The following is a 46,545-nucleotide window of genomic DNA, read 5'->3' on the forward strand; positions in this document are numbered from 1 at the left end:
AACACGCACTGGAGGACCGAACTCACGCCTGTTGAAAAAGTCGGAGATGACCTGTGGCTAGGGGTGAAAGGCCAATCAAATCAGGAAATAGCTGGTTCTCCGCGAAAGCTATTTAGGTAGCGCGTCGCGTATTGCTCCGGGGGGTAGAGCACTGGATGGGCTAGGGGGGCGCGAGCCTTACCAAACCTAACCAAACTCCGAATACCCGGAAGCAGAGCGCGGCAGACAGACGGTGGGTGCTAAGGTCCATCGTCGAGAGGGAAACAGCCCAGACCGCCAGCTAAGGTCCCCAAATCACGGCTAAGTGGGAAAGGATGTGGGAAGGCCATGACAACCAGGAGGTTGGCTTAGAAGCAGCCATCCTTTAAAGAAAGCGTAATAGCTCACTGGTCTAGTTAAGCCGGCCTGCGCCGAAAATGTATCGGGGCTCAAGCCGTGTACCGAAGCTGCGGGTGTGATCTCTGATCACGCGGTAGCGGAGCGTTCCGTAAGCCTGCGAAGGGTGGCCGCGAGGTCGCCTGGAGGTATCGGAAGTGAGAATGCTGACATGAGTAGCGACAAAGAGTGTGAGAAACACTCTCGCCGAAAGTCCAAGGGTTCCTGCGCAAGGTTAATCCACGCAGGGTGAGCCGGCCCCTAAGGCGAGGCCGAAAGGCGTAGTCGATGGGAACCACGTTAATATTCGTGGGCCAGCGGGTGAGTGACGGATGGGAAAGCGTGTACGATCTTATCGGATTGATCGTGCTGTGGACCTGTTCCAGGAAATAGCCCCCGCATCAGACCGTACCCCAAACCGACACAGGTGGACAGGTAGAGTATACCCAGGCGCTTGAGAGAATGGTGTTGAAGGAACTCGGCAAATTGCCCTCGTAACTTCGGAAGAAGAGGGCCCCGTTCTGGCGCAAGCCAGGGCGGGGGGCACAGACCAGGGGGTAGCGACTGTTTACTAAAAACACAGGGCTCTGCGAAGCCACACAAGGCGACGTATAGGGTCTGACGCCTGCCCGGTGCCGGAAGGTTAAGAGGAGGGGTGCAAGCTCTGAATTGAAGCCCCGGTAAACGGCGGCCGTAACTATAACGGTCCTAAGGTAGCGAAATTCCTTGTCGGGTAAGTTCCGACCTGCACGAATGGCGTAACGACTTCCCCGCTGTCTCCAACACCAACTCAGCGAAATTGAACTCTCCGTGAAGATGCGGAGTTCCCGCGGTCAGACGGAAAGACCCCGTGCACCTTTACTACAGCTTTGCAGTGGTGCTAGGGATCTCATGTGTAGGATAGGTGGGAGGCTTGGAAGCATGGGCGCCAGCTCGTGTGGAGCCAACCTTGAAATACCACCCTTGAGATCTCTGGCATCTAACCGCGGCCCGTTACCCGGGTCCGGGACCCTGCATGGCGGGTAGTTTGACTGGGGCGGTCGCCTCCCAAAGTGTAACGGAGGCGCGCGATGGTGGGCTCAGAGCGGTCGGAAATCGCTCGACGAGTGCAATGGCATAAGCCCGCCTGACTGCAAGACTGACAAGTCGAGCAGAGACGAAAGTCGGCCATAGTGATCCGGTGGCTCCACGTGGACGGGCCATCGCTCAACGGATAAAAGGTACGCCGGGGATAACAGGCTGATGACTCCCAAGAGTCCATATCGACGGAGTCGTTTGGCACCTCGATGTCGGCTCATCACATCCTGGGGCTGGAGCAGGTCCCAAGGGTTCGGCTGTTCGCCGATTAAAGTGGTACGTGAGCTGGGTTTAGAACGTCGTGAGACAGTTCGGTCCCTATCTGCCGTGGGTGTAGGAGTTTTGCGAGGATCTGTCCCTAGTACGAGAGGACCGGGATGGACATACCTCTGGTGCACCGGTTGTCACGCCAGTGGCATGGCCGGGTAGCTAAGTATGGACGGGATAACCGCTGAAAGCATCTAAGCGGGAAACCCACCTCTAAACCAGAGCTCCCTTGAGAGCCGTGACAGACCATCACGTCGATAGGAGGCATGTGGACCGGCGGCAACGCCTGAAGCTAAGCCTTACTAATCGCTCGATCGGCTTGATCTCTGCCGAGCGCCATGCACAGCGGTAAGCCGCTCCATGGACGACTTGAAGATACATCCCGTCACTGACAACTCGACCTTATGACGATCCTGCGCAAGGATCGCGAAAAAGGCCGCCTTCCCTCGGGAATGGCGGCCTTTCGCGTTTGGTGACAAAGGCGTCTTTACTCGCCCAGACTCTTGAAGCCCATGTCGCTGTCGGCCGTGGTGACGAACCAGTTCTTCGGGTCGCCGGTTGGCCCGGCCAGCTCCTGCTGGTCCAGCGCCGGCCGTACCATCATTCGCGTCGGCGTGCGCAGGCCGTTCTTCAGGCAGAGGAAACCCATCATCGACAGCGGTCGCGCCGCCTGGGCGTTGATCGTCCGGCACATCAGCGCCGCCATCCCCTCGCGCCGTCCCAACTCGACCATCAGCGAAAAGGCGGCCATCAGCCAGCCCGGCCGGGCAAGATAGTCGCAGACGACGCCAACCGGCTCGCCCTTCCAGTGGTCGACCCGCAGCACGACATAGGCCAGCACCGTCTCGCCCCGCATGACGTAGAAGCGCCGGTGCCGGTCGGCCTGCGGCATGGCGTCGAACCGCCAGTTCAGGAAGGCCCAGTCGCGCCGGGCGATCACCGGATGCTGCGGCGATGCCGCCTCCCACAGATCGTCGACCCGGTAATCGAAGCTGCCGATCTCCACCAGCTTGGCGCCGAGCAGCCGGGCCGACAGCCCGTAGCCGAGCGAGGCCGAGGTCAGTGCCGGCTTGCCGACTTTGGCCACCAGCTTGGCGAGCCCGCCGCCATAGGGGCTGACCCGCAGGCAGCGCAGCGGATCGATCACCCGCAGATAGGTCGGAACGTTGCCGAGGTCGAGCCAACCCGCCCGCTTGTAGGATTTGTAGGCGGCTTCGGTCATCGACAGCGACACGGCGAGGTCGCTGGCGCTGGAGTGGGTCTCCGACAACGCCGGACCGACGCCGCGCAGACGCCATTCCGGCGCCACCATCAGGTCGATCGCCCAGGAGGCCCGGCGGTTGCGTTCGCCCACCTTCAGGGCGAAGGGGATGCCGCCCTGCTGGCCGACGACGGCACCGTTGCGTTTGCACAGCCAGAGCTGCACGCCCTCGTGTTCGCGCTCCGGCGGCTCCTCGAACAGCCAGTGGAAATGGTCGGGCGCCAGTTGGATGGCGTCGGCGCCGAAGTGGGCCCGCTGGAATGTTTCAAGGGCGGAGCGGTCGTCCGGCTCGTACCGGGCGACCCCGCGTTGCTTCCAGTCGATGACGCTCATGCCTCATCCCCGACGGACACCGGCCGCACCAGGGCTGCGCTGCGCAGGATGCGGGCCGAGGTGCGGCGCTTGGCGGTGATGTCCTTGTAGACGCGGTGGACCTGCGCCTGGGTCAGGTTCAGCGCCGCCGCAGCCTCTTCCTCCGACGCGCCGCGGCCGTAGGCGCAGAGCGCGAGGTCCAGCTTGTCGTAGGGCAGGGCGTAGTAGAACTCCTCCTGCGACTGCGGCAGGGTGTAGGTGTCGGTACTGGGCGACTGCGCCTGGATCTCCGCCGGCAGCCCAAGATAAGCCGCCATCTGGTAGACCTGCGACTTGTAGAGATGGGCGATCGGCTTCAGGTCGGCCAGACCGTCGCCGCCGCGCACGAAGAAGCCCAACTCGTATTCCAGCCGGTTCGGCGTGCCGAGCACCGCGTAGTTCAGGCGGTCGGCGTGGGTGTATTCGACCGTCTTGCGGATGCGCTGCTTCAGGTTGGTGGCGGCGACGACGTCGAGATAGACGTCGACCGGCATGCGGCTGGTCTGGCGCTCGCCGTCGGGCGATTCGACGGTCAGGGTGAAGTAGTTGACGCGGTCGGCGTCCAGCAGGTTGCCGGCCAGACCGATCTTCTGCTTCCAGCCCGGACCGAATTCCGGGAACAGCCGGCGGATGGCGCTGTCGCGCCGCTCGTAGCAGCCGAGCGCCTCCAGCGGGCCGGTGATGGTCTCCATCAGCGGGGTGACGCCGAGATGCTCGCACAGCAGGGTGCCGAGGCGGGTGCTCTTCGGCGAATTCTCCTTCTCCGGCATCAGGATGCAGAGCACGCGCTCCGGTCCCAGGGCACGGACGGCCAGCGTGGCGCAGACCGAGCTGTCGATGCCGCCGGACACGCCGAGCACGACGCCCTGGCGGCGCAGATCATGGGCGACGATGCGTTGGATGGCGTCTTCGATCTCGCGCGCCGCAGCCGCGCAATCCAAATCGAGGGCCTTGGAGTCGAACGAAGCGAGGGCGTTCAGCATGGCGTGGCGGTTCCCAATAGAGGGTTGATGCATCGTCGTGGAAAGACAGCTCGCGGCGGTCAGGCCGCGGTGGATTGAACGGTGTCGAGCCGGTGGTCCGGGCCCCGGTCCTCCAGCACATGGATGTCGGCGCGGTCCAGGGCGTCGCGCTGCTGGCGAACGCGCTGGGGAAGCTCGTCGAAAACCGAATGGGCCAGCATCTGCAGCGTCAGCACGCCGACCAGCGCCATCTCCTCGCGCTCGCCGCCCATCCGGCCGTCCTGGCGGTGGGCCTTGTCGGCCAGCGCCGTCACCGCGGCCGGATCGGTCAGGCCGTAGCGGGCCAGCGCCTCCTCCGACAACAGTTCCCGCACATAGTCGGGGGCGTTGGCGCCGAACAGGGCGCTGGTCATCGGCGCGCGGTAGGGCCGCTTCGGCCGCTGACCGATCTCGGCCGGCAGGTGACGGGAGGCCAGCCGGCGCAGCACCAGCTTGTCGCGCAACCCCAGCATCTTCATCCGGTCCGGCAAAGCGGCGCAGAAATCGTCCACCTCGGGGTCGAGGAAGGGGTAGCGGACCTCGATGCTGTTGGCCATGGCGACGCGGTCGCCCTGGCTGGCCAGCAGATAGGGGGTCATGAAGGTGGCGATCTCCGCCCACTGGCTGCGGGCGAGCGGCGACCAGCGCGACCAGCCGTCCGGCAGATGGGCCGCGACATGCGCCTCGAAGGCGGCGTCGTCGGCCGTGGCTTGCACGTCGGCGGACAGCAGCCGCTGCGACCAGCCGGTGTTCCGCCAGCGGGTGCGGTGGGCGTAGAAGGTTTCGGCGGTGTCCATCATCCCGCGCTTGAAGAAGGCCTGCCACAGCGGGCTGTCCTTCGGACCGGCGGTGGCGGCGAAGGGGTGGATGCGGCTGAGCAGCTTCGGCCGCGCCTTGCTGTCGGGCTGGCGCGCCCAGAAACGGCGGACCTTGTCCTCCTTGAACAGGTCGTAGCCGGCCAGCCACTCGTCGGCACCCTCGCCGGACAGCACGACGCGGATGCCGCGGTCGCGCACCAGGCGGGACAGCAGGAACAGCGGGGCCGGCGCGGTGCGGACCAGCGGCGCCTCGCCATGGCGGACGACGTCGGGCAGCGCGGCCTGGATGTCCTCCGCTCCGCACAGGATGTCGTGATGCTCGGTGCCGACATGGCCGGCGACCAGCCGCTGCTGCGGCGTCTCGTCGAAACCGGCGTCGGTGAAGCGGACGCCGAAGCTGTGCATGCGGGTGGTGTCGAGCTTGCGGGCCAGCGCCGCGATCACCGAGCTGTCCAGCCCGCCGCTGATGTAGACGCCGACCGGCACGTCGGCGCGCAGCCGCAGGCGGATGGCGTCGGTCAGCTTTTCCTCCAACCGGTCAGCCGCCTCGTCGAGCGAGAGGGTGGCGAGCGCAGGGTCGGCGGTGAAGTCCGGCTGCCAGTAACGGTCGGTGTGCAGGGCCAGCGCGGAGTCGATGCGGATGGCGGTGGCCGCCGGCACGCTCTCCACGCGATCGAAGACGCTGCCGTGCGGCGCGGTGCTCCAATGGGTGAAGACCTGGGCGAGGCGGGCGGGGTCGAAGGCCGGGGTGACGCGGCCACCGCCGAACAGGGCCTTGGCCTCCGACGCGAAGACCAGATGGTCGCCGCGGCGGGCGTAGAACAGCGGCAGGATGCCCAGCCGGTCGCGGACCAGCCACAGCTCGCGCCGCCTGGTGTCCCACAGGGCGATGGCGAACTGGCCGTTCAGCTTGGCCCAGGTGGCGGGGCCGTATTCCTCGAAGGCGTGGACGATCACCTCGGTGTCGGTCTGGGTGTAGAAGCGGTGGCCGCGCGCTTCCAGGTCGCGGCGCAGTTCGACATGGTTGAAGATCTCGCCGTTGAAGCTGATCCAGAGGCTGCGGTCCTCGTTGTGAATCGGCTGGAAGCCGCCGGCCAGACCGACGATGGACAGGCGGGCGTGGGCCAGCCCGATCCGGCCGTCACGGTAGAAGCCATAGCCGTCCGGGCCGCGGTGGCCGAGCATGGCGATCATCCGCTTCAGCTCGTCCAGATCGGCCGGTTCGGCGCGCGGTCCTGCAAGAACTCCGGCGACACCACACATGAGCGTGCTCTCTGTCCTGGGGTGGGTGTTCTGTGAGGGAAGGGGTTTTGTCCCCTCCCTAACCCTCCCCCGCTTTGCGGGAGAGGGAACGGCCGTACCCGCGCAAGGCTCCTGCCCCCTCTCCCGCCGCAGGCGGGGGAGGAATGGGGAGGGGGCCGGTGTCGGCGCCTTCCATCAGCTCCTTGCGCCTGATCTTGCCGGACTCCGTCTTCGGCAGGCTGTCGCGGATCTCGATGAATTTCGGCACCAGATGGCTTTCCAGCCGGCCGCGGCAGTGCTGGCGGATGACGGCTTCGGACAGGGTCGCCCCGTCGCGCGGGACGATGAACGCTTTGACCGCGAGGCCGTCGGCATCGTCGGGAACGCCGATGATGCAGGCATCCAGCACCCCGTCCAACTCATAGAGCGCGTTCTCGACTTCCCGTGGGCTGACCTTTTCGCCGCGGCACTTGAAGATGTCGTCCTTGCGGCTGACGAAGTGGAGGTGCCCTTCGGTGTCCTCGGTGAACAGGTCGCCGGTGAACAGCAGGGTCTCGCCTTGCGGACCGCGCCGCAGGCGGCGGGCGGTCTCATCCGGGCGGTTCCAGTAGCCGCGCATCACGTTGGCGCCGCGCACCACCAGCTCGCCGACCTGACCGGCGGGAAGACGGTGGCCGTCCTCGTCGGCGACGAAGGCTTCGCAGTTGGGAATGGCGCGGCCGACCGAGGCCGGCTTGGCGTCGAGGTCGGCGGGGTCGAGCGTGCAGATGCGGGTGCAGCACTCGGTCATGCCGTACATCGAATGGAATTCGGCCTGCGGGAAGCGCTCGCGCAGCCGGCGGAGATGGGCGGCCGGCAGTGGGGCGGCGGCGTTGGTCAGGTAGCGCAGCGACGACAGGTCGGCGGTCTTCGTCGCGTCCAGTCCCAGCAGGGTGGAGAAGACGGTCGGCACGCCGGGAAGGCCGGTGACGCGGTGCAGGACCATGCGCTTCAGCGTCTCCACCGGGAAGGCGAAGGACCGCTCCAGCACCACGGTGAAGCCGACGCGGGCGCCGGTCAGGATCTGCGACAGGCCGTACCCAAAGGTCAGCGGCAGGACGCACATCACCACGTCGTCCGGTGTGTTGCGCAGATAGCTCGAGATCGCCCAGGTCGTGGTGATGTAGTTGGCGTGGGTCAGCATCACGCCCTTGGGCCGCCCGGTGGTGCCGGACGTGTACATGATCGCCGCCAGATCCTGGTCGATCAGCCGGGGGTCGGCGGGCCGGCGGCGGGGAGCCGCCAGCGCGTCGGCGTAGAGCATTCCCGCAGGAGCCGGCGTCGTCCCGGCGGGCAGCGAGGAGCCGACCCACAGCAGGGCGGGCGGCGTTTCCAGCGTGTCCAGCGCCGGCAGGATCTGCCGGGCGAGGGCCGCCGGAGCGATCAGCAGCCGGACGCCGGCGTCGGCCAGCAGATAGGCCAGCTTGTCGGCCTTGGTCGAGGGGTTCACGGGCACGAAGACGCCGCCGGCCTTCAGGGTGGCGAACAGGCCGGCGACGTATTCGATGGAGTTTTCCAACATCACCGCGACCCGGTCGCCGCGGCCGATGCCGGCCGATTGCAGGGCGCAGGCGACCGCGTCGCTCTCACGGTCGAGATCGGCGAAGGAGCGGCGCGCGTCCCCCGCGATCAGCGCGGTGCGCGCGGGATCGCGGCGGGCGGTTTCGGTAAGGAACTGGTGAACGAGATGGATCATGCCCAATTGGATCATGGTGGTCACCGTCCTGCGCTCGTCGTGCGATCGCCCTGCCTGTGCCTGGTCGGAACCTTCCCGGGGTGGCCGGGATGGCCGGTCAGGCGGCGTTGCGCAGTCCCTGCTTGCGGTCGACGAAGGCGGCGATGCGGTCCACCGACTCCAGGTTGTCGGCGACCATGTCGTCATCCTCGACGGTGATGCCGAAGCGCTCCTCCAGGAAGGCGACGACGTGCATGATGCCGGTGCTGTCGATGACCCCGGACTCCAGCAGGGATTCACCGTTGTCGAAGCCGGAATCTTTGCCGAGCAGGAAGTTTTCCACGATGAACGCGCGGATTTCCGGCAGGGCGGGAGCGGTCAGGGTCGTGTCGGTCAGGGTGGCGGTCCGCATGTCTCTGAAAACTCCTCGTGGGTTCGGTCGGAAACGGGGTTCCGGATGGCTTGGAAGGACGTTCGGGGAGTGATCCCACCTTGTCCCCTGGCTGTTCGGGCCTCTGTTTTCGCATCCGCGTGCTGCTTGCAATTTTATTGTGATACTTGAGCGGCTTTGCGAGTGTTCAAAGGATAGGAGTGGATTGAAGTCTGTGGTTAGCCACTCTGTTCTCGGGTGATAGGGCTTGACATCCAGAACTTGACCTTCGGCATCGACCACATCCGGGCGGTCATACGCCCGCCGATTTCGGTTTTGCCATGGCGCCCGACCATTGCGCCGCGTCGGCCTCTCCGGGCCCGGTCGCGGCCGCCTTGCGCTTGCGCAGCCAGGCCGGAATGCCGGTCAACTGCACGCTGAGCCAGTCGACCGACACGTCGTCCGATACCGGGAACGCCTTCAGCCGCAGCGGATCGCCGTCGGCGTCGTTCCAACCGGGATCGATGGTGCGGGCGGTGCGATAGCCGGCGTGGCGGATCTGCTCGACCTCGCGCTCGCTGAAATCGCCGTTCGGAAAGGCGAAGTGGCGGCAGGGCTGGCCCAGCGCCTCCTCCAGCTCGATCCGGCACAGCCCGATCTCCTCGGCGCAGCGGCGGTCGTCGCATTGCAGCAGGATCGGGTGGGTGCGGGTGTGGGCGCCGTAATCGGCGACGTCGGTCATCCGCGCGATCTCGTCCCAGGTCATCGCCTGACGGTCGGCGCCATCGCGGTCGGGATCGTTCCCCGCCTCCGCCAGCAGGCGGCGGCGTTCGGGATCGGGGACCTGCTTCAGCCGCTCCACGCCGATCGCGCCGGCGGCGTCGGTCTTCCACCAATAGGGGCGGGCGGTGCCGACGACCTGGCTGCAAAGATAGATCGTCGGACGCAGCTCGAACTCGCGGAACAATGGGGCGAGCGCGGTGTTGTTCCGATGACCGTCGTCGAAGGTGACGACCAGCGGGTAGGGCGGCAGATCCTCCCAGCGGCCGGTCTCCATCGCGGTGGCCACCGCGTCGAGCGTGGTGAAGCTGTAGCGCCGGGCGTACCAGCGCAGATGCTCGCGCAGAGTCTCCGGGGACGGGTCGTGGTAGACGACGATGGTCACGCCCCGTCGCGCCTTCAGGAAACGCTGCATCGCACCGAATCCCGTCCAGCGCACCAGTCCGGCGATGGCCTGTTTCATGGTGCTCCCCTCCTTCTCGTCGAAGCCGGGACCGCCGGGCGGGCGGCCCCGGTGCGGCTTCATCCGGTGGTCCGTTCGGCGCTGCCGTGCGCCGTTCCCATCGGCCCGGAGCCCATCGGTCCCGAGGCGGGAACGGCGGTCGTCGATCCGACCGGTACGGCGGGCATCGCGGCCACGATGCCGCGGGCGTTGCGGCGGTAGATGTCGAGCAGCCGCTCGCGGAACACCGCGACGTCGAACTGGCGTTCCCAGCGCGCCCGCGCGCCGGCGCCCAGGTTCCGGCGCAGGTTGCGGTCGTCGATCACCCGGACCAGCGCGTCGGACAGGGCGGCGACGTCGCCCGGCGGCACCAGCAGCCCGGTTTCGCCGTCGGCGATGGCGTCGGGGACGCTGCCGACCGGGGTGGCGACGATGGTCAGCCCCTCCGCCATCGCCTCCAGCACCGACATCGGCAACCCTTCGAACATCGACGGCTGGACCAGCACATGGGCGTGGGCCAGCTCGCGCCGGCATCCCCCCTGGTCGAGCCAGCCGGTGAAGCGCACGCGGTCGGCGATGCCCAGCTCGGCGGCGAGGCCGCGGTAGGTGTCCAGATCGCCGTCGCCGGCGATGGTGACCTCCCAGCGCCGGTCGCGGCAGGCCGGTGAGGCGAGCGCGTTGAGCAGGACGTCGATGCCCTTCAGCTTGATCAGCCGGCCGAGGAACAGCAGGCGGATCGGGCCGTCGAAGCCGTCCTGGGCGTCGTCGCGCACCGGCGCGGCCGCCGGGCCGGGCACCGCGTTGTGCAGCAGCGTCGTGCGGCGGCGCGCCTCCGGCCCGAAGGCCTCGGCCACCCAGTCCCGCCAGAACTCGCCCAGCACGACGATCTCGCTGGTCATCGCCATCATGCGGCGGATCGCCCAGCGCGTGACCGGTCCAGAGTCCTTGAAGTGCTTGGGAAAACGGCCGCCGTGCAGGTGCAGGACCACCGGCACGCCGAAGGCGCGGGCCAGGGTGATCAGGATGCCCTTGCGCAGGACGCTGCCGTATTCCGCCATGTGGATGTGGACGAGGCTGGCCTTTCCGGCGGCGAAGCAGCCGGTGAGATGGACGACCGCCCGGGCGAAGTAGCCGGGCATCTGACGGAACTTGCCGGGCCCATAGCTGTCGACCACCTCGAACCGCACGTCCGGGCAGTTCTGCCGCAGGTCGGTGGTGAAGTTGTCGACGACCCGCCCCATTCCGCCCTTCTCCTGGGTGCCGCCGGGGGAGACGATGTAAATCATATCCGCTCCTGATCCTTTCCCGGCCCGCCGTTCCTGTGCTCCGCCCTGGCGTTTGCCTTGTGACGGCCGTCCTTCGACGGTTTCGACGGGCTTGTTGTTATCGGCCTGCTGTCATCCCGCGCCGATGCCCTTGCCGGGTCGGACCGGGATGCGCGTTGCGGAGCCGCCGGTCGGCTGCGGCTTTGACGATGACGACCCGGCGTCGGCTGGCCGGGCGTTGCGGCCCCGCCAGTCTACGCCATGCTGCAGCCTTACGCTGTGGAGCGACCGAACGGGTGGACTTGCCGGGATGGTTACCCAACCTGTGCATGTGTTTCTCCATTTCGGTCATAGGGTTTCTGCCGGGCTCCGGTGGCGCCCTACCGGCGCTTCGTGGCGGCGGCCGCCTGCTCCGCCAAGGAATTCAGTTCCCCCGTCAACTCCGTGCCGGTCTGGTCGAGTTCCTGATAGATGGCCAGCAGCGACTTGGCGTAGGCATCGATGCCGAACTGCTTCAGGAACAGCCGCCGCCCGTTTTCCGCCAACCGCTGGTACAGCTCCGGGTTGCCGGCGACCTCGGTGATGGCGTCGGCCAGCGCGGTGGCGTCGTTCACCGGGATGATGCGCGCCGTCTCGCCGTCGGTCAGCACCTCGGGGATCGAGCCCACCGGCGTGGTGATGACCGGCAGCTGCGCCGACAGCGCCTCCAGGATGACCATCGGCAGCCCTTCATGGGTGGAGGGCAGCAGCAGCATGTCGTGCGACCGGATGTGCGCGTGGGCCTCCTCCCGACCGATCCAGCCGAGGAAGCGGCATTCCTCCGCCACCCCCAGCTCGGCGGCGAGCGCGCGGTAGCCGTCGACGTCGCCGCCGCCGCCGATGGTGACGTGGAAGAGCTGGCCACGCTGTTTCAGCGCGCGGCAGGCGTGCAGCAGCGTGCCGATGCCCTTGCGCTCCGACAGGTTCGCCAGCACCAGCAGCGACAGCGCGGCGCCGGCGGCGGGCGGCGGGCGCACGCCCAGGTCGGCGCCGACGTCGGGAACCGCGTTGTAGAGCACGCGGATCTTGTGCGGGTCGGTCTGGACCGATTGCACCAGATAGTCACGCCAGTTGTCGCCCAGCACGACGACCCGGCCGCAGCGGTTGAACAGCCAGCGGCTGACGCGGCGGGCAAAGGCGCTGCCCTCGAAATATTCGACGAAGGAGGCGCCGTGCAGATGCACCACCGTCGGGCAGGACATCATCCCGGCGACGGCCTGGATCGCCCCCTTGCGCAGGAAACTGGCCCGCTCGGACACGTTGATGTGGACGACCGACGCGCGCCGACGGGCGAGCAGCCATGTCATCCGGGTCAGCGTCAAGGCCATGTAGAACGGCGACAGCAGGACGCTGCCGGTGCCACGGGTGTCCAGGATGATCGATTGGGGCGCGCCCGATTTGTCGAACTGGTCGACCACATAGCCCGTCATGCGGCCGATTCCGCCGCCGCCATCCAGGGCGCCGGGTGTAGCGAAGACGATCACACCCTTGGGCGCGGCCCGGCGGCTGGCGGTGGTCCGGCTCTGTTCGGTGCTGTCCATAAGCGTCGGGATCCTTTCGGCTCAGGCCGCGTCGGATGCGGAAAAAAGGGCTTGGCGCAGCCGGCGGCGCAGGCCGACCGGCATCAGCGAATGCATCGTGAAGGTGGCAAGCGCCATCGGCGTCGGCTGGCCGTCGCGTAAGGCGGAATTCAGGATCCGCCAGCGCGTGCCGGCCGTCCGTGCCGCCTGCTCGCCGCCGGTCGCCTGCAGCAGCAGGCTGGCGTAGGCGCGCGGCGACAGGTGGTCGCGCATCGCTTCCGCCCATTCCAGCGCGTGGTTGATGTTGTGGCAGGTCGACAGGGTGACGCGGTTGTTCTCGGTGTAATGGACCGCCATCACGTCGGGGATGTGAATCAGGGCGGTGCCGTCGACGCGGCCGCAGGTGATCAGCCATTCCCAGTCGTCGAAGCGCGATTCCGGGATGGGGTTGCGCAGCAGCAGCGCCTTCGGCGCCAGCAGCGTGGTGGTGGGCGCGAAGGTCTCGCCCTTGAACAGCCCGCGCCGGACGAACAGGTAGTCGCCGATGGCGTCCTGCCGGGTCGCCAGCCGTCGCGGCCAGGCGAAGGTGCCGCGCGCCGTCACCACCTGGCACCGGCAGCTCATGATCGGGAAGCGGACGCCAGCCGGGCGGGCGGCCATCTGCAGCGCCACCTTTTCCGGCATCCAGTGGTCGTCGTCGTCCAGGAAGGCGACCCAGTCGCCGCGGGCGTCGCGCACGCCGATGTTGCGCGCTTCGGCGGCACCGTGGTTGGTCTCCAGCTCCATCACGGTCAGCCGCGGGTCGTCGAGGCTGGCCAGATGGGTCGCGGTTGCCGGATCGGGGCCGTCGATCACCACCACCACGTCCAGATCGCGGTAGGTCTGGTCGAGCGCGCTGCGCACCGCCCGCATCACCAGATCGGGCCGGTTGCGGGTCGGAATGACGACGGTCACGTGCTGATTGGTGCCAGGGACGTTCGGTTTCGGGGCGCTGGCCCCCAAGCTGTTGTTGTTGCTTGCCGGCTCGTTCATCGGGCTCATGGGTCTGCCTTCGGTCGAAGCAAATTCGGAGGACATCAGAGGGATCGGCCGTGGCCGGCATAGGCCGGTCCGATGCCGGCGGGCGCCCCTGATGGGACGTGGCGTTGCAGGCGGGCCTGCTCCGCGGCGCGGGCGTTGACCATGCGCTGCCAGCGGCTGAGCTGGACCAGGCGGACGACGGCGATGGTCGCGATCACCCAGTTCAGGGAATGGCGTTCGGCGAACACGCTTTCGGACACCGACACCGCCAGCAGGGCGCAGCCGACGGCGAAGGCCCAGGCGGCCTCCGCCCGGCTGTTGCCGTAGCGGGCGGCGAAGAAGCCCTGGAACAGCATCCGCCCCAGCACCACCAGCACCAGCACCACACCCACCAGCCCAAGGTCGAGGGTCAGCTCCAGCCAGCCGCTGTGGGCCGAGGTGATGCCCCAGTCCTTGGTGAAGCTGGCGCCGGGCCCGTTGATGCCGAACCAGTAGGCGGCGTAGCCGTAGCCGAGCAGCGGGCGGTCCCACACCGATTGCAGGATGTGGTCCCACAGCACGGTGCGGCCGGTCAGCGTCGGGTCGCGGCCCAGCGCGTACAGCACGTCGTACCAGAAGAAGGCGCCGGCGGTGACCATGATGACCAGCAGCGCCGCCAGCAGCGCGATGGTCGGCGCGAAGCTGCGGATGCTGCCGCGCAGGAAGGTGGTGGACAGCAGCGCCACCGACACCAGGATCGAGGTGACGAGCCCGGTGCCGGACCGGCTCATGACGATCAGCAGCATCGCCAGCCCCAGCAGCGGACGGGTCATCCAGCGGCTGGATTCCTTCTGCCAGTCGAGCCAGACCAGGCACAGCACCAGCCAGACCATCATGCGGCCGGTGACGTTCTTCTGGAAGAACACGCCCTTCCAGGCGCCGACATGCTGGGTGCTGTCCAGGCCGATGGCCGGCATGGCCGCGATCATGACGAAGGAGATGATCATCAGGATCGACAGGCCGGTCACCAGCAGCCGCATGATCTCCGGAAACCGGAAGCGCAGGCCGAGCCAGATGCCGAAGACCGTGGTGAACAGGAAGGCGATCGACCGCCGCAGGGTCACGTCGGGAAACAGCGACCACAGCGCGGTCAGAAAGGCGAAGGCCATCAGCATCGTCAGCGCCGGGCTGGCGAACGGGATCTGGAAGGCGAGCGCCGGTCTCAGCGCGATGACCATCAGCAGCAGCAGGTAGATGCCGCCGTACAGCATCGTCACGCCGGAGGATTCCAGGTCGCCGGCCAGCGGGTCGCCGCCGGTGAGCATCAGCGGAAGCACCGAGCCGCCGAACGCCATGATGCAGACGACGGCGATGCTTTTCTCAAGAAAGTCCAGGATTCTCATAGGCTTTCCTTTTTCGGCGTTCCCCCTCCGCATCACTTCGGGGGCCTCTGCCGTTCCGCGTTTCGCTGTGCAGCACTGAAGATGCGACCCCCTCCCCCCTTCGCGTAGCCGGGCGGTGGCGTTAGACCGAAGGAGGTCAAACCCGATCGGGGTAGCCGCTTTCGCACCCATGCATCCTTTCCCGCCGTCGAAAACGGGCGCATGGCCGTGCGCCTCAACGAAAAGACCCCCGCGCGGCGGCGCGGGGGTTCGGCTGGCAAGCCCGGCGGACGCAGCCGGTTGCGATCGTCGCCCTGTTACGACCCGTCGCCCTTCAGGACCATCACCGCGGTCTTGCACAGGATGAAGAAATCGAACAGGAGGCCGCAGTTGCGGACGTAGAAGACATCCATGGAAACGCGTTCCTGGAAGGTGGTGCGATGGCGGCCCGACACCTGCCAGTAGCCGGTCAGACCCGGACGGACCGTGCCGATCACCGCCGCGCTGTCGCCGACTTCCGGCAGTTCCTTCGGCATGTAGGCGCGCGGACCGATCAGGCTCATGTCGCCCATCAGGATGTTCCACAGCTGCGGCAGCTCGTCGAGCGAGGTCCGGCGCAGGAAGCGGCCGAGCGGGGTGATGCGCGGGTCGACCGTCAGCTTGTGGTAGGTCATGTACTCGTCGCGGGCGGCCGGGTCGTTCTCCAGCAGCTGCTGGAGCTGTTCCTCGGCGTCGACGTGCATCGAGCGGAACTTCAGCAGGTCGAAGGTCTGCTTGCCGCCGGCCCAGCGCTTCTGGCGGAACATCACCGGACCGGGGCTGTCGAGCTTGATGGCGACGGCCAGACCCAGCATCAGCGGCGCCACCAGGACCAGCAGCAGGCTGGACAGCACGATGTCCATGGCGCGGCGGATGCGCAGGTAGCCGGTCGGCGGACGGACGCTGACGCGCAGGGCCAGCGAGCCGTGCAGATTGTGGTAGGTGGCGTCGACCGCGCTGACGTTGCCCTCGCCCAGCACGCAATAGACCTGGCGGAAGGGCAGGGTGCGGATCAGGCCGGTCAGGTCGCTGCCGTGGCGGGTCATGTGGCGGCCCATGTCGGCGACGATGGCGGCGCTGGCGAGGCGGGCGACGGCCGGCGACTGCGTCAGCATCTCCACCGGCCCCATCACCGGCAGGCCGGCGACGCGGGTCTGCCACAGGCTGTCGTCGTCGTCGACGAAGCCGACCGGCCGCATGCCGAGCCAGGGCAGGCGCTGCAGCTTCTCGGCGATGGCGGCACCCTGCGGGCCGGCGCCGACGATCATCACCGGGGTGCGCCAGTCGAGCGCGCTCGACAGCAGGCCCTGGATCAGCAGCAGGTCGGCGACGTAGGTGATCGCGAAGCCGAGGAGCGCGATCGACAGCGCCTCGACGAAGAAGGAGCGGAAGCCGTCCATGACGATGAACGGAACCGCCAGGACCGCGCAGCAGAGGAAGGCGGCCTGGAAGGTGCGGCGCGTCCGTTCCATGTAGTCGAAACGGCCGAGCGTGTAGATCCCGAACACCGACTTGACCAACGGCACCAGCATCAGGCCGGTGACCAGCGACCGCTGCCAGGCCGCGGCTTCCACCGGTTCGGTCAGTGCGTCGGCGCCGAGGAAGTGATTGAGCGCCCAGCCCACCAAGGCGAGAACGAGGCCGTCGGACAAGGCCAACAGCAGGCCGGGCGCGATCGGCGGGATCGCTGCCTTTTTCGCCGAGGTCAGGTCGATGACCACATCAGGGTCCAGTTTGCTCATCGCAGGTCCCGTGGTTTGAAGGGAATGCCAGCCACCGCTTTGGTGAAGCCCCAGGCGATGGTCGCTCGTCATCAGCGTCGCTTTGGACCGGCCCGTCTTTACTGCGTTGCACCGGTGTTTCAGCACCGAAACATTTGTGTAAAGAGCGCTGTTTCATGATCTTGGGATCGGCCGATCCGCGGTTCGTTGAGGACGAATTAGGATGAGGATCGCCGTGCAGCAACAGATCATACGGACGTTGATTTCGCGTCGGCGATACCACCGGGTTTCGAAGGGTGCGGGGACTTGAATATTAAAGGCGATACTTTCGGATGCGGACTCCGGTGGGGATAGCATTTCGGGGTAGGGGCATGGTGGTGTCGCACCCCGGCAGCGCCTCCGCTCGCCGCAAATTGTGGGTAGCGACGGCCCGGACCATCCCCCGACCGGTCGGGTTGCTGCGGCACGAAGGGGGGCGATCACCGAACGTGCGGGGTGGTGCGGGCGACCGGATTTACCGAAGGAGGGTGCCGGGCAATTCCGGACGAGAGCGCGGCGCGAACGAACCCTTGCGCGGCGCGGGCGCGGGAGGCAGCGTGCGATCACCCCGGAATGCCTACTCGGAAGGTCCGAGGTGCCTGACAAAAGCCGGGATGACTAGCACCGAAGAGTGCCCCGGTCGCTTCAAGGCCGAATTGACGGTTTGATGGTCGCCGCCAAGATTTGGCCCGACATTTTCCCGTTGTGCGCCCTCCGCCTTTTGCGGACGTGCGGCCTTATAGCGGGAACGCGGAGGGCGAGGAATCCGGATGGCTCTCGAAGCTGGCACCATCATCAAGCATGGCTGGATGTTCATGGTGGCGAATGTGGTCAACCGCGCTGCGGGGCTGCTTTTGCTGCCGCTTTATTCGAAGGTTCTTTCACCGGCGGAATTCGGCGTCTACGCCCTGATCAGCGTGGTGGGCGACATCGTGGCGGTCATGCTGATGATCGGCATGATCAACGCCTTCACCGTCGTCTACTTCGAACATTCCGACGACCGGGGGCGGGCCCGCGTCGTCAGCACGACGATGATCGGGCTGTGGGTGGCGTCGCTGGCGCTGCTCGCCGTCGCCTATCCGGCCGGTTGGGGAGCCAGCCACCTGCTGTTCGGTTCGGCGGACGACGCGCCGATCATCGCCTTCGCCTTCGCCGGGATCGCCTTCAGCGCGGTGTTCGAGCTGGCGTTGGCCTATTACCGGGTCCACAAGCGGTCCGGCACCTGCCTGCTGATCTCGGTCGGCAAGGCGGTGGGGCTGATCGGCCTCAACCTCGGCTTCCTCCTCGGCATGAAGCTGGGGGTCACCGGCATCTTCCTGGCCAACGCCATCACCTTCGTCGGGCTGGGCGTCGCCCTGACCGTGGCGATCCTGGGGGTGAACGGCCTCGGCTTTTCCTTCGGCATCCTGAGGCGGGTGTCGGTGCTGGGGCTGCCCTTCATGCCGCAGACCATGCTGGACATGGGCAACCAGTTCGCCATGCGCTATCTGGTGAACCTGCTGATGGGCGTGGCGGCGGTCGGCGTGCTGTCCTTCGGGCTGCGGCTGGCGACCATGCTGTACATGTTCCTGACCGCGTCCTTCCTGCAGATCTGGTCGGTCAGCCGGATCGAGGCGCAGGACAACACCGCCGGGCGCGACCAGTCGGAGTTCGTGTTCTACCTGTTCCTGGTCCTGCTGTCGGCCGCCGGGCTGGGCATGGCGCTGACGGCGCCCGAGGTGCTGTGGCTGATCGCCTCCAGCGACTACGCGCCGGTGCTGCCCTGCATGCCGCTGCTGGTGCTGGCCTATGTGCTGCACGGGGTGCGGATGCACGCCGAGGTCGGGCTGGTGAAGACCAAGAAGGTCGGCGTCCTGCCGATGATCTCGATGGGCGGCCTTGCGGTCGGTACGCTGGTGATGTCGGTGACGCTCGGCCCGCTGGGGCTGATGGGCGGTGCCATCGGCGTGATGGTGCGCGAGCTGTTCATGCTGGTGGCGACCGAGACGCTGTGCCGCCGGCTGAGCCCGAATGAGCCGCCGCTCAGCGGCGTGCGGGTGCTGGGCATCCTGGCCCCGGCCTCCATCGCCTGCCTGGCCGGGCTGGGGCTGTTCGGGGACGAGGTCAACCCGACCCTCACCGCGGCCAAGGTCGGCCTGACGATGCTGTTCGTCATCGTCGCGCTGTTCGGCCCCAGCTTCGCCAAGTCCGACCGCGCGATGCTGTTCCGCATGCTCGGCCGATTTCTGCGCCGGCCCCAAACCGTAGCCTGATACGCCTGTTCCGAAACTCTGCCGACCTCGCCTCGATGTTGCTCAGGTCGGACCGGGAGGATCACACAACCGATGCAGGACGCTCCCCGTTTCACCTATTCGCAGACGGTCTCGGCCGACGCCATCCGCTACGGCGGCGGTGGCGGCCTGGGCGCGGTGCTGAAGCTGCTGGCCGGCAACCGGATGTTCCGGGTGACCTTCACCCTGCGGAGCTGCCAGGCGGCCAGCCGGCTGCCGTCGCCGCTGCGCCAGCCGGTGCTGGCCGCCTGCCGCCTGCTGCACCGCTGGACCCAGCATTCGGCGGCCATGGACCTGCCATGGGAAACGCAGGTCGGCCCCGGGCTGCGCATCCTGCACGGCTGGGGGCTGGTGGTGAACGCCAGCGCCCGCATCGGCGCCAACGTCACCCTGTTCCACGGCGTCACGCTGGGCCAGAAGGACGACCTGCACCCGACCGGCCGGGTGACCCACTACCCGGAGCTGGGCGACGGCGTCTGGGTCGGCCCGCACGCGGTGGTGATCGGCGTCAGCGTCGGTGACGAATGCATCGTTGCCGCCTCGTCGGTCGTCACCAAGCCGATGCCGCGCCGCACGGTGGTCGCCGGCAACCCGGGCAAGGCGGTGGCCGAGGTCAGCGTTCCCGACATTCCCAACCCGGCGCCGGTCGGCGGCCCGACCACGGTGGCGACCACCGCGGCCGCGTCCCTGCTCCGGGGCTGAGCGGACAAACGGAGAGGGGCCGGCAGCGTGGCTGCCGACCCCCTCCATTTTTCCCAAACGTCTGCCCGTTCAGGCGATCCGATCTGTCAATCCGATCCGTCAGGCGGCGTGTGCCAAGGTGTCGGTCAGGTGCAGGTCGTGGGAGCTCAGGTCCATGGACGCGTAGGTCAGGTCCGGGATCGAGGCGTCATGGCTGGCGACAGTCGACAGGTTGGCGGTCGTGGCCGTGTCGTTGCTGGCGGTCATGGTGTGGGCCAGCAGGTCGGCCGAGCTGAGCGAGGCGGCGGCGGCCTTGGCGGCGGCGTCGGTGATCGTGCCGGTGCCGGTGGCGTCGGCGATGGTCGCGGCGGTCGGGTTGGAGATCTTCAGGCCGAAGGTCTCGTTGCCTTCCGTCACGCTGTCGCTCAGCACCTTGACCGAGACGGTCTTGCTGGTCTCGCCGGCGGCGAAGGTCAGCTTGCCGCTGGTGGCGGTGTAGTCCGAACCGGCCTTGGCCGTGCCGTCCACCGTGGAGTAGTCGACCGTGACCGCCGAGCTGGAGGCCGCCGACAGCTTCACCGTGAAGGTGGCGTTGGCGGTGTTCGCCGTGGTGCTGCCGCTGTCGGTGTCGAAGACGGCGCCTTCCATGGCGGTCTTGATGATGTTGACCTTGGTCTGGTTGATCGTCTTGTAGTCGTCCATCAGGATGCCACCGACGTCACCCGATTCCGGGGTCCAGGCCCAGAAGGTCCAGCTCATGCCCTTGTCGCCGGCGGCGATGTCGCTCTTGCCGTCCAGGTTCCAGTCGCCGTTCAGGTACTTGGCCATCGTCTTGGCCCAGGTCTGCTCAGCCGAGCTGGTGAACTGGCCGCCCCATTCGCCAAGCATGATCGGCGCGGTGTCGTTCTTGTACAGGTAGCCCCACATCTTGTCGTACTGGGCCGGCAGGTTGTTCGGATAGTTCGGATCCGACAGCCAGCTGAACTGCCCGACGCTCTGGCCGTAGGCGTGCGGCGAGTAGACGAGCTTGTCGGGGGTGTCGAAGTGGATCGGGCGGGACTGCGCACCGGCCAGCGTGCTGCTCCACTCCGTGCCTTCGACGAACAGCAGCCAGTCCTTGTTGACCGTCTGGATGGCGTTGCCGATGCGCTCGGCCGCAGACGCCCAGTCGGTCGAGGCGTTGCCGCCCCAGGTGGCCGACACGCTCGGCTCGTTGTGCAGGTCGGCGCCGATGACCGTCTCGTTGCCGGCGTAATGCTTCGCCAGCATCTTCCAGTTGTTGATCATCGTCGATTCGGGGTGGGCGCTGGTGTACCACAGCCCACCTTCGTTGGTGCCGGCGCCGCCGTCGTTGCGGTGGTGGTCGAGGATCACCTTCATGCCGAGCTTGCCGGCGTAGTCGATGACCTTGTCATAGACCTGCAGGCGGGTCAGGCCGGCCAGATCCGGGTTCTTCGAGAAGTCGATGCCGTTGGTCACCGCGGTGGCGTCGAACATGGCGTCCGACATGGTCATGCGGATGGTGTTGAAGCCGATCGACTTCATGCTTTCCAGATGGTGCTGGTAGCTGTCGGCCCACAGGCCGGCGGGCACGTAGTTGTAGCCCTCGCCGCCGAACCAGTTGACGCCGGTCAGGCGGACGGTGTTGCCGGCCTCGTCGACGATCTGGTTGCCTTGTGTGTGCAGGAAGCCCTGGATGCCACCGGTGGAATGGGTGCCGGTCGGCTCGGTCACCGTCACGTCGCTGACCGACAGGCTGGGCTGCGTCGGCGTCGGCGTCGGCGTGGTGGGGGTGGAGGTGCTGCCGCCGAACCAGGACTTGTCGGCGTGCACCTCCATGGTGCCGTTCCACCACATCGCCTTCTGGCCGGCGACGATGTCCTTGCCGTCCAGCGCGCCCTTGTCGATCGACACGATGCCGTCGGTCGGGGCGACGGCGTGGCCGCCGATGGTGATCTTGTTGACGTACAGGTTGCGGTCGGTGCCGCTGACCACCCCGTCGTTGTCGTACTGGATCTGGACCTTGTGCGCGGCGTCCGCGCCGACGTTGGCGGTGAAGGCGAAATCCTTCGCCGCGGTGCCGGCGGTGCCTTCGCCGATCTGCTTGCCGTCGACCAGGACCTTGAAGTGGGCGTTCACGCCACCGGCCGCGGTGCCGTACGCATTCACGACGATCGGCGTGCCGCCGGTGGTCGGAGCGGTGGGCGTCGTCGGGGTCGGGGTGGTGCCGGCGGTGCCGGCGAAGAGATCCTTGGTCAGGGTGAAGTCCAGATTGCCGCTCCAGGAGAGCACCTCACGGCCGGCCAGCGCGGCCTGGCCATCGGGGGTGTAGGCCACGCCCGAGCTGGTGGAGGCGATGGTCTTGCCGTTCACCTCGATCGACTTGACCAGCAGGTCGCGGTACATGCTCGACGTGTCGGTCGACAGCCAGTCGTTGTCGTACTGGATCTGGACCTTGTGCGCGGCGTCCGGCGCCACTTTGGTGGTGAAGCTGTAACGGCCGGCGGTGGTGGAATTGACCGTCGCCTGGCCGACGGCGACGCCATCGACGAGGAACTTGAAGTGCGGCCAGACTCCTCCGGCAGCCACACCCGAGGCATTGACGACGAAGGTCGTATCGACGGGGCTCGTTGCCATTGGAAGTAACCTCTTTTTCCGTGTTTCGCTTGCCCCCACACTGGCCCGAAAAGGTTAACGAGGTATTTCGCATTTTAGGGAAATGCGGCTCTAATGCCACTACCACTTGTGAAAAGAAAGAGACACGAAAAACCCCTTTGTCGATGCATTGCAGCAACAAAGGGGTTGTCGTGTCTACAGGCTACTGACTTATAAGGGAATTTTCGTCACGCCCTCGGCGTCAGTCGGGCTTGTGGGCGACGACGAACACCTCTGGCCGGAACATAAAGAGCTGGCCAACCCTTCCGAGCTTACGATTAAGGGTTAATGGCAGCCGTCCCAAAAATGCCTCGACGGCGCGGACATAGCCCAGATAGGCGCGGCTGGCGAAGTGGATGTTCTTCCGCCGGCGCAGCGCCATCGGCACGACATACACCGCCTCCAGGCGATCGAAGCCGGCGCCGCGCAGCAGCGCCGCGGTTTCGCCCCAGCTGTATTCGCGCAGATGCATGCAGACCGGTTCGTCCAGCCCGAACACCTCGGACAGGTCGGCGGGGCCGGCGTACTTGTGCGGCATGCTCAGCACGTATTTGCCGCCCGGCTTCAGGATTTGGCAGACATTCGCCATATGGGTGGCGACGTCGTCGGGGTGCATGTGCTCGACGACGTGGGTGGAGATCACGCTGTCATAGCGGTTGGGCGGCTCGAATTGGGCCAGATGCACGCCGTCGCTGTTTTTCCAGGTGATGTTGGAATCCTGCTCGATCCAGCCGGCGCCGCGCTCGCGTGTCACCTCGGTCGCGACGCAGCGGTAACCGTGGCGGGCGAGGTAGCGCAGCAGCCGGGCCTTGCCCGACCCGACCTCGTAGACGTCCTGCGGCCCGCCGAGGACGGAGAGGAAATGGCGGAAGTCGAGGTCGTCGTCGCGGGTCGCGGCGTCGTTCTCCGCGTCGTTCAACCAGGGACAGCCGGTGTAGAGCGTGGTGTAGGCGCGTTCGAAGACGTCCCAGCGCTCGTCGGGTCTGGAGGCCAGCAACTCGCGGGCGAGGCTGCGCTCGAGGTCCCAATGCCGCCGGACCATGTCGGCGCTGAGCGGGTAGGACGGCGCGAGGTGAAATTTCCGCCGGTAGCGGGCGACGAGCGCGTCGTCATCCCCGTTGGCGGCGGTGGGAATGCCGGTCGGGCGGTCGGCTGGCGACATGTCGGCTGTGGTCTGCACGATCGACCTCCATCTTGTGGGGTACCGGGCGCATGGCGCACTCTAAACGGGAGCGGGATCGGACGCTGTGGCGCGAAGGAGAACGGGGCCGGGCCGATCGGCAGGCCCCGCCGCAAGAAAGGGCTAGCCCGACCGGACCTTTCCGGTGCGGGCCTTCTCCTGCAGCGTCTCCACCACTGCGGTGTAGAGCGGCAGCGGCCGCGAGTGTTCGTCGTAGGGCGACGGGTGGGGGTGAAGCTGCGGATGCTCGCGCGCGATGAAGTTCAGGTCGGAGCGCAGATGCCACCAGCACAACTCCGCCAGATGGGCGTTGTCCAGGACGTCGGCCAGATAGCGGCGGGCGAGCAGGGCCATGGTCCGGTCCTTCTCCGCGCGCGACCAGGAGGCGGGCAGCCGGGTTTCGTCGACGTCCATCTCGGTCAGGTGGACCGCCAGCCCCAGCCGGTCGACGGCGCGCAGGAACGACCGCATGCCGGCGCTGTCATAGGGCTTGCCGGCGATCAGGTGGCTCTGCAGCCCGATGCCGTGGATCGGTACGCCGCGCTTCACCGCCCCGGTCAACCAGTCGAGCAGGTAGGCGCGCTTGCGCTGTTGCCAGCCCTCGTCGATCTCGATGCCGAACTCGTTCAGCACCAGCTTGGCCTTGGGGAAGGCGGTGTGGACGTGGTGGAAGAACGGGTCGAGCCATTCCGGCCCCTTTTCGGCCCCGCCGGCCGCCACCCACCACATGCCGCGGCGGAAGCCGTAGCGGTCCTGCTCCTGCGGGTGGCTGGCGGCGGTCTCCCAGAAGAAGACCTCGTTGGCGACGTCGATGCGGTGGAAGACGTCGCCATAGCGCTCCTTGACCGCGGCGACCACCCCGGTGAAGCGCGGCCAGACATTGTCGGCGCCGAGGCTGCCCTGGGGCGAGAAGTAGTTGCCCTCGACGATGCCCAGCTCCGCCTGCCTGCCGGCCGGCAGCTTCATGTAGGGCGGCATCCCCATATGCTGCCAGATGATGGTGTGCCAGTTCGGCGTGGCGCCGATGGAGCGCGCCAGCTCCACCGCAGCGTCGAAGCGGCTCCAGTTGTACTCCCCCTCCGTCGGCTGGAAGACGCCCCATTTGCCGCCGTTCTCCGGGGTGACGACGTCGCATTCGCGCGCCATCAGCCGATCGAGCAGCGGGTCCTCGGGTTCGATGAAATGATCGCGCGCGGCGCCGTGGCGGATGCCCAGCGCGCGGCAGGCGTCGCGCAGCGTCACCGCCGGCGCATCCCCACCCGCGGCCTCGGTGTGTGTCGACGCGGCCTCCGCCGGCGTCGGGCCGCTGGCGCCGCGGCAGCTCGCCAGCACCGCGCCGGCGGCGGCGGTCCACAGCAGCTCGCGCCGGCTGGGGCGCCAGCCGCGCAGGGTGGGTTTCGGAAGCGGTGTCATGAAGCAGGGGCTCCCCTATGGTCGCGATGTCCGGTCACGAAGACGCCTTTCCCCCCGGTGCCGGGAACGGTCGGGGGGAAAGGGTCTGCGGTCGCGGGAGCGTCAAGGCGTTCCGGTTACGGGGCCGTGCGCAGCGAGGTGTCGCCGTAGTATTTCCGGGTCGCCATGTAGCTGTTGTAGGGACCCTGGTAGCCGCGCGAGGCCGCCTTCTTCAGGTTCACGTCGGTCATCACCGCCACGAACTTGCGATGGTCGATCGGGCCGAGGTCGGCGACCGCCTGGAGGTCGCTGGCCGTGGTGTGGCCCCAGCGGCTGACGAACAGCACCTTGGACGCGGCGCCGCAGACGATGCGGGCATCCGACACGGCCAGCGCCGGAGCAGTGTCGAACACCACCAGATCGAAGTGCGGCGACAGGCCGGCCATCAGGTGGACGAGGCCGTCGACGTTGAAGCGGTCGAGCGTCTCGGGCATCAGCCGGCCGGCCGGGATCATGGCGAACGGCGCGTCGTCGCTGCTGTGGACGATCTCGTCCAGGGTGGCGGTGCCGGAAATCCAGTCCGACAGGCCTTTCTTGGCCGACAGGTTGAACAGGCCGTCGATGCGCGACCGGCGGAAGTCGGTGTCGACCACCACCACCCGGCGGCCGGCCTGCGCGGCGACCTGGGCGACGGCGAGGCTCATCGAGGTCTTGCCATCCTGCGGGCGGGCCGAGGTGACGGCGAGCGAGCCGACCGGACCCAGATCCGCCAGGTTGTTGCGGAACAGGGCGCGCATGGATTCGCTGAACAGCGAGAAGGGATGGTTCTGGAAGATCTGGTCCAGACGGCCGCGGGAGCCGCGGGTGGAGTGGTGCGGGACGATGTGGACGGTGCCGACGCCCAGGATGCGGCGGACGGTTTCGGGGGTGCGGATGCGGCGCTGGAACAGCTCGATGCCGAAGACGATGAAGACGGCAATGGCGATCGAGGCGGCGAAGCCAGCCAGCAGAAGCAGGATACGGAACGGACCCGACGGCTCGTGCGGGACCTGCGGCGCCGACACCAGCTTGACGGCGGTCGGGAAGGCGCGGTTGTCCTGCTGGGCCTGCACCTCTTCCAGACGGCCGAGCAGGCTGTCCAGCAGCTGGCGCTTGGCCTGGGCCTCGGCCTCCAGCGTGCGCAGCGGCACCGCCTCTTCCGTCATGGTCTGGTAGCCGGATTCCAGCTTGGCAATCATGCCCTTCAGCGCGTTCTCCTGCTCGATCGCCACGTTGGCGGCCTCGCGGACGCCGCCGATCTCGTGGCGGACCTCCTGCTGCAGCGACGAGTTGGCTTCGTTCAGGCGGGCTTGAAGCTCCTGGATGCGCGGGTGCTTCGGACCATACTGGCGCGACATCTGGGCCAGCTCGGTGGAGATGCTGGCGACGGTGGCGCGCAACTGGGCGACGACCGGCGAGGCGATGCTGCCGCCGCCGGCACCGCTGCGCTCCAGCGCCTGGGCCTGGGCCACGGCGCGGGCACGGACGGCCGCCGCGTCGGCCAGACGCAGGCGGGCCTGCTCCAGCTCGGTGGTGGCCATCAGGCCGTTGGTGCCGTTCTTGACCAGCCCGGCCTTGAAGCGCAGGGCGTCGACCTTGGTGTCGGCCTCCGCCACGTCCTTGCGCAGGGTGGCGATGCGATCCTCCAGCCAGGCGACGGCGCTGGTGGACAGGTCGCGGTCCATCTGCTGGCGGGTTTCCATGTAGCGGTGGACGACGGTGTCGACCACCTTCTGGGCCAGCTCGGGGTCACGGGCGGTGTAGCGGACCTGGATCACCCGCGACCGGCCGACGATCGCCACCTCCAGATTGCGGCGGAGGCGATCCAGAACGCCGTCGATGCTGTCGGCCGCCCGGGTCTCGCGCAGGTGCGCGTCCTTGGTCATGCCGTCGCCATGCTCCAGCACCGCCTCGACCGGGCCGGGCAGGGTCTCGCCCCACACGGCGTGGGCCTGCTCGCGGGTCCAGGCGGTGGCGCGCTCGACCAGGGGCTTGGTGTCGTCGGCCTGGGCCGGCGGGTTGAACTCCGCGTTGCTGGTCAGCTTCAGATCCTGGACGGTCTGGGCCAGCACGGCGGTGGATTTCAGGATCTCGATCTCGCTCAGGATCGCACCGTCCTCCGGCGTGATGGAGTTCAGCGCCTGATCCTCGGCGCGGACGACCCGGACCTGACGGTTGTCGACCAGCAGAAGGGCTTCGGAGGTGTATTTGTCCTTCATCAGCGAGACGCCGAAGGCCGACAACAGCGTCAGCGCCAGCACGATGATGCCGATCAGCGTCTTGTGCGCCGACAGCACCCGCAGGATGAAGCGGAAGTCCGGCCCCATCGCCGGAGCCGGCCCGTCGAACTCACGCGGGGCATGGCCGACCTGGGTCGGCCATGCCGGAGCCGGCAGGCCGCCATGTCCATGTCCACCTTGGCCCTGGACGTGGCCGCCGTGATTGGTCTGGGGAAGGTTGTCCACGTCTCAAAGCTCCTTCTGAATGGGCGACCGGGCAGACGGTACGGACGCGGCCGTGTTGGACCGGCTGGAACGGAGGGAAGCGGCACGGCGAAGGCGGGCGGTGCTCCAGGCGAAGCCGAAGGCACCAAGGCAATAACGGCGGAACAGGCGCCGCGGCTCCTGCGCCAGGCGGAAGGCCCATTCCAGGCCGGACCGCTGGACCGCTTCGGGGGCTCGCTTGAAGCGGCCCGCCAGGAAATCGACGATGGCGCCGCCGTTGACGATCAGCACCGGATGGTCGAGCGACCGTTTCAGCAGCGCCGCGACCTCCTCCTGCCGGGGCATGCCCATGGCAAGCAGGATGACGTCGGGCCGCGTGGCCTGCGCCTGGGCGACGTAATGGTCGACCGGGTGGAAGCCGTGCTGGAGGTCGGCGTAGCGATGCGGCGTGGTCGCCTCCAGCACGGCGCGGGCGCGGTCCAGCCAGGGCGTGGCGGTGCCGTAGACGGCGATGCGGCGCGGCGGCAGCGTCTTCAGCAGGAACGGGATGAAATCGGTGCCGTTCATGTTCAGGCCGGCCGGGCGGCCCAGCACCGGCAGGATCGCCTGCAACCCGATCCCGTCGCGCAGCACGACGTCGGAGGAACGGAAGGCGGCGAGCGCCGCGTCCGAGCCCATGCAGACGTTCACGCCGTGCGCGTTCAGGAACGACAGCACCGTCGGACGATCGACGGCGCCCAGCGTGGCGACCAGGGCGTGGCGTTCGGCGTCGCTCGAAATGCACCGCATGCGCTCGATCAGTTCCAAGACCTCACGAGGATTCGGCATGCGCTTCTCCTGAAAATAATGGCGGAACAAGGCGTTGACCGATCCGGCGCGGTGTGTTGGCCGGTGGGCGGCGGCTAACCCGTTGGGGCCGGGCCGTCAAACCCGCGTGGCCTTATGTGGCCGGTCCTCCCCCCTTTTCGCACGGGCGAGATCGGCGAAGCGGTGGCGGATTCGAATTAGCCCGGCCTCGCTCCGCCGGGGGATTCGGCTTGCCGGATCAGTCGGTTCAGCCCATAAAGAGAGATTGAGCCGCCGAAAGGCAGCCCCGGCCACGCCGTGCCGGCGATGCCTTACGACCGATACGCCGACCGCCATGCCCCATCCGCCATGCCCTGTCCGATGTGCTTGCATGCCGGTGCGGTTCCAAGAAAAGATCGACCATGACCGACGACACCCCCGACAACACCCGTCCGGGCCATACCCCCGGCACGGCCGATGAATTCGACCGCCGCACCGCGCTGCGCGCCGTGGCGTCCGTGGTCCGTGGCGATGGGATCGAGGTGGATGCGGACAGCACCCCGGCGCGCTGGTCGGTCGCGGTCGTCCACATCGTCCCGATCCCCGGCACCGACCGGAAGCTGAAGCTGCGCTTCAAGGTCGCGCTGGGTCCGCTGCCGGACATCGAGGCCGACCTGTGGGGCCTGCTGACCCTCGACGAGGGCTTCGGCCGTCCGCAGGCCAAGGCGCTGGGCAAGCGGGTCAAGGGCGCCTGCCTGTCGTCGCCGGCGATCGAGAAGGCCAAGGGACGGGTCGATTCCTGGTTCGCCTCGATGGCGCAGCGGGCGGCCGGCTTCGGCGAGTCCTGGCGGCCCAAGGGTTACGCCGACGAGCTGACCCGCGTCGTCGGCTTCGGCGGGCGCATCCCGCGCCTGCAGACGCTGCTCGACGCGCTGGAGGAGTCCTTCTCCACCGCGGCAGCGCGGTCCGGCCTGAAGGTCCGGCGCGAGCGGCTGGAGAACGCCTCCGGCATGGGCGTCTATCTCGACAGCTTCACCACGGCGCGGGCGATGATCCGCCGCCTGCGGCTGTTCGTCGGGCCGACCAATTCGGGCAAGACCCACGCCGCCATGGACCAGCTCGCCCTGGCGGAGAGCGGCTGCTACCTGGCGCCGCTGCGTCTGCTGGCGCTGGAAGGGCAGGAGGCGCTGGAGACGCGCGGCCGCCCCTGCAGCCTCGTCACCGGCGAGGAGCGCGACGTGCGGCCGGGGGCGTCCTTCACCTCCTCGACCATCGAGATGGTGAACACGTCCAAGGTGTGGGGCGCCTGCGTCATCGACGAGATCCAGATGATCGGCGACCCCGACCGCGGCTGGGCCTGGACCCAGGCGGTGGCCGGCGTCGCCGCGCCCGAGATCCTGATGACCGGATCGGCCGACGCGATTCCCTACGTCAAGCGTCTGGCCGACGCGATGGGCGAGGAGCTGGAGGTCGTCGAGTTCACCCGCAAGTCGCCGCTGCGCGTGCAGGAGGAGCGGGTCAAGCTGCCGGAGGTCAAGGCCGGCGACGCGCTGATCGCCTTCTCGCGCAAGGACGTGATGGGGCTGCGCCACGATTTGCTGGCGCGCGGCCACAACGTCGCGGTGATCTACGGCGCGTTGTCGCCGGAGGTCCGCCGGGCCGAGGCGCGGCGGTTCCGCGACGGCACCGCCGACGTGCTGGTGGCGACCGACGCCATCGGCATGGGGCTGAACCTGCCGGTCGCCCGCATCGTGCTGTCGACCACCCGCAAATACGACGGGCGGGAGGAGCGCGACCTCAACCCGTCGGAGATCCGCCAGATCGGCGGCCGCGCCGGCCGGTTCGGCATGCACGAGGAGGGCCGTGTCGCCGTCCTGGAGGGCGAGAGCATCAACCTCGTCCGCCGGGCGCTGACCTCGCCGCCGGTGCCGCCGGAAGACCCGCGCTCGTGGATTTCGCCCAACCTCAGCCATGTCGAGGCGATCGCCCGCGAACTCGACACCGACAGCCTCGCCAAGGTGCTGCGCACCGCCGGGCAGGAATTGCTGCGCGCCAACCAGACCTTCCGCATGACCGACCTGGAGCAGCGCATCCAGGCCGCCACCGCGGTCGACCGTGCCAAGCTGCCGCTGGCGCAGCGCGACATCCTGGCGCGCTGCCCGATCGACACCCGCGACCAGAACAACCTGCGTCTGCTCGGCGGCTGGGCGGTCAACCAGGGCAAGGGCATCCCCAATCCGGCCCCCGATGCGGCGGAGCGTTTCCGCCACCATGTCGGTACCGATGTGGAGCTGGAGAAGGCCGAGCGCGCGGTGAAGGAGCTGACCGCCTACGCGTGGCTGGCCTACCGCTTCCCCGACGCCTATCCCGAGATGGATCTGTGCCAGGAACGCCGCGCCCACCTGAACGCCTTCATCGAACGGACGCTGGCCGAACGCTCGCTGGCGCGGGCCTGTCCGGTGTGCGGTGCCCGGCTGAAGGCCAACCACCGTTTCCGCGTCTGCGACAACTGCTACAGCAGCCGGGTCGACGAGCGTCGCGCCGGTCATCGCGACGGCCGCCGTGGCGGGCCGCGGGCGCCCGGGCCGAATGGAGCGGAGGGTGGTGAAGCGCCGGCCGCCCATCCCCACCACCATTTCCACCATCCGGTGGCCGGCAAGGACGGGGGCAAGGACGCCGCCCGCGCGCCCGGCCGGGGTGGCAGCGGACGGGGCCGCCCCGGTGGCGGGCCGCGACGGAAAAGCGCGACGCCCTGACCGGCTGACCGGCTGACCGACGCCGCGAAAAGCCCTCTCCCGTCCGGGAGAGGGCTTTTTCGTGGTCAGGCCACCGCGCTGCTGTCCCGTTTCGGCCAGGTGATCTCCTCCACGGCGCCGCCCTCGCCCAGGAAATAGCGGCGCAACGGCGTCAGGTCGGCGCCCAGTTCATAGACCAGCGGCCGGCTGGTCGGGATTTCGAACAGCGGGATGTCCTGGTCGGCGACGTTGTCCAGATGCTTGACCAGCCCGCGCAGGCTGTTGCCGTGCGCCGACACCAGCACGCGGGCGCCCAGCCGCAGCGCCGGGCTGATCGCTTCCGTCCAGAAGGGGATGACGCGGGCGGTGGTGTCCTTCAGGCTTTCACCGCGCGGCAGGTTCGACTTGGCGATCCCGGCGTAGCGGCGGTCGCTCACCGCGGAGCGTGGGTCGTCCGGTTCGATCGGCGGCGGCGGCACGTTCCAGCTGCGCCGCCACTGGAACACCTGCTCGGCGCCGTGCCGTTCCGCCGTCTCCGCCTTGTTCAGGCCCTGGAGCGCGCCGTAATGCCGCTCGTTCAGCCGCCAATGCTTGTGCACCGGCAACCACAGCCGGTCCATGTCGCGCAGCACGATGTGCAGCGTCTCGATCGCGCGCGTCAGCACCGAGGTGAAGGCGACGTCCATGTCGACACCGGCGGCCTTCAGCAGATCCGCGGCCTGCCGGGTTTCGGCGATGCCGCGGTCGGTCAGGCCGACGTCCGTCCATCCGGTGAAGCGGTCTTCCGCGTTCCACACGCTCTGGCCGTGGCGCAGCAGGATCAGTCGGTGCATGGCGGGGCTCCCTTCGAACGTCTCCCGGGTGTGTCTCTCCTGGGGGTGGAGGCGTTCGGACGGAAACGCCGGCACCGCCCCGCCGGTTCCCGCCCCGGCGTCATCCCGTCCGGTTCCGCTCCAGGTTTCAGCCTTCGTTTCATAATTGCTCGGGGAGACATCCATTATGTCAACCGCGAAACGATAGCGACATACTCGAACAATATTCGTGCGGTAGCGTCACGCCATCAAACATTGCTGGCCCGGCCGGCACACTGGAAAGGGAGGGGCGAGTGGCGACACCGGATGTCTTGTCTCAACGTCGGCCGCCACTCCCCGTCTTGGCCGGCGTGTCGTGCCCGGTGCCTGTCGCACCACCTCCCGTGGTCCGGTCCGAAACCGGGGCGGTCGTGGGGGATGCGACGAAAAGTCCCGCACTCTCCGATTATCGCACCAGCCACCATACAACCTTGCGTACTGAGGCCGCGATGCTGCATCATCATGACGTCATCTCCAGAGCCGTATCGACTGACCGCGAGATCACTCTGGAGGCGCTTCGTGTGTTCACCTATCTGAGCCGGAGGCTCCATTTCGACCACCCCGTTCCGGTGCTTCAGTCCGAACTGGCTGACGCTCTGGGCATGCAGCGGCCCAATGTGAACCGGGCCATCAAGCTGCTGGAGACCAAGCAGATCCTTCTGCGGGAATCCAAACTGGGGCGGGCGATCACGTTCCGGCTGAACCCGGGACTGGAGGGCAGCCGGGCCTGAGTGTTTGGCCAGGGACGGAATGATCGTCGAAACCAGAGAACTGTTTTTCAGCAATTCCGCCCTGAAAAAAGCCATCGCCTGGTACCAGAAGGCCCCCAACCAAACCGATCTGCCTCTGGGCGTCGTCACCGCGGTGGCGCCCAAGACGGACGGTGGCCTGTCCGTGCAAATCCAGCAGAGCGGCGCCTCGAAGTCGCGCGAGGTCACCTTCACACCCAGCAAGACGCTGGCGCTGCTGCTGCTGTTCTGCCGTCGCCAGAAGGTTCCGATCCCGCGCGACGCGGCGAAGGACCTGGAGACGGTGGATGACGGGTTGATCCTGATCGTGCGCGGCGAAACCGCGACGACCGCCCCGCCGCACTGATGTGAATGGTCGCGCGTTCCACCACAGCCGGTGCGCGCCGGCGGTGCCGCGACCAACGGTGTGGGGGCGGTGAAATTTCCTAAAGATCACGAGAAATAATACTACGCACGCAAAGTCATGATGCTGCTCTTTCTTCATTCACCTAAAGGATGGAGGCGGTATGAGCATCGTCATAGACGCCAAGGTGCATCGCGCTGCATTTCTTCGTGTGCTACTGTTCCCCACGCAAATAGAGCTAAGCGAACGTAGAGCCGGCATCCGTCAAACGGATGACCCTGCTTCGAAGACCATCATGGACTTCGGAAAGCGTAAGCTTTTCATTATGCGTTCTGGCTTTTTTCAGCCGGACCGCAATCTTGCGTTGAGGATATGGCCCTGATGACGATCAATGTTCCGCCGATGCAGTCCTGTGCGGAAACCGCCGCTCCGGTCCGGTCGATCATCCTGCCGCCTCTGTAAGCGGGACAGCGTGTCGTCTTTGCCCTCACATGACCGGCTGCCCGGTCCGCCGTCCGACCAGGATGGTGACGGGACCGGTTTGGACGGTTTCGGTGCCCCGTCCGCATGGCGCATGTGCGTTTCCGCCGCGCTGCGTACCGTCGTCGACTCCCCGAAGGGCTTGCTTGCGTCCGTGTTCGTCGCGCTGTCCCTGCTGGGGGCCGTGTCCTGGGCGACGATGACCATCCTCGATTACGACGACACGCTGGCCCGGTCGGAACAGGATGTCCGGCAGGCTGCGGCGCTGTTCGACGGGCATGCGGGAGCGGTGCTGGACGACAGCGCCACCTTGCTGTCGCGGGTCGCCGACCGGATGGACGGGCGCGGTCTGGCGGCCTGGGCCGGGCGCAGCCCGGCGGAGGCGATGGCGGTCGAGCGGTCGGGCCGGTTGACCGTGCTCGATGCCGCCGGAACCGTGCGTTTCGGGTCTGCGGTGGTGTTCGACGGACCGGATGAGCCGTCGGGCTTCTCCACTCTCATCCGCCCGATGACGGCGGAGGAGGACCGCGCCATCCAGGCGCTGACCGGGGAGGTTGCCGGCGACCCGTGCCTGCTGCTGGCCCGCCGCATCCACGGCGCGGCCGGGGCCCTCGACGGCGTGGTGCTGGTCGCGGTGCCGATGTCGGCGCTGGCGCCGGTGCTGCGGGCGTTCGGCGATGGCGTGCAGCGGTCGGTCGGGCTGTTCCGGCTGGACGGCGTGCGTCTCGTCGGCTTCGGCGCGGCCCGGTTGGAGGCGCTGCCGCAACTGGAACCGGGTGGCAGCGGGGTCGTGCCCGACGCGCTGGTCGGCAGCCAGCCGTCGGTGCTGGGGCTGAAACGGATGCCCCGGATGCCGATCCTATCCGCGGTGGCGATTCCCCGGTCGTCGGTGCTGGGGCCCTGGTATGTCCGGCTGGATCGTGGGCTGGTGGTGATGCTGGTCGGGGTCGGGGCCCTGGGCGGACTGTCGCTGCTCGGGTGGTCCGGCCTGCGGCGGGAGGCCAGCGTCCGCCGTGCCCTGACCGAAGCGAACACTGGCCTGGAGCAACGGGTGGCCGAGCGCACCGCCGCCCTGAGCGCCGTCAATCTGAAGCTCAGTCGTGCGCTGGAGGAAAAGGAGCGCGCCAACCAAGCAAAGGGCCGTTTCCTGTCCGCGGCCAATCATGATTTGCGACAGCCTTTCCAGGCCTTGCGGCTGTTTCATCACATTCTGATGGAACGGCTGTCCGATCCGCGCGACCGCTCGGTCGGCGAGAAGATGGGCGAAGCGCTCGACGCCGGCGAGAATCTGCTGCACTCCCTGCTGGAGGTGGCGACGCTCGATGCCGGCGTGGTGCGGCCGCAACTGGTCGAGGTGCCGGTGACGGTCGTCTTCGAGGATCTGCTCGGCGAGTTCCGCGCCGCCGCGGCGGACAAGGGGCTGCATCTGCGCGCCATCCCCTGCCGCCTGACCATCCGCACCGACCGGGCGATGCTGACCCGCATGCTGGGCGACCTGATGCGCAACGCCATCCGCTTCACCGACCGGGGTCGCGTCACCATCGGTTGCCGCCGCCGTGGCCAATGGCTGCGCATCGAGGTGTGGGACACCGGCACCGGCATCCCGGCCGAACAGCTCGACAACATCTTCGAGGACTTCGTCCAGCTCGGCAACCCGGAGCGCGACCGGCGCCAGGGCCTCGGGCTCGGCCTTGCCAAGGTGCGGCGGAAGGCGGCGCTGCTGGGGCATGCGGTGGAGGTGCGGTCGCACCAGGGCCGCGGGTCCGTCTTTGCCGTCCATGTGCCGGTCGTGGGGACCGATCGGACGGACGGCCCGGTCCCGCTCCGGGACGACACGACCACCGCCGCTTCCGCCGACCGGCTGATCCTGGTGGTGGAGGACGACCCGGTCCAGCGCGACGCCATGCGCCTGCTGCTGGAAAGCTGGGGCCACCGGGTCATCGAGGCGGAGAACGGCGAGGCCGCGCTGGCGCTGCTGCGCGACGTGGCGCCGACGGCGACGGGGGTGGACGCCGCCGCCCTGATCCCCGACATGGTCGTCAGCGATTTCCGCCTGCCCGGTGGATTGAGCGGGGTCCAGACGGTCGCCCGGGTGGGCGAACTGCTCGGCCGGGCCGTTCCCGGCCTGATCCTGACCGGCGACACCGCGCCGGAACGCATCCGCGACGCGGTTGCCACCGGCTGCCGTCTGCTGCACAAGCCGGTGATGCCCGACGCCCTGCGCGACGCCATCGCGACGGTCCTGGCCGAGCGCCCGGCCGCCCGTGTCGCGGAAGACCGTGCGATGGAAAGCCAGTCCGCCGCCTGAATTAACTTTTTCTGAAGCGTGACGGGGCGACACTGGGACGGGGAAGGGAGTGTCCGTCCGATGGTGCAGAACCGTGCGCTGAAGCGCCTCGACCAGACGCAGCTCGACCTTGCGGTGCGGCGGCACGAGATGTTCCGCAACGCGCGGGTGGGCGGCGCGCGGGCCAACCTGTCCTTCTGCGACCTGTCGGGCCTGGATCTGTCGGGCCGCGATCTGGCCCACGCCGATTTTGTCGGTGCCTGCCTGCGCGGCACCAATCTGGGCGGCGCGCGGCTGGACTGCGCGTCCTTCTTCGTCGCCGACCTGCGGCAAGCCAACATGGACGGGGCCAGCCTGATCAAGGCCGATCTGCGCGGCGCCTGCCTGCGCGGTGCGATCCTGGTCGGCGCCAACCTGTTCGAGGCCGACCTGCGCGACGGCTCGCTGGCCGAAAAGGACCGCTCCGGCCATCTGCACATGGTGCATGTCGACAGCTCACCGGCGGAGGCGGACGGCGCCGACCTGTCGGGCGCCAACCTGACCAACGCTCGGATGTCCGGCGTGATGGCCATCCACACCGACTTTTCCGACGCGGTGATGCGCGGCTGCAAGCTGGTGCGGGCGACGATGCGCGGCGCCAACTTTACCGGCTCCAACATGGAGGGCGCCGACCTGTCGGGCGCCGATCTGCGCGGCGCCTGCCTGCGCGGGGCGGTGCTGACCGGTGCCGTGATGGTGATGACCGACCTGACCGACGCCGACGTCGAAGAGGCGCTGACCGACAAGCCGGTCGGCCGCGTCGTCGCCGAACTGGGCCGCAGCCTGGACGACCTGCTGGCCGACCACATCGCCTGGGTCGGGTCGAGCGGGGCGCAGGGCGCGATGCTCGACCTGTCCGGCTTCGACCTGCGTCACGCGCCGTCGCTTGCCCACACCTGCCTGACCATGCTGCGGGCGGTGGGGGCGACGCTCTACGGCCTCGACCTGACCGGCGTGCAGCTTCAGGCGGCGGTGCTGGACAAGGGCGACCTGCGCGGGGCGACGCTGGCCGACGGTGACCTGCGCGGGGTGAGCCTGAAGCAGGCGAAGCTGAACAACGCCAACCTGCGCAACGTCAACCTGCGACCGCTGGTGTTCGACGAGCACCGCTCGCGCCCGGCCGACCTGTCGGGGGCCAAGCTGCGCTACGCCGATCTCAGCGGCGCCTGCCTGCGGTCGGTCAACCTGAGCAGCGCCGACCTGTCCTTCGCCAACCTGCGCGGCTGCGATCTGGCCAGGACCGATTTCACCGGCGCCAAGCTGTTCGGCGCCAAGCTGGAGCGCCGGACGCTGAACGAAGGCGCAATCCTGGAGGGCGTCGCCGGTCTGAAGCTGTAGGGCGCCCCGGTCCGGTCACGCCTTGGCGGGTGCGGCCTTGCGGGCAAGCCGGCGCAGGTCCAGCGCGGCGCGGTCGGCGATCCGTTGCGCCTCGACCAACACGGCGGACAGGTCGCCGACCTCCGGCGCGATGTCCGCCGCGGCGTCGGACATCGTGTCCAGCTCCGCCGCCGCCTTTTCGATCAACCCGGCCACCAAGCCGGCGGCACCGGCGGCGCTGTCGAATCCAGCCATCGGAACATCCCTTCGAAAATTGTGGTCTTGCGAGTGTGTCGCGTTCCAGGAACCCGCGCAACGGCTTCTGCTGCGTCGCACAAAGAATTTGCGTCCCGCTGCGGCGGCCTTGAACGCCGGGCCGGGCCGGCGTAACAGGAATGCCGACCCGTTCCACCGCCGCGCCGCCAGACCCCAGGCCCCCTCGCGAGGATCACGACCATGCCGGACGCGGCCCCCCCCGATACGCCCTCCGATCCGGTTGCCGCGACCCTGGCCGTCCTTGCGGACTGCCTGACCACGACGGACGTCGGCGCCGACCGGATCAACCAGTTCGTCCAGCTGTGCGAGGGGCTGCGGCGCGACCTCGACCTCGACACCCGGCTGGAGGTGGTGGATCGGCTGGAGCGCGACCCGCCCGGCAATGACACGGTGCGGCTGCGGTCGGTGATGTTCATGCTGTCGGGCGACCTCTACCACTACGAGCGGATCCTGAACTATCTGCTCCTGGCCGCCGACCGGGCCGACCCGGCCATGCTGCATTACACCCACTGGTGCCTGTCGCGGCAGCTCTTCCTTGGCACCGCCAGCGGCGACAAGCAGGCGAGCTTCGTCCCCTGCGACCTGTTCCGCTACTACACCGCCATGGTCCGGCAGGTGGCGCGACGCTGGGGCCTGACGCCGGCCGCGGCGACGATGCGCGACGGGCCGATCCGCCGGGTCGCGGTGGTCACCAACCAGTTCACCAACCAGGGGCACCAGCCGACCCGCGACTGCTTCGACTTCGCCGCCCGCCTGCAGGACGAGTTCGGGCTGGACGTCGCCATCATCAACACCAACACCCTGCCGGGTCGGGTGGAGAACCTGTTCATCCCGCCGATGATCGCCGAGATCGCCGAGGATCTTGAGGGCGTGCTGGCCCTGCGGATGTTCGGCCGGCAGGTCAAGGTCGCCTCCTTCACCGAGCGCGCCTTCAGCCAAGCCAAGCTGCGGCTGATCGTTGAGGCAATCGACGGCTACGACCCGGATCTGATCGTGTCGTTCGGCGGCTCCAACATCGTCGCCGACCTGTTCGCCGAGGCCGCCGCCCGCCCGGTGGTCTGCATCCCCACCAGCTCCGGCATCACCCTGTCCCTGGCCCCCATCGTGCTGGGGTTCGAGGAACGCGATCACACCCAGGATGTTCCGGCGCTCTACCGCCGCCCCTTCGCCCGCCGTTTCCGTCCCTTCACCTTCGGTTACACCCTGCCGCCGACCGCCGGTGGCAGGGTCGCCACTGGCTTCGCCGATGGAACGACGTTGTTCGCGGTGGTCGGCACCCGGCTGGACCAGGAGGTGACGGGAGAGGTTCTGGCGCTGTTCGATGACATCCTCGACCGCTGCCCGGCCGCCGGCCTCGTCTTCGCCGGCGAGGTGAAGGAGTTGCCGGCGCGGCTGGCGTCCTTGCGCAACGGCGCCCGCATGAATTGCCTCGGCCATGTCGGCGATATCCGCGCCCTCTACCGGTGCTGCCACGTCTTCCTGAACCCGCCGCGCCAGGGCGGTGGCGGCGGCGCGGCCTTCGCCCTGGCGGAGGGGGTGCCGGTGGTGACCTATGGCTGGGGCGACGGAGCCAGCGTGTCCGGCGCGGCCTTCTGCGTGCCCGACCGCGACGCCTATGTGGCGCGCGCCGTCACGCTCGCCACCGATGCGGCGGCCCACGCCTCGGCGTCGGCGAAGGCCAAGGAGCGCTACACCGAGATCGGCGACCGCCACCGCTGCGTCGAACGGCTGCTGGCCTATGGCGAAGAGGCGCGGGCGCTGCTGCGCGCCGGGCGTGCGAATTAACCTTCCTTCATGTTTTCATGGGACAGTGGGATGAAGCCCGTCTTTCCCCTGCCGGAAATCCGCCCCGTGCCGAACGCCACCGCCGCCCGCCAGACCATTACCATCGACGGCCGTGCCATCGGGCCGGACCATCCGCCCTACCTGATCGCGGAGATGTCGGGGAACCACAACGGCGACCTCGGCCGGGCGCTGGCGCTGGTCGACGCCGCCAAGGAGGCCGGGGCCGACGCGGTGAAGCTGCAGACCTACACCGCCGACACCATCACCATCGCCCATGACGGCCCCGGCTTCCGGCTGGAGGGGGGGCTGTGGGCCGGGCGGACCCTGCACGACCTCTACCGCGAGGCGCACACGCCGTGGGATTGGCACGCGCCGCTGTTCGAGCGGGCGCGGTCGCTGGGGCTGACCATCTTCAGCTCGCCCTTCGACGACACCGCGATCGAGTTCCTGGAAGGGCTCGACGTCCCCGCCTTCAAGATCGCCTCGTTCGAGCTGATCGACCTGCCGCTGATCCGCCGCGCCGCGCGGTCGGGCAAGCCGCTGATCGTCTCGACCGGCCTTGCGACCCTGGGCGAGATCGAGGAGGCGGTTGCGGCGGCCGGCGACACCCCGCTGGCCCTGCTGCATTGCGTCAGCGGCTACCCGACCCCGCCGGAGGACTGCAACCTGCGGACCATCCCGCATCTGGCCGCGGCCTTCGGCGTTACCGCCGGGTTGTCCGACCACAGCCAGGGCGTCGCCGTGCCGGTCGCCGCGGCGGTGATGGGCGCCAGCATCATCGAGAAGCATTTCACCCTGTCGCGCGCCGACGGCGGCGTCGACAGCGCCTTCTCCCTGGAACCGGCCGAGTTCAAGGCGATGGCGGACGCGGTGCGCACCGCCCGCGCCGCCATGGGCCGGGTCGATTATGGGGTGAAGCCCAGCGAAGCCGGCGGGCGCGACTACCGTCGCTCGCTCTACGTCGTCGCCGACATCGCGGCCGGGGAGCCGCTGACCGCCGCGAACGTCCGCTCCATCCGGCCCGGCTTCGGCATGGCGCCGAAGCATCTGCCGTCGGTGCTGGGCCGCCGCGCCGCCCGGCCGCTCCGCCGCGGCGAACCACTGGTCTGGGGCATGCTGGCGCCGGAAGACGGGGATGGCCATGGCTGAGCCGCGCATCGTCGCCATCTCGCAGGCCCGCATGACCTCGACCCGGCTGCCGGGCAAGGTGTTGATGCCGGCCGCCGGCAAGCCGCTTCTGGCCCATCACCTGGAACGGCTGGGCCGGACGCCGGGGTTGGACGCGGTGGTGCTGGCGACCACGGTGAACACCACCGATGACCCGGTCGCCGCCTGCGCCGAAGCGCTGGGCGTCACCGTGTTCCGTGGCGACGAGCAGGACGTTCTGGGCCGCTTCGCCGGGGCGGCGGCGCTGGCCGGGGCCGATCTGGTGGTCCGTGTCACCGCCGATTGCCCGCTGATCGACCCGGCGCTGGTCGGCCGGCTGATCGCCGCCTTTCTGGCCGGGCAGGCCGACACACCGCCGCTGGACTACCTGTCGATCGACAGCACCCGTTTCCCGCGCGGCCTGGACGCCGAGATTTTTTCCCGCCGCACGCTCGACGAGGCCGCCACGCTGGCCACCGATCCGGCGGAGCGGGAGCACGTCACCCCCTACATCTACCGCCGCCCCGACCGCTTCCGCCTGGGCACGGCGCTGGTCCCGGACACTCCCGCCGATCCCGCCGACCAGCGCTGGTGCGTTGACGAGCCGGCCGATTACGCGCTGGTCCGGACGATGCTGGAGGCGCTGCTGCCGGCCAACCCCGGCTTCGGCTGGCAGGATTGTTGCAAACTTCTGCGCGACCACCCCGATTGGGTGGACATCAACCGTTCGGTCCGGCAAAAGACGCTGCACTGACAGAGCCGGTTCCCGTCTGCGGAGCCGGCACAAGGAGAGAGCTTATGGATCGCAATGACTTCCTTCTCGCTCTTGACGAGATGCTTGAACTGGATCCCGGCACGCTGACCGGCGTCGAGACGCTGGAATCGCTGGAGTCCTGGGATTCCCTGGCGGTCATCAGCTTCATCGCCCTGGTCGATGAGAAGACCGGCGTGGTGGTCGAGGGCGAGAAGCTGGCCAAGGCCAAGACGGTGGCGGACCTGCTGGCCCTGGCGGGTGCTCCGGTCACGGCCTGACGGGTGCCGCGTCCCGTTTCGGAAGGCAGCCGCCTGCGCGCCGGTGTCGCCAGCGTCGATGGCGGCCCGGCCGCCTATCTGTCGGTCGGCAGCGGCGGCACGCCGGTGCTGCTGCTCCATGGCTTCGCCGGCGACCGGCTGACTTGGCAGTTCAACCTGTCGGCGCTGTCGGCCCGGCGGCGCGCCATCGCCGTCGACCTGCCGGGCCATGGCGGCTCGACGCCCGATGTCGGCAGCGGCCGGGTGACCGACTTCGCCCCGTGGCTGGTCGGCTTCCTCGACGCGCTGGAACTGCAGCGGGTCCATCTGGTCGGCCATTCGATGGGCGGCTACGTCGCGCGCGAACTGGCGCGGCTGGCGCCGGAACGCGTCGTCAGCCTGACCCTGCTGGCCAGCGCCGGGCTGGGCACGCCGTTCGACCTCGGCTTCCTGCGCCGGGCCATCGCCCCGGCCGACGTGGCGGAGGGGCGGGCGTGCGCCGAGCGGCTGTTCGCCGGTCCGTCGCCGCTGATCCCGCGCTTCGGCGAGGTGCTGCACGCCCAGGGCGCCGATCCGGTGCGCCGCGCCGCGCTGGAACGGATCATCGCGGTGTCGTTCGATCCGCACGCCGCCGGCGGTCCGCCGGTGGACTGGGGTGATTACCGCCTGCCGATCCAGGTCCTGTGGGGCCGGGACGACCGCATCATCCCGCTGCCGCCGCCCGACCGGCTGCCGCCGGGTGCGCCGTTCCGGATCTTCGACAACGCCGGGCATTTGCCGCATATTGAGGCCGCCAGCCCGGTGACCGCCGCGATCCGGACCTTTCTCGACGGCTGCGACGACGCACTCCAACCTTCCGAATGACCATGACCGACGCCATGCTCGCCCTGATTGCCGAGGAACTCGGCCGCATCGCCGCGGACAAGGGGGAGGTCCTGCCGCCCCTGACCGCGGACAGCGTCTTCCTGGGCGGCGACCTGCCCATCGATTCGCTCGACCTCGCCACGTTGCTGGTGGTGCTGGAACAGCGGACCGGGCAGGACCCGTTCCGCGCCGGCTTCCGCCAGTTCACCACGGTCGGCGAACTGGCGGCGCTCTACACCGTTGCGGCATGACCGGCGGCCGTCCCGACTGGATGCATCCGGCCTTCCGCCTGATCGAGGGGGAGGCGGCGTTCGGCTGGCCGGAACTTGCCGCGCTGCCGGTCCCCCTGGGTGGCGTCGTGGCGGCCGACCGGCCGTCGCGCGTGCTGGCGACGCTCGCCGCGGCGGAGCGGGCGGGGCGGGGCCTGCTGCTGGCGCGCGGGGCTGCCGACCCCGCCGGGTGGGACACGCCGGACGGCTTTTCCGTCACGCTGGAAAGCTCCGGCACCACCGGCGTACCCAAGCGCATCCGCCATGACCTCGACCGCCTGCGCGGCCGCCTGCGCGGCAGCGGGGAGGGCGGGGCCCGCTGGCTGCTGACCTACGAGCCGGGGGCTTTCGCCGGGCTCCAGGTGATGCTGACCGCGGCGGCGGCCGGCGCGCTGCTGGTGGCGATGCCAAGCGGCGGTGGGGTGGGTGGGGTGGCCGACCTTGCCCGCGCCGCGCAGCGCCACGCGGTGACCCATGTCAGCGGCACGCCCAGCTTCTGGCGCGCCTTCCTGATGGCGCTCGGGCCCGCGGAGCTGCCGCTGGCCGCGGTGACGCTCGGCGGCGAGGCCGCCGACCAGCCGCTGCTCGACCGGCTGGCGGAGCGGTTCCCGCGGGCGCGCCTGCGCCACATCTACGCCTCGACCGAGGCCGGGGCGCTGTTCGCGGTGACCGACGGCCGCGCCGGCTTCCCGGCGGCGTGGCTGGCGGACGCGCCGGACGGCGTCGCCCTGCGCATCGCCGATGGCGTGCTGGAGGTGCGCAGCCCGCGCGCCGCTCCCGGTGCCGCCGATCCGGACGGCTGGCTGTCGACCGGCGATCTGGTCGAACGCGTCGGCGACCGCATCCTGTTCGCCGGCCGTCTCGATGGGCTGGTCAATGTCGGCGGGGTGAAGGTGTCGCCGGAGGTGGTGGAGCGCCGCCTGCTGGCGGTGGCCGGGGTGGCCGACGCGGCGGTGCTCGCCGTTGCCAGCCCGATCACCGGCCATCTGCTGACCGCCACCGTCGTGCCCGCGCCGGGCATCGAGGAGGCTGCGTTGCGGGCGGCCCTGCGCGCCGCCACCGCCGACCTGCCGCCCGCCGCGCGGCCGCGCGCGCTGACGCTTGCCGACCGCATCCCGCTGAGCGCCGCGGGCAAGAAAAGCCGAAAGGGAACCGTATGACCGCCACCGCCGCGAAACGTCACGTCGTGGTGACCGGGGGCAGCCGCGGCCTCGGCCTTGCGCTGGTGGAGGCGCTGCTGGCCGATGGCTTCCGCGTGTCGACCTGCAGCCGCTCATCCTCCGCCGCGCTGGAGCGGCTGGCCGGCCCCGACCTGTTCTGGCGCCCCTGCCGCATCGGCGACGGCGACGAGGTGCGCGCCTTCTTCGACGCCGCCATTGCCTGGGCCGGCGCCGCGCCGCTGTGGGGGCTGGTCAACAACGCCGGCATCGCGCGCGAGGGCGTGCTGGCGACCTTTCCGGAGGTCGACACCGACGCGGTGATCCAGACCAACCTGACCGGCGCGCTGCAGGCGGCCCGGGCCTTCCTGCGGGCCAAGCTGCTGGCGCGGGGGGAGGGGCGGATCGTCAACATCTCCTCCATCATCGGGCAGCGCGGCTATGTCGGGCTGGCCGCCTATTCGGCGTCGAAGGCCGGTTTGGACGGGCTGACGCGGGCGTTGGCCCGCGAGGTCGGGCGGCGCGGCATCACCGTCAATTCGGTGGCGCCGGGCTATCTCGACACCGAGATGTCGGGCAGCCTGTCGGCCGGCCAGCGCGACCAGATCGTGCGCCGGACCCCGCTCGGCCGGCTCGGCACCGCGGCGGACGTCGTGCCGGTGGTCCGCTTCCTGCTGGGCGACGGCGGCGGCTTCATCACGGGACAGACCGTCACGGTCGACGGCGGCATCACCTGCTGAAGCCGGAACCGGCAAAGGGAGAAGCGGACATGGTCGCCAGCCGGATCGAGGGGGTTTCCCTGCGGGGCATCGTCGGCTGCGTGCCGGAAGGGCGCGAGACCGTCGCGGATCTCGCCCGCCGCTTCGGCGAGGAGGCGGCCCGCAAGGTCGCCGCCGCCACCGGCATCGAGGAGCGCCGCGTCGTCGCCCCCGGCCAATGCACCAGCGACCTCGCCGAGGCGGCGGCGCGCCGTCTGCTCGACGGGCTGGGCTGGGCGCCGGACAGCGTCGACCTGCTGGTGCTGGTCACCCAGACCCACGACTTCACGCTGCCGGGCACCGCCTCGCTGCTGCACCGGCGGCTGGGCCTGCGCAAGGGGGCCGCGGTGCTGGACCTCACCCATGGCTGCTCGGGCTTCGTCTATGGGCTGTGGACCGCGGCCGGCCTGCTGAAGACGGCCGGCCGGCGGGCTCTGCTGCTGGTCGGCGACACCACGTCGCGGCTGGTCGATCCCGACGACCGCGCGGTGGCGCCGCTGTTCGGCGACGGGGCCGCCGCGGCCGGGTTGGAGCTGGACGATGCCGCCGCGCCGATGGCCTTCGACCTCGGCAGCGACGGCGCCGGCGCGCCCTATCTGGCGGCGGAGGGCGGGGCGCTGCGGCAACCCGACCGCCCGGCGCGCCTGTTCATGGACGGCACCCAGGTCTTCGCCTTCACCCTGCGCGAGGTGCCGGGCAGCGTGCGCGCCGCGCTCGACACGGCGGGTTGGACCATGGACGGCGTCGACCACCTCGTCCTGCATCAGGCCAACGCCCAGATGATCCGCCATCTGGGCCAGAAGCTGGGGGCGCCGGCCGACCGCACGGTGGTGTCGCTGCGCGGGCTGGGGAACACCAGTTCCGCCTCCATTCCCTTGGCGATGGCCGACGCGCTGGCGCCGCGCCTGCGGGCGGAATCGCGGCGGCTGCTGCTGTCCGGCTTCGGTGTCGGCTGGTCCTGGGGCAGCGTGGCGCTGGCGGCCGGGCCGCTCGCGGTGTGCGAAACGGTTGTCCTGCCCGGCAGGAAATGCCCGGCAGAATCTGCCGCCCCGGCAACCCCTGCCGGCTGACCGGCAGTTTCTGCCGGGTGCTCGGCAAAATTTGCCGGGCTGCTTTTTGCCGATGGGCAGGGATTGCAACGGAAACCCGGCAAATTTGAACTGGCCCACTTCTTGCCTACCCCTTTGGCAGGGGAATTAGTCCCCTTCCGGGTCGCGCCGCACACAGATGGGGCTGCGGACGGACATTGATCCTCCAAAAGGAGTGGCCATCATGGCTGGCAACGTTACCCTCTCGTCCTCCATGCGGACGAACCTGCTGCAACTGCAAAGCACGCAGGAGCAGATCAACAAGAAACAGAACATCCTGTCGACGGGCAACAAGATCAACACCGCCCTCGACGGTCCGACCGCCTTCTTCTCGGCCAAGGGCCTGTCCCAGCGCGCCGGCGACCTGACGTCGCTGAAGGACGCGATGGGCCAGTCGATCAGCACGATCCAGGCGGCCGACAAGGGCCTGACCTCGATCGACTCGATGGTCGACCAGGCCAAGGGCCTGACCACCGCCGCCTACGCGGCCCTGGGCAACGATGCCTCCTCGATCGCCACCCGCAAGTCGCTGGCCTCGCAGTTCAACACGCTGCGCGACCAGATCGACAAGCTCGCCGCCGACAGCGGTTACGGCGGCAAGAACCTCATCGCCGGCAACGGCATGAGCATGGACAGCACCAGCGCCTCGCGCGCCGCGGTGAACACCATCACCGGTATCGACAACGCCCGCGTCACCAACGTCCAGAAGGCTGACACCTACTCGATCCGCGTCAAGGGCGACGGCTCGATCGAGGGCAAGACCGCCGACGTCGGCAGCGCCGAGAACGCGCATGGCCTGACCGGCCTGAAGCTGTCGGGCACCATGTCGAGCACGGCGGGCGACTTCGGCAACGTGCAGATCGAAGTGCGCGGCGCCACCGGCCGCACCCGCGACATCATCGTGTCGGACGGCGGCGAAACCCGCACGACCTCCTACTTCGACAACACCCAGTCGATGTCCACCAACCTGTCGACCGCGGCCAAGTCGGGTACGTCGCAGGTTTCCACGGTGAACGTCAGCGGCACGATCGAAGCGGGCGACATCTTCTCGATCACGGTGGAAGGCCAGACCTTCAGCTACACCGCCAGCTCGACGGACGTCGCGGTCGGCCAGAACGCCAGCGTCAACGTCGCGACCAAGCTCCAGCAGTCGATCAGCACCGCCATCAGCAGCGGCCGTCTGGCCGGCAAGGACGTCGCAGCGGCGGCGGTCGGCGGCAACGGCACGATCACCCTGACCG

The 46,545-nt window shown here is 68.6% G+C and carries 35 protein-coding genes, 1 rRNA gene and 1 pseudogene (1 of these 37 cut by a window edge); 19 read left to right on the forward strand and 18 right to left on the reverse strand.

From position 1 onward, the window contains the following. Positions 1-2,046: ribosomal RNA gene (locus tag TSO352_RS27000) — 23S ribosomal RNA — on the forward strand (it extends 699 nt beyond the left edge of the window). A 160-nt stretch (positions 2,047-2,206) separates the two neighbouring features. Here the strand turns inward: TSO352_RS27000 and TSO352_RS27005 are convergent. The 11 genes from TSO352_RS27005 to TSO352_RS27055 form a co-directional block, all read right to left on the reverse strand. Continuing rightward, complete coding sequence (locus TSO352_RS27005) at positions 2,207-3,313, reverse strand: GNAT family N-acetyltransferase (protein ID WP_109110168.1); 1,107 nt, start codon at positions 3,311-3,313, stop codon at positions 2,207-2,209. After that, positions 3,310-4,314 carry an NAD(+) synthase gene (nadE, locus tag TSO352_RS27010; RefSeq protein WP_109110169.1) on the reverse strand — a complete coding sequence of 335 codons (1,005 nt, stop codon included), beginning with the start codon at positions 4,312-4,314 and terminating at the stop codon, positions 3,310-3,312. Before nadE ends, TSO352_RS27005 begins: the two co-directional genes overlap by 4 nt. A gap of 59 nt (positions 4,315-4,373) precedes the next feature. Next, on the reverse strand, positions 4,374-6,413 hold the full coding sequence (asnB, locus tag TSO352_RS27015) for an asparagine synthase (glutamine-hydrolyzing) (protein ID WP_109110170.1): 2,040 nt from the start codon (positions 6,411-6,413) through the stop codon (positions 4,374-4,376). A 58-nt stretch (positions 6,414-6,471) separates the two neighbouring features. Next, positions 6,472-8,142, reverse strand: coding sequence for an AMP-binding protein (locus TSO352_RS27020; protein WP_247872533.1), 1,671 nt, complete (start codon positions 8,140-8,142; stop codon positions 6,472-6,474). 82 nt (positions 8,143-8,224) lie between these two features. Further along, the gene (locus tag TSO352_RS27025) at positions 8,225-8,518 is read right to left on the reverse strand and encodes an acyl carrier protein (RefSeq protein ID WP_109110171.1); all 294 of its coding nucleotides are present in this window, start codon (positions 8,516-8,518) and stop codon (positions 8,225-8,227) included. Positions 8,519-8,789: 271 nt separating this feature from the next. Further along, positions 8,790-9,719 carry a polysaccharide deacetylase family protein gene (locus TSO352_RS27030; protein WP_109110897.1) on the reverse strand — a complete coding sequence of 310 codons (930 nt, stop codon included), beginning with the start codon at positions 9,717-9,719 and terminating at the stop codon, positions 8,790-8,792. Between the two features lie 59 nt (positions 9,720-9,778). After that, positions 9,779-10,984, reverse strand: coding sequence for a glycosyltransferase family 4 protein (locus TSO352_RS27035; RefSeq protein WP_247872454.1), 1,206 nt, complete (start codon positions 10,982-10,984; stop codon positions 9,779-9,781). Between the two features lie 359 nt (positions 10,985-11,343). Next, positions 11,344-12,543, reverse strand: a complete 1,200-nt coding sequence (locus TSO352_RS27040) for a glycosyltransferase family 4 protein (protein WP_109110172.1) — start codon at positions 12,541-12,543, stop codon at positions 11,344-11,346. A 21-nt stretch (positions 12,544-12,564) separates the two neighbouring features. After that, the gene (locus tag TSO352_RS27045; RefSeq protein WP_282183906.1) at positions 12,565-13,476 is read right to left on the reverse strand and encodes a glycosyltransferase family 2 protein; all 912 of its coding nucleotides are present in this window, start codon (positions 13,474-13,476) and stop codon (positions 12,565-12,567) included. Positions 13,477-13,598: 122 nt separating this feature from the next. Further along, the gene (locus tag TSO352_RS27050) at positions 13,599-14,924 is read right to left on the reverse strand and encodes an O-antigen ligase family protein (RefSeq protein WP_109110174.1); all 1,326 of its coding nucleotides are present in this window, start codon (positions 14,922-14,924) and stop codon (positions 13,599-13,601) included. Between the two features lie 296 nt (positions 14,925-15,220). Next, complete coding sequence (locus tag TSO352_RS27055) at positions 15,221-16,684, reverse strand: exopolysaccharide biosynthesis polyprenyl glycosylphosphotransferase (protein WP_109110175.1); 1,464 nt, start codon at positions 16,682-16,684, stop codon at positions 15,221-15,223. A gap of 788 nt (positions 16,685-17,472) precedes the next feature. Between TSO352_RS27055 and TSO352_RS27060 the strand changes: the two genes are divergently transcribed. Beyond that, the gene (locus TSO352_RS27060; RefSeq protein WP_109110176.1) at positions 17,473-18,954 is read left to right on the forward strand and encodes an oligosaccharide flippase family protein; all 1,482 of its coding nucleotides are present in this window, start codon (positions 17,473-17,475) and stop codon (positions 18,952-18,954) included. Between the two features lie 72 nt (positions 18,955-19,026). Continuing rightward, the gene (locus tag TSO352_RS27065; protein ID WP_109110177.1) at positions 19,027-19,674 is read left to right on the forward strand and encodes a serine acetyltransferase; all 648 of its coding nucleotides are present in this window, start codon (positions 19,027-19,029) and stop codon (positions 19,672-19,674) included. A gap of 99 nt (positions 19,675-19,773) precedes the next feature. On the opposite strand, the gene TSO352_RS27070 is transcribed toward TSO352_RS27065, so the two are convergent. The 5 genes from TSO352_RS27070 to TSO352_RS27090 all read right to left on the reverse strand — a co-directional run bounded on the left by TSO352_RS27070 (position 19,774) and on the right by TSO352_RS27090 (position 28,191). Further along, a complete protein-coding gene (locus TSO352_RS27070) occupies positions 19,774-22,290 on the reverse strand; it encodes a carbohydrate-binding domain-containing protein (RefSeq protein ID WP_109110178.1) in 2,517 nt (838 codons plus the stop codon). A 220-nt stretch (positions 22,291-22,510) separates the two neighbouring features. Further along, the gene (locus tag TSO352_RS27075; RefSeq protein WP_247872455.1) at positions 22,511-23,488 is read right to left on the reverse strand and encodes a class I SAM-dependent methyltransferase; all 978 of its coding nucleotides are present in this window, start codon (positions 23,486-23,488) and stop codon (positions 22,511-22,513) included. Between the two features lie 123 nt (positions 23,489-23,611). Next, positions 23,612-24,901, reverse strand: a complete 1,290-nt coding sequence (locus TSO352_RS27080) for an endo-1,4-beta-xylanase (protein ID WP_109110180.1) — start codon at positions 24,899-24,901, stop codon at positions 23,612-23,614. A gap of 116 nt (positions 24,902-25,017) precedes the next feature. Then, positions 25,018-27,384, reverse strand: a complete 2,367-nt coding sequence (locus TSO352_RS27085) for a polysaccharide biosynthesis tyrosine autokinase (RefSeq protein WP_109110181.1) — start codon at positions 27,382-27,384, stop codon at positions 25,018-25,020. A gap of 3 nt (positions 27,385-27,387) precedes the next feature. After that, positions 27,388-28,191: a WecB/TagA/CpsF family glycosyltransferase gene (locus TSO352_RS27090; protein ID WP_109110899.1), complete on the reverse strand. Its 804-nt coding sequence runs from the start codon at positions 28,189-28,191 to the stop codon at positions 27,388-27,390. Between the two features lie 380 nt (positions 28,192-28,571). Here TSO352_RS27090 and TSO352_RS27095 point away from each other — a divergent pair, with 380 nt between their 5' ends. After that, positions 28,572-30,905 carry a helicase-related protein gene (locus TSO352_RS27095; protein ID WP_247872456.1) on the forward strand — a complete coding sequence of 778 codons (2,334 nt, stop codon included), beginning with the start codon at positions 28,572-28,574 and terminating at the stop codon, positions 30,903-30,905. Between the two features lie 65 nt (positions 30,906-30,970). On the opposite strand, the gene gpmA is transcribed toward TSO352_RS27095, so the two are convergent. Then, complete coding sequence (gene gpmA / locus TSO352_RS27100; RefSeq protein WP_109110182.1) at positions 30,971-31,717, reverse strand: 2,3-diphosphoglycerate-dependent phosphoglycerate mutase; 747 nt, start codon at positions 31,715-31,717, stop codon at positions 30,971-30,973. Between the two features lie 467 nt (positions 31,718-32,184). On the opposite strand from gpmA, the gene TSO352_RS27105 reads away from it, so the two are divergent. From TSO352_RS27105 to TSO352_RS27125, 5 genes are all read left to right on the forward strand, one after another. Beyond that, complete coding sequence (locus TSO352_RS27105; RefSeq protein ID WP_247872457.1) at positions 32,185-32,466, forward strand: helix-turn-helix domain-containing protein; 282 nt, start codon at positions 32,185-32,187, stop codon at positions 32,464-32,466. A gap of 19 nt (positions 32,467-32,485) precedes the next feature. After that, a complete protein-coding gene (locus TSO352_RS27110; RefSeq protein WP_109110184.1) occupies positions 32,486-32,830 on the forward strand; it encodes a hypothetical protein in 345 nt (114 codons plus the stop codon). Between the two features lie 160 nt (positions 32,831-32,990). After that, the gene (locus tag TSO352_RS27115) at positions 32,991-33,209 is read left to right on the forward strand and encodes a hypothetical protein (protein ID WP_109110185.1); all 219 of its coding nucleotides are present in this window, start codon (positions 32,991-32,993) and stop codon (positions 33,207-33,209) included. A 192-nt stretch (positions 33,210-33,401) separates the two neighbouring features. Beyond that, positions 33,402-35,615 (forward strand): ATP-binding protein, encoded by a 2,214-nt coding sequence (locus TSO352_RS27120; RefSeq protein ID WP_109110186.1) that lies wholly within the window; start codon positions 33,402-33,404, stop codon positions 35,613-35,615. A gap of 60 nt (positions 35,616-35,675) precedes the next feature. Then, complete coding sequence (locus TSO352_RS27125; protein ID WP_109110187.1) at positions 35,676-36,971, forward strand: pentapeptide repeat-containing protein; 1,296 nt, start codon at positions 35,676-35,678, stop codon at positions 36,969-36,971. A 15-nt stretch (positions 36,972-36,986) separates the two neighbouring features. Here the strand turns inward: TSO352_RS27125 and TSO352_RS27130 are convergent, their stop codons facing one another. Continuing rightward, entirely contained in the window at positions 36,987-37,205 is a 219-nt protein-coding gene (locus TSO352_RS27130; RefSeq protein ID WP_109110188.1) for a hypothetical protein, read from the reverse strand. Positions 37,206-37,406: 201 nt separating this feature from the next. Between TSO352_RS27130 and TSO352_RS27135 the strand changes: the two genes are divergently transcribed. From TSO352_RS27135 to TSO352_RS27180, 10 genes and pseudogenes are all read left to right on the forward strand, one after another. Then, on the forward strand, positions 37,407-39,011 hold the full coding sequence (locus TSO352_RS27135; protein ID WP_109110189.1) for a glycosyltransferase: 1,605 nt from the start codon (positions 37,407-37,409) through the stop codon (positions 39,009-39,011). A 96-nt stretch (positions 39,012-39,107) separates the two neighbouring features. Continuing rightward, positions 39,108-40,160: a pseudaminic acid synthase gene (pseI, locus tag TSO352_RS27140; protein ID WP_247872534.1), complete on the forward strand. Its 1,053-nt coding sequence runs from the start codon at positions 39,108-39,110 to the stop codon at positions 40,158-40,160. After that, entirely contained in the window at positions 40,153-40,911 is a 759-nt protein-coding gene (locus tag TSO352_RS27145; RefSeq protein ID WP_109110900.1) for a glycosyltransferase family protein, read from the forward strand. Before pseI ends, TSO352_RS27145 begins: the two co-directional genes overlap by 8 nt. Positions 40,912-40,955: 44 nt before the next feature. Continuing rightward, the gene (locus TSO352_RS27150; protein ID WP_109110191.1) at positions 40,956-41,189 is read left to right on the forward strand and encodes a hypothetical protein; all 234 of its coding nucleotides are present in this window, start codon (positions 40,956-40,958) and stop codon (positions 41,187-41,189) included. Positions 41,190-41,192: 3 nt separating this feature from the next. Further along, positions 41,193-42,032: an alpha/beta fold hydrolase gene (locus TSO352_RS27155; RefSeq protein WP_109110192.1), complete on the forward strand. Its 840-nt coding sequence runs from the start codon at positions 41,193-41,195 to the stop codon at positions 42,030-42,032. Between the two features lie 2 nt (positions 42,033-42,034). After that, positions 42,035-42,283 carry a phosphopantetheine-binding protein gene (locus tag TSO352_RS27160; RefSeq protein WP_109110193.1) on the forward strand — a complete coding sequence of 83 codons (249 nt, stop codon included), beginning with the start codon at positions 42,035-42,037 and terminating at the stop codon, positions 42,281-42,283. Continuing rightward, positions 42,280-43,461: a class I adenylate-forming enzyme family protein gene (locus TSO352_RS27165; protein ID WP_109110194.1), complete on the forward strand. Its 1,182-nt coding sequence runs from the start codon at positions 42,280-42,282 to the stop codon at positions 43,459-43,461. The genes TSO352_RS27160 and TSO352_RS27165 overlap by 4 nt, the downstream gene beginning before the upstream one ends. Beyond that, positions 43,458-44,198: an SDR family NAD(P)-dependent oxidoreductase gene (locus TSO352_RS27170; protein ID WP_109110195.1), complete on the forward strand. Its 741-nt coding sequence runs from the start codon at positions 43,458-43,460 to the stop codon at positions 44,196-44,198. The genes TSO352_RS27165 and TSO352_RS27170 overlap by 4 nt, the downstream gene beginning before the upstream one ends. Positions 44,199-44,227: 29 nt before the next feature. Next, positions 44,228-45,286: a ketoacyl-ACP synthase III gene (locus TSO352_RS27175; protein ID WP_109110196.1), complete on the forward strand. Its 1,059-nt coding sequence runs from the start codon at positions 44,228-44,230 to the stop codon at positions 45,284-45,286. 202 nt (positions 45,287-45,488) lie between these two features. Then, positions 45,489-46,545, forward strand: a pseudogene (locus TSO352_RS27180) (flagellin); the annotation flags it as partial.

The sequence above is a fragment of the Azospirillum sp. TSO35-2 genome (assembly GCF_003116095.1).
GTDB lineage: Bacteria > Pseudomonadota > Alphaproteobacteria > Azospirillales > Azospirillaceae > Azospirillum.

Excerpts from the sequence above, each read along its gene's own strand:
- TSO352_RS27055 (WP_109110175.1), bottom strand. The coding sequence starts at position 16,684 with ATGAGCAAACTGGACCCTGATGTGGTCATCGACCTGACCTCGGCGAAA.
- gpmA (WP_109110182.1), bottom strand. The coding sequence starts at position 31,717 with ATGCACCGACTGATCCTGCTGCGCCACGGCCAGAGCGTGTGGAACGCG.
- TSO352_RS27120 (WP_109110186.1), top strand. The coding sequence starts at position 33,402 with ATGTGCGTTTCCGCCGCGCTGCGTACCGTCGTCGACTCCCCGAAGGGC.
- TSO352_RS27050 (WP_109110174.1), bottom strand. The coding sequence starts at position 14,924 with ATGAGAATCCTGGACTTTCTTGAGAAAAGCATCGCCGTCGTCTGCATC.
- TSO352_RS27070 (WP_109110178.1), bottom strand. The coding sequence starts at position 22,290 with ATGGCAACGAGCCCCGTCGATACGACCTTCGTCGTCAATGCCTCGGGT.
- TSO352_RS27150 (WP_109110191.1), top strand. The coding sequence starts at position 40,956 with ATGGATCGCAATGACTTCCTTCTCGCTCTTGACGAGATGCTTGAACTG.
- TSO352_RS27080 (WP_109110180.1), bottom strand. The coding sequence starts at position 24,901 with ATGACACCGCTTCCGAAACCCACCCTGCGCGGCTGGCGCCCCAGCCGG.
- TSO352_RS27090 (WP_109110899.1), bottom strand. The coding sequence starts at position 28,191 with ATGCCGAATCCTCGTGAGGTCTTGGAACTGATCGAGCGCATGCGGTGC.
- TSO352_RS27145 (WP_109110900.1), top strand. The coding sequence starts at position 40,153 with ATGGCTGAGCCGCGCATCGTCGCCATCTCGCAGGCCCGCATGACCTCG.
- TSO352_RS27135 (WP_109110189.1), top strand. The coding sequence starts at position 37,407 with ATGCCGGACGCGGCCCCCCCCGATACGCCCTCCGATCCGGTTGCCGCG.
- TSO352_RS27005 (WP_109110168.1), bottom strand. The coding sequence starts at position 3,313 with ATGAGCGTCATCGACTGGAAGCAACGCGGGGTCGCCCGGTACGAGCCG.
- TSO352_RS27065 (WP_109110177.1), top strand. The coding sequence starts at position 19,027 with ATGCAGGACGCTCCCCGTTTCACCTATTCGCAGACGGTCTCGGCCGAC.
- TSO352_RS27095 (WP_247872456.1), top strand. The coding sequence starts at position 28,572 with ATGACCGACGACACCCCCGACAACACCCGTCCGGGCCATACCCCCGGC.
- TSO352_RS27165 (WP_109110194.1), top strand. The coding sequence starts at position 42,280 with ATGACCGGCGGCCGTCCCGACTGGATGCATCCGGCCTTCCGCCTGATC.
- TSO352_RS27175 (WP_109110196.1), top strand. The coding sequence starts at position 44,228 with ATGGTCGCCAGCCGGATCGAGGGGGTTTCCCTGCGGGGCATCGTCGGC.
- TSO352_RS27110 (WP_109110184.1), top strand. The coding sequence starts at position 32,486 with ATGATCGTCGAAACCAGAGAACTGTTTTTCAGCAATTCCGCCCTGAAA.
- TSO352_RS27030 (WP_109110897.1), bottom strand. The coding sequence starts at position 9,719 with ATGAAACAGGCCATCGCCGGACTGGTGCGCTGGACGGGATTCGGTGCG.
- TSO352_RS27040 (WP_109110172.1), bottom strand. The coding sequence starts at position 12,543 with ATGGACAGCACCGAACAGAGCCGGACCACCGCCAGCCGCCGGGCCGCG.
- TSO352_RS27105 (WP_247872457.1), top strand. The coding sequence starts at position 32,185 with ATGCTGCATCATCATGACGTCATCTCCAGAGCCGTATCGACTGACCGC.
- TSO352_RS27025 (WP_109110171.1), bottom strand. The coding sequence starts at position 8,518 with ATGCGGACCGCCACCCTGACCGACACGACCCTGACCGCTCCCGCCCTG.
- nadE (WP_109110169.1), bottom strand. The coding sequence starts at position 4,314 with ATGCTGAACGCCCTCGCTTCGTTCGACTCCAAGGCCCTCGATTTGGAT.
- TSO352_RS27170 (WP_109110195.1), top strand. The coding sequence starts at position 43,458 with ATGACCGCCACCGCCGCGAAACGTCACGTCGTGGTGACCGGGGGCAGC.
- TSO352_RS27130 (WP_109110188.1), bottom strand. The coding sequence starts at position 37,205 with ATGGCTGGATTCGACAGCGCCGCCGGTGCCGCCGGCTTGGTGGCCGGG.
- TSO352_RS27115 (WP_109110185.1), top strand. The coding sequence starts at position 32,991 with ATGAGCATCGTCATAGACGCCAAGGTGCATCGCGCTGCATTTCTTCGT.
- TSO352_RS27035 (WP_247872454.1), bottom strand. The coding sequence starts at position 10,984 with ATGATTTACATCGTCTCCCCCGGCGGCACCCAGGAGAAGGGCGGAATG.
- asnB (WP_109110170.1), bottom strand. The coding sequence starts at position 6,413 with ATGTGTGGTGTCGCCGGAGTTCTTGCAGGACCGCGCGCCGAACCGGCC.
- TSO352_RS27160 (WP_109110193.1), top strand. The coding sequence starts at position 42,035 with ATGACCGACGCCATGCTCGCCCTGATTGCCGAGGAACTCGGCCGCATC.
- TSO352_RS27125 (WP_109110187.1), top strand. The coding sequence starts at position 35,676 with ATGGTGCAGAACCGTGCGCTGAAGCGCCTCGACCAGACGCAGCTCGAC.
- TSO352_RS27020 (WP_247872533.1), bottom strand. The coding sequence starts at position 8,142 with ATGATCCAATTGGGCATGATCCATCTCGTTCACCAGTTCCTTACCGAA.
- TSO352_RS27060 (WP_109110176.1), top strand. The coding sequence starts at position 17,473 with ATGGCTCTCGAAGCTGGCACCATCATCAAGCATGGCTGGATGTTCATG.